The following is a 54,535-nucleotide window of genomic DNA, read 5'->3' on the forward strand; positions in this document are numbered from 1 at the left end:
ATATTGCCTAGATGTCAAGCATGGCAGCATTTTAAGTCTTTTTTTGATATACTTATTAATCTTGTTTTCTCTTATTAACTAATAATTTGGCATAACAAGTACTGAAGAACCATTAATATTGCACGCGCTCGCGGCATACCTGCCTGTATTTATCGCCCAGGTCGTATAGTTTGGCACAGCGAAACTGGAGTTGGTAACACTAGCGATAATACATTTAGAATGCTCAAAGGCTGCATTCAAATGGGTAGTGTCCCCCAGAGGGATGGAATGGGGAATTTAATTCCGGTGGATTTTGTTAGTAAAGCGATCGCGCATTTATCCAGACAAAAAGAATCACTTGGTAAAGCTTTTCACCTAGTCAATCCCAACCCTGCTCCTTTTAAAGATATTGTGAACTGGGTGCGTTCCTTTGGCTATCCCTTGCGAGAAATTTCAGACGAACAATGGCGCGAAGAATTACGCACTATTGCTGGCAAATCTCCCGATAATCCTCTTTTTCCACTCGTACCTTTTTGGTCTAAACCTCCAGAAGTAAATACAAGTTCACCTCTCCTAAAATTTGACTGCAAAAATACCTTAGATGGGTTAGCTGATACTAATATTAATTGTCCCCCAATTAGTGTTGAACTATTGACTAAGGTTATGTCATACCTAATCAAAAAAGGAGTATTAGGCAATCCCAACTCTAACTAATAGTAGGTTTTGTAATCTTACAGATTACAAAACCTACTTGTACATATAGCAATCCTATTTGAATTGTAAGTTCATGTTACTCTTGTGTAACAGTATAAGCGTCGGATATACCTAGGAGTAATCTCTTACTAGAACAACAAGAAGAATAAAGAATAGCAATTTTAACAGGGTTCATTCACAGTACTCTAGAGGCAAGGGAACTCAAACGAGCTTTGGCTGTAAAAATGGCCCTACAGGGTGAAGACTATTCGGCAATGCAATTGCCTTAAGCCAATAGCGTTTAGACCAACGTATTCCTTGTGTGGAAACCCTTCCCACTGAGTTGGCAGCTTGGCAAAAAGAATGTAACGGTAAAACAAGTAAAGTCATTTTGCGTTTTACTACCGAAGATGCAAGGTTCAAACTTAAGCATCTTTATCCAGTTTTTGAAACTGAAGAAATCGCGAAGCCTAATGCACTAAATTAGTCTTGCCACCCCATTACAGTCAGCATAACGCACCACCTTTTTTAGATGGTGCGTTACGGCAAAGAATAATGCAAATAAAGGCTGCATTAGAGCAGGACACCGTCCTTAATCTTTTCTTACAAACACGCTTTTAGGGAATAGAGCAATCTTTCTGTGCTAGTCTCCCAAACGAGAGAAAATCTCCGATAGTCCAATTCCAATCGCCCGTGGATAGTATCCCTTGTTTGTTGTATGCCAGCATTCTGCAATGTATGAATCATCGCCGCTATCGTGATATAAATTGCGGCGATAAGCAGTAAAACCCCACCCTACATTGATCTGAAATAGATTGTAGTCGTGCCGAACACTTTCCCAAATCTGCTTCTGCACGCTAAAACCATAGCGTCCGTTGCTATAGTGTACCCACAATTGGTCAACTATGTTTAAATCTTGAGACGGGAAATGTTTGATGACTTCAGCCGTTTCTAAATCCGCATCTGACCATAGTTCTGATGCCAAGAAATTTTCCAATCGCTTTAAGTGAGGATAAGCATTTCCGTGCAATTGCTGCTTAAGAATTGGTTCAGTGCTTTCCTGCCACAGTTTAATGGTGTCGTTATCTCCAACCGCTAAAATATTGCCATCCGGGCTAAAAGTGAAATTATAAATACCGCCAGAAAGGGTAGCAATAGATTTTCCACTATGCCAGTCTATCAGCTGAAGAAGCTGCAACCCTTCGCTAACAGCAAGAATCTTGCCATCTGGGCTTAATTTAGCTCTAGTTCCCCGAGGAAAAGATTTAACTGTTTTACCCGCACCCACATCTATAATATTTATCTTTTCGTGCAAAGGATTCATACCATCATCGTATTCCTGTGCAGTAATAACGAACTGCCCATCTGGACTGAGGTCGCAAAAGTGTTCTGAATGGAAAGTTTTGGTTTGATTAGTCGTCAAGTCCCACATTCGCGTGTAGCGGACATCAACACTATAGGTTTCCACTCCTCCTGGGGTACCAACCTCCTCTTGTTGCCTTTCTTTACAACTAATGAACAAATTTTTTCCGTCATGACTGAAAGCGATCGCACCACAAGTATTATTTAAGGTTCCGCTTTCTTTACCAGTTTCCATATTCCACAAAGTGGTAGTTTTGTGAAAGATTCTGCCCTCTTGCGGCTCAGAACTGGCAATGGCTAAGTATTGTCCGTTAGGGCTGAATACAGAATTTTCTAGGTTAGTAACGTTACTACACCAATCTAAGATACAACGTTTAGCAATAGTGCTTATCAGTTCTCCAGTAAAAGTATTCCAAAGTTTAATAGTTTCTTTGTCTCGGCTAACTAAAGTTTTGCTATCAGGACTAAAACTAATGGAAAGAATTTCAGATGAGTGCGCGGTCAAACTGTGCTTCAGTTCGCCAGTTTCTACATCCCAAAGTTTGATATTTTCTTTGTCTCTGCTAACTAAAGTTTGACCATCAGGACTCAAAGCAATGAAAATAATTCCAGATGGGTGCCCGGTCAAACTGTGCTTCAGTTCGCCAGTTCCTACATTCCAAAGTTTAATAGTATTGTCGTCATAGTTGCCAGCTAAAATTTTTCTATCAACACTAAATACGATTTCTTTCAACCCGGTAAAAGTGTTTTTCAATTCGCCAGTATTGACATCCCATACATTAGCCGTCTTATCTTTAGAACTAAAACTAACTAAAGTTTTTCCATCTGAGCTAAAAGTGGGGTAACTAGCTTTATGCGCTAGGGTACGAATGCAACGTAGTTGAGATTCCATAAATTACTCTGCGCGTGTATTTGCATTATCCCTAGCTGTGACGCCAGGGAGTATTATGTCCACAATCGCGATGCACCCTCTGAAGCTTTCCTTACTCAAGTCACTCTGGCTTTCTCCCAAGAATTTATGCAGATAATTACAAAACTTCATCCTTAGCTTCACCCTCCCCATAGACCCATCCGTAAATTATCAACGCCTTGTGCTTTATGATTTTTGCGATTTATTACCTGACAGCTAGCTGTTGCCTAGTTCACGGTATAATTGGGCTTTGAGAAAGCGACTGGCTGTTTGAGTAAAAATTTTCACAAAAATGCTAAATCCTCAATTGAATGAAAGCGTTTAACTATTAAACACTTTTAATATTTAGTAAAACTGCTCTATTAATCCGTAAGCGCACTAAACCACAAACTGTCAAAATTACTTTTTTGTACTGAGTACGAGGTAGGAGAATTTTTTCGCCAGCTACCCGAACTATTTTGATTATTCCTATCAAATGTTCTACGCCTATGCGTAATGAGAACAACTCTTTGTTTTGTTGTTTTTGCGACTCTGATAATTCGCTGTTATTTGGCTTCTTATAAAAATTAGTAATAGCAGTTTCTCGTTTATATGCCTTATCTTCCATAAATTTTTGTTCTAGAGTAAGTTTATGCTGGGTTGGTCGAAATAAATTAATGTCACTTGTTTTCCCCAGTTGAACAATAGTAACATCAACAATATCTTGTTGTTAAAATAAAACACTAACATGATTTTTCATAGCGGGCTTTTTTATTGCGGGAATAATATCTGTTATGTTACTTGTATTCTATAGGTGTTCCAGTAGGCTGTTCTGAGCTATCTACTATTAACTAATATTTTGTAATAATAGTTCGCATTTTTTTGTATTTTTCTGGATTTGCTTCAAAGTCTTCCATTTGAGAAGCTGTAAAATATCTCTAAAAATTTATACACAGTAATTAAAAGCATCCAACCGCTGTAGTCTTAGAAACATCAAATAGTAATGTTAAATTTTAAAAAATTGGCTTTTTCCTCAAATATACTAAACACAGACAAACTCCTTCAGCAGGGGATATTTTCAGGTTTACGTCCACCTCTAGGAGCATTAATGCGGATTTTTGTTCTGGCAATTTCTGCCTGTTTTTGAAGGTGTCTTTTTTCAGCTAAAGCCACAAGCGCTAAAAATTGCTCATACTCGATACCAATTAATCGTTTAGCTTCGTGGGGATGCAATTCAATCCGTTGTAAATGGCTAGTCACTTCTAACTACATTAAAACTAACTGCATTCTTTATTGTTGCAGTTAGTTTATATTAAGGATAGGTCTAATGATTCGCCTAGCGAAATCCCCCACTTATATAAGAAGCGGGGGAGCTGAAAACTCTTGAAATTTTAGAAAACTCGTATTGTGGGTTGAACGGGAACAAAATCCAACGAAACAGTCGCTGCTGTTGGGTTCTGGGTGTTCAACCCCTACTACGCGGAAAGATTCGTTACTCAGCGATCGCCCGCTAAAGCCGCGTCGGCGATTTGCTTTTTGGGTTTTTCTATGACATACTTCCGTTTAAACTAATCTACACTATCCCAATCAAGATAGTGTAGATTAATAAAACTGACACAGAATGCATTTTTCATGGCAGATCTGGTCGGCTCCTTACTTGGAATGAGAACTGTATCGAGGGGAAGTAGATGTTGAAAGACGCTCAAGGACTCGAAGTTACAACCAACTCGCCCATTGCGATCGCCGCCATAGATCTTTTTGTCGATAGGTCGCTGGGTTATGGCAATGATGCTTTGGTGATTCTGGACGCGATTGCAGCAGATCCAGCCTGCGCGATCGCATATGCTCATGCAGCAGCGCACTACCTCTCGTTGGAAAGCGCAGAAGCTAAACTTCAAGCTGCGCCTTATATCCAAGCAGCTAACAAATACCTTAATCAGGTAAATGAGCGCGAGAAGCTATACGTGTGGGCAATTGACGCTTGGGCTAGTGGGGATGTTGATCGCGCGATCGCCTACCATGAGGAAATTGCCCAAAAGTATCCCCGCGACCTTGCCTCAGTTCAAAGAGGGCAATACCACTACTTCTACCTGGGAAATAAACAAGGTTTGCTAGATATTGCTCTAAAAGTTCTGCCCGCAAACCGCGAAAACCATTATCTATACGGCATGATAGCCTTCGGCTTAGAACAGTGCCACCGCTTGGAAGAAGCCGAACAATGGGGACGACAGGCAACACAAATGAACCGTTACGATCCTTGGGCGCATCATGCAGTAGCTCATGTGATGGAAACACAGGGTCGGCTTGACGAAGGGATTGCATGGATGGAAAGCCACTCTGATACTTGGAATAAGTGCAACTCACTTTTGTACACTCACAATTGGTGGCATATTGCCCTTTATTACCTGGAAAAAGAAGAGATTCCGAAAGTATTGAAGCTATATGACACCCACGTATGGGGACGCGCTTGGAAAGAGTCTTCAAAAGATCAAGTGGGTGCTATTTCGCTGCTATTGCGGTTGGAATTAAGAGGAGTAGATGTAGGCGATCGCTGGGCTGAAGTTGCTAAATACCTTACCCCACGAATTCACGAACACGCCTTGCCTTTTCAAGATTTGCATTATGTTTACGCTCTAGCACGGGCGGGTCAAAATGACCAATTAACCAAAATGCTATTGAGCATGCAAGCTTATGCCAAAAATGCCAAACCCTTTATTCAACGGACGTGGAGCGAGGTAGTATTGCCAGCCGCCAGAGGGATGGTTGCTCATGCCAAAGTAGATTGGGAGAGGGCGATCGCGCAACTTAGACCAACCTTGCCCCGCCTATATGAAATCGGTGGTAGCCACGCTCAACGCGACCTATTCGAGCAAGTTTATCTCGATGCATGGCTGCGTGCCGAACAGAATTATGAAGCACTGCACATCCTAGAAAAGCGCATTGCCTCTCGTCGTACTATTTCCTCTATCCCCAGTGGATTATCTTTGAATTACGCCAAAGTCCACTAATAAGCTGTTGTGCATCTGAAATGCCTATTAAATTAATGGCTTTGGGGACAAGGGGCAACACTTTCCCGGCAATTAGGGGCGCAATGCATTGCGCTTATCCTATTGCCAATTAAATGGGTAATAGCTTAACTATCTAAGTTAGACCCGGAGTATTTGCCCTTACCAAACAAAGTTAAAAGGCAAAAGAAAGAAAAATAAAAAATGTTCTGACGCCGAAAATTTATTAAGAGAAACAAATCTGTTTATTTGTTTCGAGACATGCAGTGCAAGAAACAAGGTGCCTTTGTTAAATCCCCGAACTTTATTGATGGGGATTCTCTTTTTACTTTTAAACTGCGATCGCAGCGCTTCTATGGTGCAGCCAGCGTCCCGTCACCAACGCCAGCTTCTAGCAGCCGCTTGGCTCCAATATTGCGGCTGAGTACCGCCAGCCCCGCTAAGTGTGCCTGCAAACCCGCCGTACTAGCGCAGCAATCAGCGATTACCATCGGTTCAATGCCGATGTCGAAGAGATCCATCGCAATTTTCAACACGCACATATCTGTGTCGATGCCAACGATTGAGATTCGCTCAATACTGCGATCGCGGACGAATTTGGTCAGTTCGTCCGGCATCCCGCAAAGTCCAGGCTTTGAGAAGACAAACTCTGGCTTGGCAAATGATTCGAGTTCGGCAACAAGATTTGTATCTGGTTCGGTGTCACAGCCGTGCCACCCAAGAAAGCGGCAATAAGGCCCGCTAGGGCTGTTTATAAACCGAGTGAACAGGATAGGCTCATAATCGTTGCGCTGGATGAGGCGAACCACACGCTCCGGGATATGATGCGTAAATTCGTTGATAAACCCCGATTGCACATCGACAATGAGTAATGGCTCGGACATGCTTGCTACTAAACGTTAATTTTCTTCCTGCACTCTACCTCAGCGATCGCAGCGCTGTCCTGCCCAAAAGGACGTATGCTCAAAGGTAGTCACTTCAGCAGCAGCGCGATCTCTGCTAGTAATTCTGCACCAGAAAACGGTTTGCGTAGATAACCGTTTGCTCCCAGTTTTTGCCCTTGGTCAAAATTTGCTTGAGGTGTCTGAGCAGTAACAAAAACGAAGGGAATTTTTGCAGTAATAGGATCGTTACGCAACTCTTTGAGAACATCGTAACCATTAATTCCAGGCATCCTCACATCACACAAAACCAGATCGGGCACAACTTCTCTTGCCAAGCCCACCCCAACGCTGCCATTTTCGGCACCAATAGCATTAAACCCATTGATATTTAAAAGATGAAGAATACTTTCACGGAGAAGTTCTTCATCTTCTATCACCAATATGTTCCTCATTCAGCTACATCTGTGCCAATGCCCAAAGATTTTTTGGTGCGTTTCAACTGTTTCCACAGAGCTTTAATCTGCTTGTAAGACTCTTCAGCAGACAGCTTGCCACCAGTCTCTAAATTGGTTATATAACCAACTTTTTGAGCAAATTCTTGGAGGTTCGCATTGAATACTAGGTTCTCTGGCTTGACGTGACCATAGTAGCGACTGCGGGGGTAGAGTAAGCTATTTTTGTCTACACCTTCGGGCTGTGGCATAACTCCTCCATTTAGCTAACCTTTAATTAAAGCTATCTTAACCCAGTCTTAATCTCTATGCCTATGTCTTCAGTCACAAATTAACGTTGATTTAGATCTGGTCAACCGATCTACAAACATAGGGAGATAAAATATCATGCTTGGAGGTTGCAGCAAGCGTGAATTTAACGCGGTATATATGCTTTACAAGACTTAGCGCAGCCCCTCTTAGTTTCCCAACAAAAGTAGAATTTTTTCATCAGGGATAAAGTAGCATCCCTTGGAATTAGACCGAGATATGTAGCCATCGATACAATATTTTGTTTCTGGCCAGGAAGGCTGGGCAAAAGAGCTAAGATTGTAACGCTTCACTAAGCAGAACGCGACCGGATAATCCAGTTATTTCCCCAAGGTTTACTAACTTAGAAAGGGAAAACTCAAAAACAATACAAGATGCACCTTGTTTTGTATTGGGTGCTGGCGGTTAAATGGTGCAAAATTAGCGATTCATCAAAAAAAGTAAGCAGAAAAAAAATAGTTTTTACAGTATAAAGCTCCCATTCAATTTTCTGGCTTTAAGCGATCGCTATTTTTTCTTTTGCCTTATTTTTGATAACCGCTACTTTTACCCCTTAGTCAATCGCGATGGAATAAACCCAGTCGCGATAATTCGTTTCTCTATTTTCTACGATCGCCGTCAGTTTTTCTCTGAGTTTTTCAGCAATTGGTCTATTTTTGGGCAATTCGTAGTTTTCAATTCTCTGCACTGGCACAATTTTTGCAGCCGTACCGCTCAAGAAAACTTCGTCAGCAATCAAAAGCTCAGACCTATCAACAGGACGCTCTATAGTTTTAATACCAAAGTCCCTAGCAATTGTCAGAATACTATCTCTAGTAATTCCTTCTAAAATATCCTGCTCGAATCCGGGGGTAACAATTTGCCCATTTTTCACTACAAATATATTCATCCCGGAAGCTTCACTGATTTTACCCTGAGAATTCATTAAAATGGCTTCATCAAAGCCAGATTCTACGGCTTCAGTTTTAGCCAAAGAAGAAGTAATATAAGCCCCGCTAATCTTCCCTCGTAGCGGCAAACTCCGATCTTCTTGTCGATACCAAGAGCTAATTCTACAGCTGACTCCCTCTGGAGACAAATAATCTCCTAATTCCAACCCATATACAAAAAAGTCTTTTTCTATGTCGTGGACTCTAGGTGCAATACCTAAACCTGATGTGTAAATAAAAGGCCGGATGTAAAAAGACGCAGTTGGCCTATTTTTTCTTACAAAATCAACTATAACTTCTTCAATTTTTTTGGCTGGCAAGTCGTATTGTAAAAGCTTTGCACTGTCGCTTAATCTTTGGCAATGACGGTCTAATCTAAACAGCAAAATTTTCTTAGAATCTTCAGGATCGGGTATACCGCGCAATCCCCCAAAGGCTCCGGTTCCATAGTGTAAGGCATGAGTGGCAATGGAAATTTTAGCATCAGCAAAAGGTACAAATTCGTTTTGGAAGTAGGCAAATTGTAAAAAGTTATACATGGGTAAAGAGAACGATGAATGCGAGATGCAGTTAAACTCAGTAGGGCAGATAACTGCCCTGCTGAGTTTAACATTACCGCTTCTCAATTTCATAATCGACGATTTCGAGCGCGATCGCTCCAAAAAAATTACCATCCTCGTGGGTGTAAGCTGTCGGGGGAAAAACTCTGGCTGGTCTAAGCTTTACCGATGCTGTCGTAACCTGCTTGCACTGCATCATACATACTGGCGATCGCATCATACTCTTCCGACTGCATGGCAACGTAACCCTGTATGTGCGATCGCTTCATTGCATCTTGCAGTTCTGCATCTGGTTGCAATAGCGCCGACTGGATTTCCTTAATAAATTTCCACCCAAGCCGCTTCGCCGCAACGACGGGAGGCATCGGACATGGCCCGATGGACTCAACAACTCGTAAATTATTTGATAATTTAGGAAAATCGCGCAATTCTTGCTCTAGCACAGTACTATCGATAGCGGAACAGTCTGCTAGTCCTTCAACAACCCATCTAATCGAACGTTGATGCGAACCAGATTGAATTACCTTGCCAAAAAAGTTACTGGGGTGTCCAGCTTTTAATAGGCGATCGCGCAACAGGTTGTAGCCGCTGTTCGAGCCTGGATCGTTGTAGCACAACGTTTTACCTGCCAGATCCTCAAAGCTTTTGAGGCTGCTGTCAGCTTTGACAATAATATCCGAGAAGTAAACCGGGCGATCGCCATAGCGCAGGTTTTGGCATACTGGCGCAACTATCGCCTCTAGTTGATTGGGGACGACTCGGTGATGGCGGATGAACGGCAACCCACAGATAAAAGCAACGTCCAGGCGATCTTCCAGCATCGCCGGATCTTCAAGCGGATCGTACTCGCTTTGCACTATATGCACTTCTACATCAAAAACTCGCCCTAGATATGCCCCAACTGCCTTGTAAAACCAGAACATATTGGGAGCCAGGTAGGAGACTAACCTAAGTTTGTCCGGTCGGCTCATAGAAATTCTTTAGTTATAATCTACAGTTAGTCTATCGGGATACAGTATTTACTGGTAAAATTCCCTCATACTTAAGGTTAATATCGATGATCTCCTCCACGCTTATAGCTCCTGGCTCTGCTCAACTCAAGCGACGTAGATTTACGCGCCGCTCTCTACTACCGTTAGGACGGGATTATCTCTGGCAAATCGAAACAGGTATAGTTCGCACCTTAACCTTCAGCGAAGACGGCACGCCCATTACTCTTGGGTTGTGGGGGCCTGGGGATATTGCTGGTAGAGTGCTATCGAAAGCGGATCATTATCAAATTGAATGTCTCACGTCTGTAGAGGCAACTATGCTACCCGCTGAGAGATGGAACCAAGCTAGCGAGGCTATGATCCTGCATATTCAGCGCTTTCAAGAATTCTTGGAGATTTTGCATTGCAGATCGGTTGATGCTTCGCTTTGGCGACTGCTAACTTGGTTGGCAAACAGGTTTGGTCGTGAAACAGAGCAAGGGCAACTAATCGAGTTGCGGTTGACTCATCAAGAAATTTCCGAACTAATTGGTGCTACGAGAGTAACGGTTACGCGGCTGCTCAAAGAATTTGAGCAGCGGGGGATTATCCAGCGCCAACCTCACCACTTTATTGTTCTGCACGAGCAACAGCCTTTCTGGCACTATGAAATTTAATAATATTCAAGTGCTGTAAAGAGGTTGAGGGGTGAGCAATACAGAAATTAAAGGGCGGCTGAATCCGTCGCGGGTGCGAGATCACCTAGCAAATGAGCGCACCTATTTAGCATGGATGCGTACCGCGATCGCCCTGATGGGCTTTGGCGTTGTTATCGTGCGCCTCCGCGCCTTCCGTCCGCCTATTCTCCCCCATCCCGGCAATGGCTGGAAATTGGGTTTACTTTTCTCCCTAGTTGGTTTAGCAACTGTTTTACTATCCACTCAGCACTACTTCGCCGTCCGTCGTGACATTGATGAGGATACTTATGAACCCGCAGATCGATGGGTTATCCTTTTTAGCCTCGCCATTACCATCTTGGGAGCTGGGGTTATCTATTTCGTCTTCACAGCCCCCCTCAACCCCTTAAGTCCCGTTGTTCCTGAGTAAGTAAACAACTTCTGGCAACGGTTATGTTTATAAATGGCCGTTGCCGATACCTTACCTCAAACGCATAATTTTTTATAATTCTTTAATTTATTAGATAAATAAATGCTGTATTTTTAGCACGAACAACTTATAATATCCGGTTGATCTATCAAAATTAAGTATTTTAAATTTGGTAATTTCTCATTAATACGCGCCTGAATTATTTTATGGGTAAAAGCTAGAGGAGTAGAACATGGCTATCCTGCAACTAGAAGACGGTACGATTTACACTAATCTCGCTGAAATTACCCGCGAACTTGCTCATCTCAATATCCAGTTGAAACGCTGTCCTGTAAGAAAAAACCTGGAGCTGCCTGGATTGTTAGAACAGGACATTCTCAACATCGTTGAGAAAGAGCAGGTATTGGCTGCTGTTAGCAATCACTTTAGGGAAGTCAAGCGCAGCGCTGGCTATATGTGGCGCGACTTGCTCGTGTTGCACCCTGGTTCGTTTAGTCTTTATGCACTAATAACCCACTTCGATCGCTGCCACATCCATACAGATGACGAAGCGCTTTACATCCTTGCTGGGGAGTGCATCTTCGGATTTGTGCGTCCTGATGGTAGCCAAGTAGAACTAATCGTGCAACCAGAGGAGTATATTAATGTTCCAGGCGGTACGGAGCATTGGTTTAGTCTGACAGCTTCGTTTAATATCAAAGCGGTAAGATATTTCACTACCGCAGGCGGCTGGACGCCGCACTATACCAACACCGAAATTAGTTTCCGGCAATCTGTTGCGAAAAGATCTAAGGGCGATCGCGAGTTGGGCTTATAAGGCAATATTTCCCAAAGCTTTTGGATTCTCTGTAACAACGAAATACCAAGAAAACAAGTTACTGCTGCTCTACATCTTCGGTAGATTCAGTATCTTTACCCTTTGTTTTCGTCGGCTTGTAGTCATCAAGACGAACCAAGGGAGACTTCTTGAGCTTCTTCACTCCGCTGAGAACTACTAACGAAAACAGCGTTCCAATAAGACACATTAGCCATAGCCCGCAGCCTGCTGCTGCTCCCAATCCAGCAGCCAGCCAAATAGTTGCTGCGCTAGTTAGCCCTTTTACCTCTGTTTTACCAAGGTCGTGACGAGATTGTTGCAGAATCATTCCTGCTCCCAAAAAGCCTACTCCTGTGGCAACACCTTGAATGGTTCGACTCAGAGCATTAGTAGAGTAAAAGGTACTCTCACCATCAACCTGCAAGGGAATCATCACAAACGCGGCAGCGCCTAAGCTCACAATCATAAAAGTTCTGACACCCGCTGGTCTACCAGGCTGTTCGCGGTTCATGCCAATCGCACCGCCAACTAGCAGCGCGGTAGTTAGCCTGAAGGTTATACTCTGCCAATCGCTGGAGCTGAAAAAGATGGAACTCATTGTCTGGAATCCCGGAAGAACTAGAACACCCATCTCTCAGTGTGCCAACGTGCTGATTGGATTTTGCCCCACTCAAGTTGTTTGTGACTAGCTAGGCGATACTTTTATAGATCTCAAGCTAACTACGGAAACTCGCTCGGCTTACTGAAGATTTACATTAAGTCTAGGTTAAGAGAGGATTAAATTCAACAATAAACTTATTAAGTAGCGATCGCCATTTTGTCTGGGTGGTAGATGCGATCGCGCCGAGAAATTCTTCCCTAGCTGAAGTTTTAATATCCTGAAACCCAACAAATGCTTATCCTTAAGCGAACAGTATTGCGTCTAAGTTGCCACAAAAAAGCCGCTTAGACCAAAATTTCGATCTAAGCGGCTTTTGCCTAACACTTGAATTTAGTTAACATAGGCAGCTTCTAGCACTTCTGGATCTCGGAACAAAGGCGTACTTAGGTAACGTTCGCCATAACTTGGTTGCACCATTACAATCAAACGCCCTGCATTCTCTACTCGTCTGGCAACTCGAATCGCCGCTGCTAAAGCCGCGCCGGAAGAAATACCTGAGAGCAAGCCCTCTTCGCGGGCTAGACGGCGACCATAATACATCGACTCGTCATCGCTGATGGTAACAACTTCATCAATTAGGTCTGTTCGCAGCACTTCTGGGATAAATCCAGCGCCAATTCCTTGAATTTTATGCGCTCCTGGTTTACCTCCAGAGATAACTGGACTGCTGACTGGTTCAACAGCGATCGCCTGAAAACTAGGCTTGCGCTGTTTAATTACCTCAGCTACCCCGGTAAGCGTGCCACCAGTACCAATCCCAGCCACTAGAATATCTACCTCGCCGTCGGTATCAGCCCAAATTTCTTCGGCTGTTGTCTCGCGGTGAACTTGGGGGTTGGCTGGGTTGCGGAACTGTTGCGGCATATAAGCATTGGGAGTCGTGGCGGTAATTTCTTCCGCACGCGCGATCGCCCCCCTCATCCCTGCAACTCCAGGTGTCAGTTCTAGTCGGGCACCATAGGCTTTAAGCATAGCCTGCCGTTCTTCGCTCATCGTCTCTGGCATCGTCAAAATCAAGGGGTAGCCTTTAGCCGCCGCCACCATCGCCAAGGCAATGCCAGTGTTGCCAGAAGTGGGTTCGACCAGAATAGTTTTTCCCGGCTGAATTAAACCAGCCTCCTCTGCTGCCTCAATCATTTTCACGCCGATGCGGTCTTTTACAGAAGACGCTGGGTTCATACCCTCTAGCTTGACAACTATTCGAGCCAAACATCCTTCCGATTGAGGAATACGATTTAACTGAACCAGAGGTGTATGGCCAACCAGTTCAGTGATATTGCGAGCAATCCGCATATTTCCACCTTTTCAACGCTAAATGTGGTACATGGTATTTAACTGTTGGCCCTCATCCCGTTTTTCGCACAAATCCTGTAAGGTGTAGCGCTGGAAGACTGCCTCTGCTGCCATAGTAGCTTCCCGCCAAACTTGCTGAATGACAAAATCCTCCATTGTTTGGGATGCAGCCTGACCTTCTGGTTCTGGGTTCTTAATCCCTTCCAGACAAGCCAAAATCTCCATCAGGGAAATTTGCCTCGGTTCGCGAGCCAGCAAATAACCGCCTTTAGCGCCTCGCTGACTGCGGACAATGCCACAACGCCGTAGCATCATCAACAGTTGCGCTAGATAACGGTCTGGTATTTGCCGATCGGCAGCAATTTGGTCAATTTGCAGGAAGTCTCCCTGCTCGTAGTGGCTGGCTATTTTTAAAAGAGCCAACAAAGCGTACTTCACCTTTGAGGACAGTTCCATCATCTAACGGCCAACGTAGCACTCTACTATACTACGGTTATCCGATAGATTTTTTGTATTTTAAAATGATTTCTTTTGTTTAAGCTAGTGAATTACTATACTACGGTATTCCTACCGATTTGTAGTAATTTATGTTTTCGTCGGGGCAAGAGGTGGTGAATGTGGGATTTAACATATGAATCCCAGCTGAGAAATTGAGATAATCTCACAACGCTTGGAGGTAGAAGCTACTGCACTTCACGCAAGGGGGAGAAAGAACTTATCGTTTTTTAGTTGTGCGATCGCTGGTAAAAAATTATGCCCCCATACCAAGGCTTCTTCCCTCTATAGCAATCCAAGCCAGCCTAGATTTTTGCTTTCTTATATAAGATGAGTTACTCGTGAAAACTTGTTAGCGGTCAGTTTTTTCTGGTTAAGCACACTTGCGACTGAAGCTCAAATGAGTTATCGCCAAGATAAAAGGCTTATGAAAACTGTCAGGCTAGGCTGTGTCCACTCGCTTTTATATAAAATTCCAGAGAAATATCCGAAATTTCATTGAGACTTGGTGTAGCAGTTGAATGTAAGGAAGCAAGTATTCTCCGCAATACTTAAAGAAAAATTTTATAAAAGAGCGTGCATCTACTGCTGAAAAATTGCGTAAAATTACGAATTTAATCGTTAATTGCAATACGAAGAACCAGGAAAACCAATGATTTCCCAACAAGAAATGCTGAATGATTTCGTAAAAAACGTTGCTACTTCGGCTCCAGCAAAAGTGATTCAAGGAACTGAGGAAACAGTGGATGAGGTTATCTTTGAATCTGATGTTGATGGCATACGTTATTATGTTGTGCGCTGCCGACCAAAGATGGATAATAAGGTTAGCCTTAGCGCCCGCGAACAAGCGATCGCTAACCTAATCGCTCAAGGGCTTCCTAATAAGCAAATCGGTATAATATTAAATATTAGTCCTTGGACGGTCGCCACGCATCTGCGGCGGATTTTTACTAAGCTGGGCGTTACATCAAGAGCAGCAATGGTTGCAAGACTAAAAGAAGAAAATGTTTTATAGTAGGACAAATTTAGTCTACTAAAAACTAAGGCGATCGCTGGTAGTAATTAAAAATCTACGGATGCGATCGCGCAACATATTCTAAGTTTTAAAGCCTTTTAACAGAAAGGTACACCACTATGTTTTGGAAACAGCGACGCTCAAATTTAACGACTACTTGTATCGTGTTAGTTTTGGCTTTGTTGATGTTTTGCTTGCCAATATTGGCGAAAACACCCCCACCTGCTCCCTCGCCTACTCCCTCCCCTATTAAGTTACCTACTCCACCACCGACAGGCAATAGCGGTCGCAGAGCGTCCGCAGGTACGCGAGGAGAGTGCCAAAGTGACAAACCTTTAACTGCATTGGTTCAAGAAACTTCATTCAGCTTAACTACTGCTGAATATCCGACACTATTTGTTTATATTCCTCAAACTGACGCAAAGTCGGCAGAGTTTGTCTTAGCTGATGAAAACAAAGGGGATATATACCAGGGAAAGTTCAATATTGCTAGCAAATCTGGTGTTTTTAGCCTTAGCCTTCCTGTTGGTTCAATCTTACCAGCGCTAGAAGTTGGCAAGAAGTATCAATGGAGTTTTTCATTAATATGCGATGTCGAGGATCGAGCAAGAGATGTGAATATAAACGGTTCAATTCAAAGAGTTAACTTAAGCGCCGATCTTGTTCCTAAACTAGAGAATGCATCCATGGGCGATCGCATAAATATTTATTTAAAAGAAGGCATTTGGCACGACGCTCTTATAACTTTAGCCTCTTTACGCCGCGAGAATCCCAATGATTCATCGCTAGCTAAAGAATGGGCAAATATGTTGCAGCAAGTTGACTTGGAGGATATTGCTGAAGAACCTATAAATTAACGTTAAGCTTTCTCAATCAAAACAGTGGTTGCTGTTGACTGCCTATTTTTCTCAGAAAGGGGGTTAGGTTTTTTAGTGCGGCGATCGCCATCTACAAAGTGAATATTGCAAATAGTAACCCTGCTACCATGTCTCCTAAAGGACGGGTGGCTCAGTATTTTTATTTAAATTTTTAATTAGCCGTATAGATCGCGCCTGTGGATTGCGGCTATATCTGCGTAAATACACTAAATTTGTCTGCCGCCATACCTGCTAAGGGGTTTTGGCTTAAGCGGCTACGTGTTTATGCTGAACTTTGGCGTAGGTGATATTTATCATATTCGCCTGAAATAAAATTAGTAACAACAATTACATATTAAGCAATCAACTTTCTAAGGATATAGAAAATGTTCGCCTTAACAAAAATACGCTCGTTCGCACGCTGGGTAGCTACTGCTACCTTTACCGTATGTCTCGCTAGCACCGGGGGACAGGTGGCTAATGCCGGAACGCTGCACAACGGCTGGAATTACGCCATCGACTCATTTACAGATGGATTTACTGGCAACCAAGTCGGAGGCGGTGTATTTGAATTTTATGGGATGGCTATCCAAGAAAAGAGCGATCGCATAGTTGTGGCTCTTAATGCCAATCTGCCGATTACAGGCTTTGCCAATAGCCAAGCGGCTAACGGTAGCGTCGGCTGGGGCGATTTGTTCTTCAATTTTTCAGGGCAAAATTTTAAGACGGCTAGCGCTAATGGAAGTTTATTTGCTGTCCGTTTTGCCGAGACCAATGACTCTGGTGCAGCAACTACAGGTGTATATAAAAATGTCACTGCTAAAAGTGTCAGTTTGACCAACAGTGGATTTGTAAACTTAGCCCAGTATGACAACTATGTTGCAGCCGGAGGTGGAACATCCTCAATGGCCGATTTAGCTGCAACTGACCCTTACTTTGAACGCGAAGGCTACGCGACTGTTCTGAATGAAATAGATTCTGGGACTAAGGTTGGCGATATCAGTTTCCTAAATTCAGCCAGCTTGAATACATTGGGGCTAAATTTCAATAAGTTTGGCGCGAGTGGTTCTGAAACTTTTGGATTCAGCTTTGCCAAATCTTCTTTGCCTGGTGATAGTTATATTGCCAATATTTTTGCCGAATGCGCTAACGACGGCATAGCAATTATTAGCCAAGCGGAATCAGTTCCAGAACCTGCTTCGGCATTGGGAATATTGGCATTTGGTGCTTTTGGTGGGATTTCCCGACTATTGCGTAAAAAAGTTAATACTTAGCAGGAGGGTGGGCAGTGCCCACCCTTCTTTTGCTACTTTTGCTTATCCGCAACTATCAACGTAGAGGAAGCAGATCGCCCAAATTCTTCGGGAGCATATTGTAGGTGAACTTCTGCACCAGGCCAGAGGAAAGTACCAGGAGTAACGGAACGAACGAGGTAGTGGAGGGTATAGATTCCGGGTTGGAGGCGATCGCTATAAGCCATTATGCGATCGCGATAAATTCTCTTAAATCCAAAGTCATCTCCCTCAGCCTGTAACTTCAAGTTGCTAGTCTTGAAACTAGCATCCACCGCCTCCAAACCAGCCGCCAGAGGATCTGTAATCACGACATGATCGACAGCACGATCGGTAATAATCTGCAAACCAATATCAAACACTTGCCCGGTTTCTAGAGTCAACGGATCGTCAGAAGCGTACAATCCTACCTTTCTCAAGACCTTATCCCCACCAACTCGGCTGATTTCTCGCACTACGCGCAACCCATTAAATCGCCCTGGTTGATTTCCTTGTAATCGATAGCGATAAGCAGCTAGATAGTGCAACGTACCCTTGCCAGATTTGTCTAAAATAAGCTCGTTGCGCCCTTTAGGTAAATCGGCCATTGGCAGTTTAATTTCCTGGCTAGCCTTGCGATAGCCTTCAAATCTACTTGACCCTAATTTCTTGCCAGCGAGTTGAACTGTAGCAGTAAAATTAGGCGGCGTTGGCTGCAACTTGCTGTACTCAACCAAAGCGGTTAGAGCAGAGGCATTATCGTAGCTACTCCCCCAAGAACCATTGCGCCGTAAAGCTAAGAGGCTTTTTAGCAAGCGATCCAAAGCTTCTGGTTTTACAGGCTTTAGAGAGGAAACCTTCGTGGCTGAAGTCGCAGATTTATTAACAGATTGCTGCGCGTTTACAGCAACAAACAATCGCAAAGCTTGAGCCTGAGCAGTTGTAGGCGAACTTATCCACTTCCAGCCTTGCGGCAGATTTATAGTAGCGTTGCGACCAGTTTCATAGATACTTTCCTGCAACTGATTTAACAACTCTTGAGATTGCTGCTGCCATTCTGGAAACTGGGATAAGTATCGAATCAGTTTAATTTGCATAACTGGATCGAATTGGCTGCGTACCTGATAGATATCTGTTAAGAAATCATTGCGCTTTTCTCCTAGTTCTGCTAAAGCCATTAACGCTTCTAGCCGCACTTGATTTTTGCATAGTTCTTGCTTGCAGAAATCGTATTGTGCGGGGTTTGCCAGAATTTTCTTTAGATAACCTTTAAGGCGAGATACCATTCCAGCATCTACAGCATTTGGAAAAGCTTTCGATGCTTTAGCCAGAGATTCAGCCGCGTAGGGAGAAACAAACGGATCGGAAGTTTTCTGTCCTGGGAAGCTAGCAAACCCGCCATCAGGAGAAGAGAGTTTTTGCAATTGTTCTAGCGCGGATTTGGCTTCTTGGGTTGGATTGAAGCCTGTTAAACTCTGACCGTATTGTTGAGAAAGAGAGGCAAGATTGGCCGCGATCGCTAGTTTACTCGCCTCTGGTTCTAAAAACGGCAACTGGTCTTTTTCCAAAACCTGTCGCGCTGGTGCAGTAATCTCCGGTATCAGCGTGCTAGCCAGAGAAACTTCTAAACCTCCTGCATCAATTGCAACATTTTTATCTATATTTAAGGGAATCTTTGCCCGATTGTTAGTCGTTCCAGATTCTACAACTTGTTCTGTAATTTCTAGCGGCTTCACTTGCAAAGGCACTTCAAAAGCATCCGATGTCCCATTTAATTGGGTAAGAAACTGAACTTTACCCTCACCCGTATTAGCGGCAATTATGGGAAAACGGTAAGCCTGAGTTCCCGATTGTACTTGAGTTTGTAAACTGCCAGAATTATCTTCAGCAAACTGGACTGAACCGCTTACGTTACCATTGATTGCCAGATTTCCCGATTGTCCCGTGTTGTTAGTTACAGATAAGCCAACCTGCATGCGATCGCCAGGACGTGCAAACTGCGGAATGATTGCATTAGACAGCAGTGGCTTAGTAGTTATGAAAGTATTTTCGCCATTACCAAAGTGGAAATTACCATCAGTTGCAACAGCCATTACTCGCCAAGTCGTCAAGTCATCCGGTAGCTTAAAACTAACAGTAGCTTTACCGCTAGCATCTGTTAAAACAGAGCCATTATAGTAAGCTAAAGCTTGGAAATCTTTGCGGACGCGAGTATTAGCTGCACCTGATGAAAGTCCGCCGCCATAACCCCAACCTTTGGGTTTAAGCTGAGTAGCTTTTACCACTACATCAGGGCGATTATCGCTGAAGCGGGTGGAAATAGGTTGGTCTGCATAAACCGTTTGTACTAAATCTGGTAGACGATATCCAGTTAATTGCAAGACGGCTTCATTCACCGCCATTACTGTGAATTGTCCTTTAGCTGGATTGCCTTTATCGTCCTTCAATTCTAGTTGCAGAGTCTCTGATGCACCAGGTTCGAGTTGCGCTTGGAGTGGAGTAACTTGGACTTTTAAATATTTATCATCCAAGTTGGTTTTAAATGGGGTCATTCCAATCCGCACCAGATTTTCTACATTTCCTGCTTCCGCCCGATCTAGGGAAGCGCCTTGGCGAACTAACACTGCTTGTACTGCTGCATTAGGTAACATTTCTGGCGTTACCTGAAACTGAATTTGAGGCGCACCGCCTTTAACTTTTGTTGTTGTCCGATAAATGATATTTTGCCTGACAACAGCAAAGTATAATTCAGCTTCGGGATAAGGAGATTGGATTAAAGCTGTAGCAATTTCGCCTGGTTTGTAGGTTTCTTTGTCGAGTTTGATTTCCAAGCGATCGCCCTCTCGCGAACCCCACGCTACTGCATTATCTCCAGTAGCCCAAATCTGCAAGTCGGTTGCAAGTAGTTCGTTACCATCAGTAAAATTAGCGCGAATGCGATAAGAACCAGATTCGGGGGGAGTGAGGGAAACAGCTTGCGGACTGCTTGCAGATTTTACCTCCGCTTGTCCTACTGTTTTATATTCGATTTGGTTTTTAGCAGTTTGGCTTCCTTCCACTACCTGCGTCACGCTGCTGTATTTCATTTGTTGCAGTTCGACGCGCACCTTTTGACCTTCTATTACTTTTCCTGTAGGGTCGGTGACGATAACTTCGATGGGGAAAGGTTTTTTCGCATCAGCGACGAAGTTGCTTTGCAAACCTATTAAGCGATCGCTTGGTAAGGCGGTAAAATTTTTAGAATCAGATACAGATAAATTAGATACGTCTGCGACTTGCACATCCACGCGGTAAGTCATCGGGTAAAGCAAATCCTTCCCAACTGTCACCGTTTGGCTGCCTTTACCGCTAGCATCTAATACAGCATTTTGTTGGAAAACATCGCTAGAGACAGCAGGACTTTCCTCCGGCCAAAGCCACTGGCGACCGAAGGAGAATTTATCCCAACCTTTAGGGTTAAAATCGGTGCGCGATCGCGTCACGTAATAAGTAGCTTTTCCACCTTCTACAGGTGAACCAAACAAGTAGTTGCTAGTAGCTTTAGCCTCAACTTTCTGACCAATTAGTGCAACTTCCTTATCAAGATTTACCTCCACCTTAAAATTAGGCGGTTTGAACTCAGCAACGCGAAATTCTCCAGATATTTCCGCGCCACTATCACCCTTAGCGCGTATTGAATAATAGCCTAGAGGCTGATTAGTTTTGATGGGCACTTCTAGCGAGAACGTGCCAAATTCATTAGTTGTCTGAGTGCCTAAATCTGTCTTTTGACCATCAGAAGTTTCTAGGGTCACTTTGTATCGAGAATTTTTGTCCTGTTTTAGTACAGCATTTTGCAGATAGTAAGCCATCCCAGTAAACGAAGCCTTTTCGCCTGGTTGGTACATCTGACGATCTGAGAAAATTACTCCCCGCGATTCTGGCTTATTACCTTGCCAATCTGAATAAATGCCGTAATCGTAAGCACCGCTATACTCATTACTACGAGCAAAAGCCCAATCTTTATTTTCACGAGCAATTGTTAGTAATTTTGGCGCTTCTGCAAAGCCAGAATTCGATTTCATGCATTTCTGCAAACCTTGAAGATTTAGCAGCAGCGTGCCAGTTTGGTCAGTTTTACCAGTTGCACAAGGCGTTGGTTGAGTTTGAGATTTAGCCTCTAACTGCGATTCATAAATCTCGACTGGTGCAGATGCTACGGGTGAACCATCCGAGAGATGATGCACTCTAATTAATGCGGAAGATGGAAACCACTGTGCAAATACTCCCAAATTAGTTAATTGCACTATTCCATAATTAGTCAATTCCCGCCATTGCTGCTTACCATTCTGCTTATAACTATTTGTTCGTCCCTGAACGCCATAAGCTAGCATCCCAGTAGCCGCGCCCAATTTATCTCGTAAAGGAACAGTTACATCAGTAGACTGATTTTTTTTGCCTGATACCCGGAAACTCTGCCAAGAATTGGGATTGGGAAGCAGATCGTTAGTTTCTCCCTTGGGATAGGCTGAATCTGTATAGACTAAATCAGTCGGTTGCACCACTTTATAAGCGGCTTTGTAGTTAGATTCTGGCAGATTGACGGTTGTAATATTTAGCTGTAAATCTTTACCAGATGGAAAAATATGCAACCCAGAGGGAACCCAGATATCGCCAGCCACATCGCCTGTTTCATACTTCAACGTGACTGGCTTATCCAAAGTTTGCCCAAACTTATCCTTAAGGTTGGCACCGATGGTAATTGTATAAGTGGTTGTAGGATCTAGAGCATAAGGATTGAAGCCAACAAGGCTGTCTCCATCATTTGCTTGAATAAGTTTTGGAGACTCTTTAGGCGCAGGATTAATCTTAATGTTCTCAATAGCTGAATCTGCGACGATGCCATTATTAAATTGCAGTTGTGGGCTGCCTTTAACAAAGCGTCCGTAGGCTTCTCCTGCATCCAGTTGGCCGTAAAATTGTAGCTTTTTAAATGTTAGGGGCGAATAAGTTGTAAGTTCATTAGTAAAGGGAGTTTCGCTAGCTAAATTTCCTTTGGCAGGACGCAATCCAGGAGAAAATTCTAAGCGGTAACGTGTGGCTTTGGCTAGAGTTTGCTCGGGTACTAGGGAATATGTCCAGTTGCGGGCGGAGGGGTCAAAATTTTCTTGTGGCTGCTGATACTCGGAGGGGATATTTTCTTCTTTATCTAGGGCGACTTTTAACCGCATCCCCGTTTTCTGCCCCTCCGGGATTAATAGCAAATGCTCTTGAATAGAAGGCAGATCGAGTTCTACGTTAGAGCTGAATTTAAGGGTAGGCTTTAAATCGATGGGTTCGCTTTCAGGAACTTCTGCTTTCTTATTAACAGGTAAAGGAGTTCCGGGCAAATTGGATAATTGAATGGGTTCTGTGTTGAAAGTCCAAGCTAAATCCCGATCTAATTTATGATTTTTCAGATCGGCTAAACCCGATTTGAGGGTAACTTTAACGCGGGTGGCTTTAGGTAGTGCTTTGTCGGCTTGGAAGCCTACCATCCGGGGAGTTAAGAATCTAAATTGACCGGGTAGAGGCGGCAGAATTTCAAATTTCTGTAATAGACGCTGTTGATCTGGACTATCAAGACTTTCTACTGGAATTAGAGCGTCTTTAAACCTAATGATAATTTGGGATAGAGGTTCAGCTTGCCCGGTGGGGCTAATTTGCTCAATCCATTCTGGCAGTTGCGGTGTAGCTATGGAGGAAACCTGTGGCAGCGGCTCGTTACCTGAGAAGATGTTAACTATGCCGCATCCTGTCATGCCCACTACAAGTGCTAGGACAAATAGGAACTGTATCGAAATTCTGATAATTCTGCCCATGTGTTGCATGACTTTCCTCACAGCTAATCCCTTGGATAGGTGACACGGACTTCCTAACAACCTTTCTACATCTCAATCTGTCAGCTTTCCGGGTAGAGCAACTATAGAAGAGGAGAATCTTTACTTCTTGGATTAGGCAGAAGCTATGGGAGCGCATGTTGAGGATAGAGCGATCGCGCTTTGAAACGTTTTGCGATCGCTTTCCTCTACAAAATGGTTAAACAGGCGACGCGGACGCACCTTGAAGCTTGGTAGCGTTCTTATCTTTTTTCAATTGTGCTTCGATTGCATCGCAGGCAACCTTGACTCCATTTTCTGCCTGTACCTTAGTGCCAACTTCTGCGGCTTTAGCCTGGTAGCGAGGTTCGCGCAAGAGGCGATCGAGTTCCTTAGCCGCACGGGAAGCAGTGTAGCGATCGCGATCGATAGTCCGTCCGACTCCTAAACGAGTAATGCGCGCTGCATTGTCTGGTTGGTCGTTACTAAAGGGTACTACCAACATCGGGCGACCGGAACGCAACACCTGTGCAGTTGTCCCCACGCCTCCTTGATGCACAATAGCAGCAGCCCTATCAAACAGTTCCGAGTAGGGAGCGTAGTCAAAAACAGCAATATCCTTAGATTGCAACTCTTTTGGCAGGGGGCGGCTATCGTTCCCAACCAGCAATACAGCCCGACAGCCCAAGTTTAAGGCAGCTTTAGCACTTTCAAGGTAAAAGTCGTCAGCAACCCACACGGCGGAACTTCCCAAAGTAAAGACAATTGGCGGATCTCCCGCATCCAAAAATGACGACAATTCCGGAGATAGACCAGTATTGCCATTGCGATCGTAGAAAGTAAATCCGGTAATGCAAGTCTGTTTTGGCCAGTCGGGTTGAGGAGTTGCGAGAGCTTCTGAAAATAAAGCCAGCACTAAGTCGGGGGAATTCATCCCTTCAAACATAGAATCGGCAAGGGGAGATAAACCAAGCTGCGCCCGTAATTGTCGCAGGGGTTCATCCCACGAGCTGAAACGATTTTTGGCGAGGCGGATGAGCGCTCCATTAAACCCAGAGCCAAGTATGCGTAGATTCAGCCAACTGGGTAAAGTCGCCACCACTGGCGGATCGTAGGCGGAGAGCAACGACATTGGAGACAGTACGCTGGAAACCCAACGAATTCCTGTTTTCTCAACAACGGGCGTTCCTGCGAAGCTGAGGGGGTGCGTCACCAACAGGTCAGCACCGCGCACTGCCGACATCAGATCCTCATAAGTTTCTTGGACATACGGTAAGATTGCTTGGCGAAAGACGTATTCTGTACCGTTTTGCTTGTCCATGATCTGACGCACAAGTTCTCGTTGCTGTTCAACGTCTGTGGGAAAATCAGGACGGACTGGGTGGAACTCAAGACCAGCCGCTTCGATTTTGTTACGGTAGAACCCCGATGTAGCAATTACCGCTTCATGCCCGCGTGCCTTTAATTCTAAGGCGATCGCCATATAAGGATGCAGGTCGCCTAGCGAACCATATGTGTGTAGAACAACCTTCATATTGCCTGCCGTATTTTTTTATAGATGATTTCTTTCCACTACAAAACTACGGCGCTTCTAGGGGTACGTGCTTCATCTGATTGGTTCACCCCATCGGGTGATTAAGAGCAATTAGTCATAATCGTCTTGATGTGGAAGCTTACGAGCTGCCAGCGTCAGGTGATTAGAGAGAGGATGCGATCGCGCTTCTCAACACTTCACCGCTACCCACGCGCTTCCATCTTTCAAGGCTTCTTCCTCTTGAGTTGGATTTGAATTGTGGTGAAGCAGGTTTAAACTTGGTTATTCAGAGTTTCTCAGAGTTTTCTGCAATCCAAGCTGCTAGACTCTCTTGATCTTCCACACCATCCACAAGATTAATTATAGCAGTTCTCACACAAGTGGAGTACGCCAAACCCCACTGTTTTCAGGCCTTTCAAGTTTGAGTGCGTACCTCATATAACCAAGAACCGCTATATCATTACTACCGCTTCTGGTTCTGGTGCTACTAACTTATACCCATTCAATCGTAAAAAAACGTCGATGACAGCAAGGGCAATGCGCTTGTTGCCATCAACGAAACTATGATTTTTTGCCAGAGCATAGCCGTAGGCTCCTGCCAGATCAAACAGAGTTGCATTTTCACTGTAAGAGAATAAGTGCCGAGGTCTAGCTAGACTAGCTGAAAGTAACCCTGAATCTCTCAATCCAGGCTAACCTCCATGCTCTGCAATTAATTCTTTATGTATAGCTACTACTGCAATCTCTGGAACCCATCGCGGTTCCTTCATTTAGCTAGGGTGTGTCATCAGTTAAGCCAGATGATAGAAGCAGCCAGATGTATAGCACCGAGGAAGTTTCTGGCCGTTTTGTCATAACGGGTAGCAATGGCACGGTATTGTTTAAGTTTGGCAAAGAAGTTTTCGATGAGGTGGCGAGCTTTGTATAGCTCTTTATCGTAGGGTCGTTGTTCTTTGCGATTAGATTTTGGCGGGATAACGGGTTCACATTGTTTCGCTTTTAATCGCTCAAGCACACGTTCATCGGCATCATAAGCTTTATCGGCGAGGAATGCCTCAGCCTCAATTTTATCCATAAGAGCATCGGCTCCCTCCAAATCATGGGCTTGACCAACTGTTAAATGAAAACCTAGTGGGTTACCCAAAGCATCACAAGTTGCATGAATCTTAGTACTCAATCCACCCTTGCTGCGGCCGATGGCTTCGTCCGTATTGTCTTTTTTTTGGCACCTGCGCTGTGTTGATGGGCACGTACAATGGTTGAGTCAATCATGGCATATTCATTGTCAGCATCATCAGCTAACACCTTGAAAACCTTCTCCCATACTCCCGATTCCGACCAACGTGTATGACGGGTGTGAATCACTCTGTAATCCCCAAATCTCTCCGGTATATCCCGCCACGGTATTCCAGCACGATATCGGTACAGCACAGCTTCGACAAACAATCTATTGTCTTTAGCTGTGCCGCCCACATAGCCTTCTCGACCAGGTAAATGATCTTTAATTCGATCCCATTGGTCATCTCGCAGAGCGTATCGGCGCATCCCTTGCCTCTGAATTCTTTCTTACCTAACAACAACCAATTCTATGCCCATTAGTCAACTTAACTGATGACACGCCCTAATTCACGAAGGGCATTGCGGTAGTTTTTGCGGGTTTCTGCAAAGGCTTGCATCGCGGCTTCAAAATCAGGATCGTAAGCAGTTATTTGAAATCCATCGGTAGTTTCTGTCAAGAAAACTGTATCTCCCTCGCTGACATTCAGCTTCTGCAATACTTCTTTAGGTAACGTTGCTCCCAAGGAATTGCCGCTCCGTCTGATTTTTATGGGGTGCATACGATCGCCTCTCACGTGGCTAGTAGTTACTTATGTTATAACCTTGACTGCAAAATGCGATCGCTACTTTTAACTAACTCATCCCTTGATTATCTCAGTGCCGATCCGTCTGACGGCGCGATCGCTCTGTACGTCGTGACATAACGAGACTTAAACAGGCAAATTTTCCTGATTCAGAAGAATCGCCCAGCCAAACTGTAGTAAGACTTAGTTTATAGAAAATAGCTGATGAGACAACTCAAGCAGGGCTTTATCCAGATTGAGCAGAAGGTTTGGCGCAGGCTGAGTCGGAAAACTAGGCGGATTTGCAAACTTATCTTAATCTTAGTGCTGATGTGTCTGACAGTGCGATCGCTCCCCTATCTCGCACCCGTTCGCGCTAGCGACTTAGTTCAAGACGACCTCGCAATAGAATTTAGCGATCGCAATGGTCTTCCCTTGGGAACTTTGCTCACCCGCGACCAAGACCATACCGCTGTTGTGCCGCTAAATCAAGTTTCTCCTAACTTTATCAACGCTATTTTAGCTACAGAAGATGCGGGCTTTTATCATCACGGCGCGTTAGATCTCAAAGCGATCGCGCGCTCGATCCGAGACTCAATTCGTGCCAAAACAATTGTATCCGGTGCTTCCACTATTACCATGCAATTAGCGCGGATGATAGACCCCGTTCCCCGCAATTTAACGGGCAAACTCCGCGAAATTTGGCTATCTTGGCGCATCGTTGCTGGAATGAATAAAGACGAGATCTTCCAAGCTTACATAAATCGCCTGCCAATGGGAGGTAATATCTATGGTTTAGAAGCCGCATCTCGCACCTATTTCAATGTATCCGCTACCGATCTTAACGTTGCCCAAGCCAGCATTTTAGCCGCACTTCCCAATAACCCTACATACTTTAATCCCTACGATCGTTGGGAACGATTAAAGCAGCGACAGAGTTATGTTCTCAATCGCATGGTACAAGAAGGATATATTACGCGCGATCGCGCAAATCGAACCTACGCCGAAGAAATTTCGCTTCAGTCTCGCCAGCAAGGAATAATCGCTGCACCTCATTTTTTATTTTGGTTATCCAAGCAACTTCCTCAACAGCATCCATCTAATATCCGAACTACTTTAGATCGTCCCTTGCAGCAGTTTGTCGAAGCGCAGGTACAGCAGGTAATTCGCACTTTAGCTCCTAATAACGTGCAGCATGCAGCTGCTTTAGTTATTAATAACCACACTGGAGAAGTCTTAGCCTATGTTGGTTCTCCCGATTACTTTAATGAAGCGGAACTAGGACGCAACGACGGAGTACAAGCACTGCGTCAACCAGGGTCTAGCCTTAAGCCTTTTTTGTATGAATTAGCCTTAGAAAACCGGATTATTCGCCCCAATACCATATTGGCGGACGTGCCAACATATTACGCGATTCCCGGTGCAAAACTTTATAGTCCTAAAGATTATGATGAAAAATTTTTAGGCCCAGTGCGAGTGCGAGTGGCTTTGGCAAATTCTCTCAATATTCCAGCAGTGCGGGTGCTGGAAAAAGTCGGCGTCCCAACTTTTTTAAATCGTCTGCATCAATTAGGATTTGAACATTTAAACCAGTCCCCAGAACATTACGGATTGGGGTTAGTTTTGGGTAGCGGCGAAGTTAGCTTGTGGGAGTTAGCTAAAGCTTACGTCACTCTAGCCAGACTTGGAGAAACAACGCAGATTGTCAGCACATTTTCCAATTCCCAACTTTCTAATCCAAAATCCAAAATCCAAAATCCAAAATCGGAATGGGGATTGATTGCTGATATGTTGAGCGATCGCCATGCTCGCGCTACAGCTTTTGGTGTAGATTCTGTGCTAGCTTTATCCTTCCCCGCAGCAGTTAAAACAGGCACTTCTTCAGACTTTAGAGATACGTGGACTGTCGGATTTACAAATGACTACACGGTTGCAACTTGGGTGGGCAATTTCAGCGGCGAACCGATGCGGCAAATTTCTGGAGTTACAGGCGCAGCACCGCTATGGAATCGCATTATGTTACACCTGCACGAGAATCAAGAACCAGCAGCATTTCCCCCTCCACAAAACCTCGTGCAACTTCCTATTTGTGCTATTTCTGGATTGCGCCCTACGCCAGATTGCCCGTCAGTAGTGCAAGAATATTTCTATGCAGAAGATATTAGCAACTATCAACGCGAGTCAGATGTAAAACCTGCGATCGCTACTTCTATAAGCGGAACTTTACCGCAAGAGTATGATGAGTGGTTGGCAAGACAAAATCAATCTAATTTTGCTTCTAGCAACCTGAAGATTTTGTCTCCTCGCAATGGCGATTTTTTCCTAATCGGTCAACCTGGAACGGAACGACTAGAATTCAAAGCGATCGCAACGGGTAAGGTAGAATGGTCGCTAAATGGCGAAAAGCTAGCTACAGAATCATCGAATTCTCTATTTTGGCCGCTTCGTCCTGGTAAATGGACTTTGCAAGTAAAAAGCGGTGACATTAGCGACACGGTAAGCTTTCAAGTACAGTTAGCAGAACGGAGAGAAACACGCCGGGGTTTCTCGATAGTCAAGCCTCCAGCTTTGCAACATTGAAATTTATTAGAGCGATCGCACTGTCTTCAGCCGAGTTTCTTAAACCTACTGATTCTCCACTTGATTCTGTTGCTTCAGATACCCGTTTTTTGCTGCTGCGATCGCAGTGCTAGCGTTGAATAATTCTCCAGATTGAATAATAGCCATTGCTAGGGGTTGTAGAGCTTTTGCCCAACTGTCCCTTATCCGTTCCTTCTCTTCAGGAGTTGGATTAGTGGCTAATCGATGAATTTCCGCAACGACCAGTCCTGGCAGTTGCTCGTAGTAACTCATCGCTAATTCCTTAGCGGCTTTACTCAGCAACAGTTCCACAAGCGCAGCGTTGCTTGTTGCATCCAATGCAACGTTGATGGTTGGATCGTTGGCAATGCTATGAGGTGCATCCGATGCATTCTGCGTTTTAGCCGTCTCTTGCTCAACTTGCATCCGCGCAACTTGCGGTTCCTGAAATTCCACCTTAGCCGAAGCTACTGGCTTTGCAATTTCAGTTATCTCTTGCTCAACTTGCATTCGCGCAACTTGCGGTTCCTGAAATTCCACCTTAGCCGAAGCTACCGGCTTAACAGCGTCTACGGGGGGGGTTCGCTCAACAACTTGTTGTTGCTCCAAGGGTGCTGAAACCCTGGCTGCCTCAACTGTACCTTCTACAGGGGGTTGAACATACGACGGTACACCTTGAACGGCATCGGCTGTACCTTCTACAGGGGGTTGAACATACGACGGTACACCTTGAACGGCATCGGCTGTACCTTCTACAGGGGGTTGAATACCCTCAGCTACACCTTGAACTGCGTTCACTAGACTGTCAATAGTGGGTTGGACAGACGAGGCTACACCTTGAACCGCGCCTTGAACTGCGCCCACTGCACCGTCAATAATAGTGGCTTTAACACCATCAGCTACACTTTTAACTGTGTCCCCTGCACCTGCAACAACGGCTTTAACACCATCAGCTACACCCTTACCAGTCAACGCGGAAGCTACTGCGCTGGCTACAGCACCAAACGCTGCTCCAGCTAAAGCAGCATAAGCCACGCGCATGCGCGTGCTTGGTGGACGAACGCTAGGACTAGCCGTAGTGGAGCCAGAATTTTCGTCATGGTTATCCACAGGCTGCTGCTGGTTATCAGTCATAATAATTGTCTCTTTACTACCAAAATAGGTTAACGCCCATTTGGTACAGTTTTTTATCTATCGGCAATCTAGCGATCGCAGGTAACGGCTTGCACCAACCTTTAGGAAGATATTGCCACCCAATTTTATTATATATGTATATCTCTATACAATAAATTGAATTTTTAGTACATTGGCCACACTTGTATGTGTAGGCTATTAATTAACAATCACTAAAGCACTTTTATGTCAGCAATCTATGATATTAAATTTGGTGCGATCGCGTTCGCTTATCTTATAGGTTTCTTGGTGAATGAAGGCTTTAACCAATTAACTACTAACAAATCAGTAGAGGAAACAAATAAATACCAAATAGCTGTATTCTAGCAACAGCAAGTGTTTTCTTTAAGTTTAGCTAACACCAACATAGATTTAATATCAGCCACAGGTTGAATTTCATATTTACCTCCTTAGCGTGACTATCCAATCGGATAAAAATCACTCTTAAGGCTGATTGTGTGTTTAATAATACTATTCCATATGTTAAGAGGTGTATGTCTGTAGATCGGTGATTTTTTTAATAGCGAACGCTAAAGTGGCGGCAGAAACATCAACGCCACAGGGGCATCGAGCCGTTTTGGTAAAAAGGAGAAAATTATGACTTATAACAATCAAAATTTGAATAAACCTAACGAAAATCTTAGTTCCAGTACCACAGGTCAACCCTATGCTAGTTCAGAAGAATCAAGCATAAATATGGAAACTAAGTTAGCTAGAGAAAAACAGGTTTCTACTACGCCTCAACCCAATGTTCAGCCAGCAAGCATACGCGTTAGCCAGCCTTCTGCTCCAGCAATCACAAGCATAAGTGCTGAGGTGCCTAGAGCAGAAAATATTTCTACTACAACCCCTCAACCCAACGTTCAGCCAGCCACCAGAACCGTGAATCCTCTAGTAGCTAGGGCACTGGTGGGAGGACTCATCGGTGCTACTTTGGGCACATTAGCTGGCGTTTTGGCTGGTAAGAGAACAGCTCAAGGTGTTAACCATGCTGTCAAAGGTGTAGGAGAAGCCGCCAAGACTGTGGGTGGGGGTCTTTCCCAAACTGCACAAGGGGTAGGACAAGGCGTAAAGAGTATAGCTGAGGGTGTTAACTACGCTGCCCAAGGTGCAGTACAGGATACAGCTGAAAGTGTTAACTACGCTGCCAAAGGTGCATTGGAAGCAGTCAAGACTACAGCTGAATATGTTAAGCCAGCTGTAACAGGTGTAGGAAACGCAGTCAAGGGTACCTCTGAAGCTGTTACCGACGCAGCAAAAGGTGTAGGGAATGCGGTCAAGGGTGCAGCTGAGAGTGTCACCGACGCAGCAAAAGGTGCAGCCAAGAGTACATCTGAGGCTGTTACCGGCGCGGCGCAAGGTGTAGGGAACGCGGTCAAGGGTGCAGCTGAGGATACTAAGCAATCTATAGCAGGTACATTGGACGCGGCAGCCTCAGATGTCCAGCCATCTGAGAATTTGACCGTCACTATAGTTACAGAGCAGCCGATTGTAAACACGCCGCCGCTCAACACTCCCTCAAATTACAACCCATCTGTAATAGGTGCAGGGAACGCGGCAAATTCTACAGCTTTAGAGGTCAAGCCCCCTGAGAATCAGAGTATCGAGCTATATCAAGATTCGCTAGTTGCAGACAAGCCATCGATTAACGCTGGTGCGTTTGACTTGGGCGAGCAAGTTGAATCCCAGACATCCGCCAGTATGGCCCCAGGGGAGAAAAAGGAACTTGATGTCGATCTACTTCTCTCTGGAGATACTGGAATGTCTGGAAATCGTGATGAAGAAGACTTCCGGAAAGGGCAAGGTTTTGAGCGGGAAATTTTTGGAAATCCTGCTGACATTTAGAAGCAAGCCTTAGTTTGAGGAGAATAGAGTATTCTCCTCAAAACTTGGAACACCGCGCTGTTGAATTCGTAGATAAAATCCGTCGTGCCGAGTTAGACATTGATGCTCTAAGAATAAACCGCAGTTCCTTGCTTGGAGGTACTTAGAGGATATTCTTACACCTTTATGAATACCTAAAATAAGGGCAATTAGCAAGTTTAATTGCCTAATTTTTCTGGCTTATCTCCTGACCAACAAGGTCTTAGGGATAGTTTCTCGTCCTATAAACAGATGGCTATTAATCAGCTTTATTACAAAGGAGACGATTATTATGAGTGAGAACAACAAGTTTTTAGAAGATGATGAAATATTCGTTGAGCAGATGCCGCGTCAACCCGATGCTAATTCAGCACAGACAAGGATGGGTAATGATTTAGCTAAAATAGCGCTTGGAGCAGCGATTGGTGCGACATTGGGCGCAATAGCTGCCGCTTTGGCTAATAGGGATACAGCTCAGAGGGTTAACCTGGCTGTAAAAACTGTAGGGAACGCTGTCAAAAATGCAGCTGATGGTGTTAACCAGACGGTAAAAGATGTAGGGAACGGAATAAAGAATGTAGCTGAGAGTGTTAATGAGACGGTAAAAGATGTAGGAGACTCAGTGAAGGTTTCAGCTGAGGGTGTTAGCGAAACTGTAAAAGTTACGATGGAGTCAGTGAAGGGTACAGCGGAAGGTGTTAACGACACTCTAAAAGGGACGATGGACACAGTTAAGGGTGTAGCTGATGATGTTAACAACTCTGTAAAAGGTACAGGAGAAGTACTGAAGACTGTGGGTGATGATGTCAATCCAGCTAGCAATCAAGCTACTAAGCCATCGGAGAAGCAGATAACCTACATTTTAGTTCCAGTCGAGAAAGAGTGAGTTGTTGAACGAATTATCGATGTAAGTGAAGCTGAAATTTGACACTTAGAAGCAATGAAAAATTCAGCGATCGCAAACAACTTCTAAAGTGCCCGCAGTGCCCGCAATTTTTCTAATGCTGGGCATTGCAGGCACTTAAAAATTGTCTTTTTCCTAACGTCCAATTGTAAGCGGTTGTCTGTTGAAAACTGCCTCACCTGTCTGCACGTCAAACCAGTGGATAGATTGCCCAGATAGTGCCAGCGTTACTTCCTCACCACTCCATTGCTGATCTGGCGGTAACAGCGCACGTACAGTAACGGTTTCTGTCTGCGAACCCTCAACACGCACGCTAATTAAGTTGTGCATCCCCAAGTTTTCTACTAAGTACACCCGCCCCTTAATTGTCTGTCTATCCTGCGGTTGTGCGAGGCGAACATTTTCTGGACGAATACCCAGCACAATCTGAGGTGGAGTAGTGGGAATTTCTGGCAGGGATATTCTGAAATTCCCCAACATCGCGTAACGTTCTTGGCAAGGCAGCGTTAGTAAATTCATCTGAGGACTGCCAACAAACCCCGCTACAAATTGATTGGCAGGATTGTTATAAATGCGATGCGGCGGATCTAGTTGCTGAACGTCACCCTTATTAAGTACAGCCACTTTTGTAGAGAGAGTCATGGCTTCTGTTTGGTCGTGGGTGACATAAACAACGGGTACTTTTTGAGATTCAAATAGTTGTTTAATTTCTGCTCTGACTCGTTCCCGCAGCAGCGCATCCAGGTTACTAAGGGGTTCATCTAATAAGAATATATCGGGGCGACGTACCAGGGCGCGTGCTAGGGCAACCCGCTGTCTCTGTCCCCCAGACATTTGACCTGGTTTGCGGTTCATTAACTCTTCTAATCCTAACGCTCGCGAAGCTTCTGCCACGCGCTGTTTGATTTCTTCGCGTGGAGTTTTTTGCAGCTTTAGTGCAGAAGCAATGTTGTCGGCAACAGTTAAGTGGGGATAAAGAGCATAGCTTTGAAATACCATTGCAATATTGCGATCGCCCGGTCGTAGATTGGTAACATTTCTATCCCCAATTGTTATCTGCCCCCTCGTTGGTTCTTCCAAACCTGCAATCAGTCTCAATATGGTAGATTTACCACATCCCGAAGGGCCAAGTAATGTGAGAAACTCTCCATCTTCCACGCTCAAACTTACATCTTTGACCGGGACAACTTTGGGATTGTAGGTTTTATTTAAGTTTCTAACTTCGAGTCTAGCCATTGTTCGATTTTAGATTTTAGATTTTAGATTTTGGATTGAAGTAAGGCTCCGCCTTGTAAAATTAGCCTTTAACAGCACCAGCAGTTAAACCTTGGACAATCTTGCGCTGGAAGAACAAAACCAGTAAAACAAGGGGCAATGTTCCCAGGACGGTAGCGGCGGCAATTGGCCCGTAAGGAACTTCAAATACCGAAGCACCACCTAACTGAGCAGCAGCAACAGGAATAGTTTTCCTGGATTCGCTCGTCATAAATGTGAGGGCGAAGATAAACTCGTTCCAAGCAAAAATAAATGTGAGAATTCCAGTTGTCACCAAAGCTGGAAGAGTCATTGGTAGCAAGATTTGCAATAGCATTTGCCAGGTGTTATAACCATCTACTTTAGCAGCATCTTCCAAGTCTTTTGGTAATTGCTCGAAAAAGCTTCGCATAACTAAAATTGTCAGGGGCAAATTGATAGCGGTGTAGGGAATAATCAGTGCTAGATAGTTGTTAGCTAGTCTCAACCCTTGAATAATTTCCAACAGCCCCAGAAACAATAAAATGCCAGGAAATAAGGTAACAATTAAGATGCCTGCGAGAATAACTTTTCCACCCCAAAGGCGCAACCGTGCGAGGGCGTAGGCGGCGGGCGCTCCGATTGCTAAAGCCAGAGCAGTAGAAATAATCGAGACTAAGGCACTATTAAAAATGTAGGACAAAAACGGGCGACGGGTAAATAATTCAATGTAGTGATTAAGGGTGTACCTAGTGGGGAAATAGACAGTGGGAACGGCGGAAATATCCTCATTCACCTTGATTGAGGTTAGGACTTGCCATAAAACTGGCGCTAGGCAGAAAACCACTACTAAAATAACTGCCAGCGTCATTAAAATTTTCTTCCAGGGGATATTCCTCCCCCTAGTTGGGGTTGGAGTCGTTGGACGTTCTTGGGTAACTACAGCCATTTTTATTTTGGGATTTTAGATTTTAGATTGGTGATTATATTGCTGCGAATTGAGGTTAACTTAGTCCTGAAGTTTTGGCTCTGGTTCTACTCAGCAAGAAACTAGCGATCGCTACTGCTAAAATCAGCAACAGAAATGTCACCACAACCAGCGCCGCGCCATAACCAAAATCCAAATAGCGCATAACCGTTGAGTAAATATACAAAGAAACAACTTCTGTCGCACCTCCAGGCCCGCCGCCAGTCATTACAGCAATCAAATCGAAAATCCCGAAAGATTGAGCAAACCGAAACAGCAGCGCAATCAAAATTTGCGGCATCAGGAGGGGAAGAGTAATTTTGCGGAAGCTTTGCCAAGCAGTCGCTCCATCAATTGCATGGGCTTCATAAAGGTCTGGGGAAATTGATTGCAACCCAGCTAAAAGCAAAATGCTAATAAAAGGAGTCGTTTTCCAAACATCAGCAAAAATTACTGCCATCATTGCTAGCGTCGGGTCTCCCAACCAGTTAATTCCCTTCTGAATTAGACCTAAGCGCAATAAAATATCGTTTACAACGCCAAACTGATCGTTAAAAATCCACGCCCACGCCAGACCAATCAAAGCAGTAGGTAAAGCCCAAGGTAGGATAGCCGCAGTACGCACTAAAGAACGTCCCGGAAACTTCTGATTTAAAACCAGGGCAATTCCCAATCCTATTAATAACTCCAGTAGAACCGATACTGTCGTAAAAATTGCCGTAGTCCAGAAACTCTGCCAAAAACGGCCATCTCCTGCCATCCGCCCATAATTTTCTAAACCAGAGAAGACTGGTTGCAGCTTTGTTCCTAAATTTTGAGTAAATAAACTCAACCAAAATGCTCGTACAATTGGGTACCCATAAACAAATAAAAGCAGAAGCAACGCGGGGAATATTAATATCCATCCCGTCCGTTGTTCCCGACCTCGTATTGTATTCAAGTTCATAATTGATTTTGATTTTTAGTAGTAGGGTGGGCAATGCCCACCATTCGGACAATTGGTGGGCATTGCCCACCCTACTGTTAAATTTTGGCTTGACCAGCTTTAAGCAGCCGGCGCGTTTCATCAGCAGCAGACTTCATTGCTTGTTCGGGAGTCATTCTGTTAGTTAGTGCGGCGCTGAGGTAGCGTTGCAAAATATCGGATGCTTGGGCATATTGGGCAATTGGCGGGCGTAAAACTGCACTATCTACCACCTCCAATAGCTGCGGGTAGTGACCGTATTTAGCAACAATTTCTGGGTCTGTAAACAGCTCTTTTCGACTCGGTACATAACCCGCGTTTAAAATGAATCGACGCTGTGCTTCTCGGCTGGTGAAATACTTAATTGCTTTCCACGCTTCTTCTGGATGTTTTGAGGATTTCGCAATTCCCAAACCCCAGCCTCCTAAGCAAGCTCCCGCACTTTGACCGGGCGCGTGAACCATTGGTTTAATTGCAACTTTGCCTTTGATTGGCGAAGTTGGTTCGTTAGCTAGAGGGTAGGCGTAGGGCCAACTGCGTAAAAATGCTGCTTGACCGCTTTGGAAGAAGCGTCGCGTTTCTTCTTCTTGGTAAGTAGTTACTCCAGGCGGGGAAACGCCCTCTTTAACTGTGTCTTTGAGAAATGCGATCGCGTTTAATGTCTCTGGTCTATCTAGTCCAACTTCCAAAGTGTCGGAATTCACCCAAAATCCATTAAATCCTTCCAAGACTTCTACAAACATTGCCACCAATCCTTCGTATTGGCGACCTTGCCAAACATATCCCCAATTCGCCTTTTTTTGCTGTTGTAAGGCTTTGGAAATTTTCATCAAATCTTCAAATGTTTCTGGTGGCTGAAATCCTGCTTCTTCTAACAAGTCTTTACGGTAGTAAAGCATCCCCGCATCAGAACGAACGGGAATTCTATACAACCTATCTTCATAACGTCCGCCTTCTACATCCTTGGGGGAAAATGCCGCTAACTCCTCTTTAGAAATTTTATCTGTGAGGTCTAGCAACCACCCCGCAGCAGCAAATTTTGGCGTCCAGATTACGTCCATGTTAATCAGGTCGTAAGGCGATTCACCCAAGATAAAAGCGGAAGTATATAGGTCTTCAAGTAAATTTGTGGCATTCGGCCCTTCAATAATATTAATGCGAATGCCTGGATTTTGTGCCTCAAAGTCTTTGATTATCCCCTGTTTCCAGGGCTGGGCATCGGGGGCAGTCATCAACAAGTTGAGGGTGACTGGCTGTTGAGCCATCACTATCCAAGCTAATAGTATGCTGCCCAACACAATAGAAAAAATAACCCCAAAACGCCCTAACAATCCTAGTTTTTTTAATATTTTTTGCCGTTGGTTTAGTGGCTGGCGGTACAACATTGGTAATTTATTAATCGCGAATGGCGAACGCTCGTTACTAAATAGCTAAACTTAATCCTCTCGCTAGCCTATTCTGGTGACTGTATGCTAAATTATTAATATAATTAAAATCAATTTTTATTATATTAATCTGACTTAACAGTTGTCATTGCCAGTTTTAAACTTATTAGATGATTATGTTTAAAAAGTATAAAATGCACAGGGTTATCTCTAAGCTTTAAATCAGCTTTTTTCTGTTTCTGCGCTTGAGCGTAACCTGCTTATTTTTATACAAAAAAGCTGCGTAATATATGTAAATTAATGTCTCGTTAATGTAATGTCAACCTTCCCAAGATATAACTAGCTAAGAGAAAAAATAGGTTTTAAGGGTGTAGAATTTGGCAAGCAAAAATGATATAATCCAAGTAAAATAAAGATGAAGTTTTGTTAATTACGCGCTCATAGCGAAGCGGCAATTAGCAAACAAAATATGGAAACACAAACGATCCATCATCGTAGCGATCGCAAATTTGCAAATTACCCACAGACTGGAAGTCTGGGGCTAGACAAGCGAAGCCTGCCTACGCAGGCTGGCATTGAGTCCGCGCAGGCGGACTTAGTTTGTCTAGCCGCGATTTCCAATCGCCATCGCTAGGTATTCTTGCAAAAATGGGATACACGATTCATCATCGTAGCGATCGCCGCACAGAGCTACTAATCGTATCTACTATAAAGGTCAAACCCAGAAAAACTGTTAGAGTCGTAAGTAAGCCTTTGTAGTCAAAGCTACTTATCTGCTCCGCAAGTATGCGCCCTAGTCCACCTGCACCCACCAACCCCACAATTACGGTGGCGCGGATGCAGACTTCCCAGCGGTAGAGGATGTAGGCGATGAACCGGGGAAGGGTGCGGGGTAAGATGGCGTAGAGGAAGATTTGCAAGTTGGTAGCGCCTAATGCTTTGAGCGATCGCATGGGGCGATCGTCTAGATTTTCCGTCACTTCAGCCATCAACCGCCCCAAAATGCCTAAGTTGTGCAGGCAAAGCGCGATCGCTCCCGGCAATATCCCCGGAAATAATACAAACAAAAACACCAACGCCCAAATGGGTTCGGGAACGGCACGCACAAACAGCAGCAGGAAGCGGGTAAAAATTAGCACAACCAAACCAAATTTTGGATTTTGGATTTTGGATTTTGGATTATTCAATTCCCCGTTAGATTCAGAAGTCGGCACTAAAAAATTTTTAGCTGCTGGAAAAGAAAGCAAAATTCCGCCCAAACCCGCGCCAGCCATTGCCAAAATTGACATGGCGAGAGTTTTTGCAGACTCGGCAAACAGCTTACCCAGTTCGCTGACATCGGGGGGAAATGCATCCTTAATTACCCCTGCCAAAAGCTGGGCGCTTCGCGGTGCCCAGAGTTTGGAGAAGTCTGCATTGACATACCAGAAAGAGAATATTAATAAGACAACAGCAGCCAGCAAGGAAAAGTTGACGACTGGATCGCCCTCTTTGACACCTTTTTTACGCCCCTTGAGGTTGAGGACGTTAAGATCTAGACGGCTAGGCGCACCCAAGCGATCGCGCAGCAACGCACACCATAAATCTGTAGTCCCACTCAACAAAATTAGGGCGATCGTCAAAGTCCAGATTTGCTCGTAACGCAGCGACTTGAGACTAAGGAGAATCTCATAACCCAGTCCGCCAGCGCCGATAATTCCCAGAACCGCTGCTGAACGAATCGAACACTCAAATCTATAGAAGCTATAGGAAAGCAGATTAAGGAAAGCTTGGGGAATCAGGCTATAGGCAAAAGCATTTAAGCGGGGAACGCCACTATTAAGTAAAGCCGTTAGCGCTTGGCGGGGCGTTTCATCTAAAATTTCCGAGAAGACTTTGGCGGTGATAGCACCAAAAGGGATAGCGATCGCCAGTATCGCCACTAAGGGATCGAGTCCAAATATATTGATAAAAAACAATCCCCAAATTAGTTCGTGAATTGCTCTAGGGATTGACAAAGCCGCCCGTACCACCAGCCAGGGTGCATTGGGAGCAACCCCGCTACCCCCTGAAGATTGCCACCAAATCTCAGAAGACAGAACGCCACCCACCAAACCGATAAGCACGCTGAAAAAAGTGCCGCACGCGGCAAAGGCGAGCGTTTTGAAAGTAGCATCCAGAGTTAATTGGAGAAATTCTAGGCTGAGGTCGGGATGAATAGCAGCAACCAGAAAATCCACGACTGTATTCCAGCCGCCTTCGTTAACTAAATCGCCCTCGAATATGCCCGCTTTTTGCAAAGACCAGACAACAGACGCCACAAATAGCAAACCCCAAAAGTTAGGCCAGTTAAGCGGTGATGGTCGTTTGGGGAGAGTCGTTGGCGAACTATGCACAGTCTTGGTCGCGTGAGGATGCACGTTAATCTAGGTCAACCTTTGATGATAAGGCTGGAGCGGGTCGCCGACACCGGAGGATATGTGACGACGTTAATTTTTTTCCTGGTAGAAGGTGCGATCGCCTGAAGTGCAGTTACATACGCGATGTTTCGCGTTTGCCAAACTTATTTAGCAGATTTTAATCTTCAGGAAACAAAATCATCAGCTAACCGTCTTGGCTAATACAAATGTACTAACGGTGTTCCCTCATGACTCGCTCCAATTACTTGCAATCTGGAATCTCTGGAATATTCGCAGTTTCGATGATCGCTGGTGCAGTAGCCCCCATCTTCACTGGTGCGCCTGCTGCGGCTCAATTGCGCCCTGTAATTATATCTCCTATATCTCAAACGCAATCTGGGGTTAAAACCTCTGTTCCAGCGGGGACTTCAATCGCCGTAGAGTATGACAATACCAATAAAATTGTTGTAGCTCCCAACGAGACAGTACCCTTAACCCTCAAGGTGGAAAAAACCATTTTCAGTCGCTACGGAACGACCTTAATTCCTGCTGGTAGTCAAGTGGTTGGACAACTGCAACCAGCAACGGGAGGCTCTCAGTTTGTCGCTAAAAATATAGTCATCAACGGTAAGAGTCAGCCTATCTATGCTAGTTCTAAGGTGGTGACAACAACGCAACAAATCCGTAAAGGAACCAGCATAAAGTCGATTGTCAAAGGTGCAGCAGTTGGTGCAGCAGCAGCAGCCGGAATTGCAGCTTTAACGGGCGATCGCGCGATCGCAACTGAAGAAGTCCTCGGCGGTACGGGTGCAGGCGCTTTAGGCGGCTGGCTGTTGGGACGCCGAGTTGATAAAGTCGTTGTCGTTAACCCCGATACCGATCTTGATTTAACTCTAGCTTCGGATATGGGTGTAACAGTCATAGTAAGGCGCTAGGTTGTTGTGGAAGGGCGATCGCTTCTAGATGCCTATGTTTTGTACAACTGTTCGATCGTCGTTGATGTTAGTTTTTCCGGGGGTGTATCAAACAAAATGCGCCCCTGCCGCAAACCAATAATACGCTGATAATGGCTGCGGGCAAACTCAATTGCATGCAGGCTAGTGACTAAAGTTTTACCAGTTCCTTGACTAAGCTGGCGCAATAAATCCATAATTTCTCGGCTGCGTTCTGGGTCGAGGCTGGAGATAGGTTCATCGGCTAAAATTGCGGCGGGATTTTGTACGAGGACGCGAGCGATCGCTACTCGTTGCTGTTGACCGCCAGAAAGCCGATCGGTTCTTTCAAACAGCTTTTCTGCAATTCCGACCTGTGTCAAAGCTTTAGCTGCTGTTTCTATTTCTAAAGGCCACATTAATGAAACGGCTGCTTTAAAAAATGACCATTTGCCTAAATGTCCCGCGTTGACATTGTGAATTACCCGCAGATTATCTACTAGATGAAATTGCTGGTAAATAGTACCAATTTGGCGCTGAAGTTGACGCCGCAACTTTGGACGCAGATGCGCTAGGTTGCGACCGAGTACGCACACTTCTCCCTTACTGGGGAGAAGCGTGCCGTTCAGCAAGCCTATTAGGGTGCTTTTTCCCGCACCGCTGGGGCCAACTAAAGCCACGCGATCGCCTGCTCCAATTTGCAAGTTAATATCTGTCAATGACTCAAAACTACCAAATTTTTGGCTGACATTTTTGAGTTCAAAAATTGGTGCCTCTCGGTTCATAAACAATATATTTTTCAAGAGTTATTTTTTAAAATCACCACTATACCAATAGCGATATTTGTTGCAACGGCAAAAGAATATGCATTTCGCTATAAATAGCATGATGAATCAACTTTTACAAGCATCGTGGCAACGTGCGTCTAAACTACAGCACAAAGAGCATATTGGGCCGTCATAGACAGGACAATATGCCATATCCTGTTTTTCATATTCATATTCGCATATAGAGCAAGCGATCGCGCTGCCTTCCTGGGAATTATGGAAGTATATATCTTCTCTGGCTATGTAATATTTGCCCTTTGTCAGCAGTGCAATGATTGGTGCTAGTACAAATGCTAACAAAAGGGCGATGAAGGGAGAAAAAGCTTGTGCAACTGCTCCCAATGCGCCCAGAAAGGCCACAATTGACACTATTGAAGCAATAACCATCGAACCGAAACCGACCGGATTTATATTGTATAAATGCGCTCTTTTAAATTCAATGTATGGCGGACTGATCCCCAGGGGTTTGTTCACTACTAGGTCAGCAACGAGTGCCCCAATCCACGCGATCGCCACATTGGAGTAAAGCCCCAGCACTTTTTCTAGGGTATGAAATACCCCCAATTCCATCAATAAAAGTGCAATCCCCACATTAAATATTAGCCAAACAATTCTCCCAGGATGAGCATGAGTTAAGCGCGAAAAGAAGTTCGACCATGCTAGCGATCCAGCATAGGCATTAGTAACGTTGATCTTAATCTGAGATAACACTACAAAAAATGTAGCAACAGCCAGTACAACCCCTGGATTGGAAAACATCGCTTGAAAACCCAACAGATACATCTGAATGGGTTCATTGGCTTGCTCGATAGCGATTCCGTGATTAACAGCAAGTGCTGTTAAGAATGAACCTCCCAACTGTTTCGCTGCACCCAATATTATCCAGCCAGGGCCAGCTAAAATAACCGCAAACCACCACTTGCCTCTATTTTCTGTAGTTTCATCCGGCATGAATCGGAGATAATCAACCTGTTCCCCGATTTGAGCAATAAGTGAAAATGATACGCTAGCCGCTGCTCCGAACAAGAGCGGATCGAAACCTGCACCACTTGGCGAATTGCCAGAAAAGTTTAACCAATTAGACCATGAAGCGGGTTCTTTATATAAGACAAAAATGTATGGCAGTATCATCAGGGTTAACCAAATTGGTTGCGTCCACACCTGCAACTGTGCAATTAGGGTAATCCCAAAGATAACTAGGGGAATAATCAGTATTGAGCAAAGTAGATGACCTATTGCTAAAGGTAGGTGAAAATATAGCTCAAGCGCCTGAGCCATAATTGTCGCTTCTAATGCAAAAAAAATAAATGTAAACGATGCATATATCAGGGAAGTAATAGTTGAACCAATGTAGCCAAACCCTGCGCCCCGTGTCAGCAAATCCATATCGATGTTGTATTTAGAAGCATAATAGGCGATAGGGACTCCTGTCAGGAAAATAACTACAGAAGCTACGAATATTCCCCAAAATGCATTGGCAAATCCATAGCTGATAGCTATTGAACCACCGATAGCTTCTAATGCTAAAAACGATATTCCTCCCAGCGCCGTATTTGCTACGATATACTCTGACCACTTTCGGAATGATGGTGGTGCATAGCGCAATGCATAATCCTCCATCGTTTCGTTAGCAACCCAGGCATTATATTCTCTCCTAACTGTCGTAATTTTTCCACTTTTTAAAATTGGTTGCTTAGGTATCATTTCTATAAAATCCTATTTACGTTTGTTACTTGTCAACTTTGGTTTGCCAGATATCGTTAATTTTACTGAGTATATCCGTACACTGTATGGGTGAGCTATAGCTGGTAACACAATAATTTACATAAATTAGGTTGGCATCGGTAAATTCACGTAAAACGCAATTCGTAATTTAGTTAGAGATAAAAGTATTTTAAATGACATTTCAAAGAAAAAATATGGTATATAATAAAAAACTCGTATAAATAGCTTGCTAAGGCTATAGCTTAATAAGCTAACAAATAAAATATTAACGATTGTAGTATAAACTTTAGTTAAAAAATAAAATTTAAGTAGTATATAAAGCTTAAAGCTAGTAAAAAAGCTTAATTTCGCGAATAAATGTAAGACATTTTATGAATAAATAAAACAACGGAGATAAACAGCAATAATGAAGCGACTAATGACACCGCAGATGGGTTCCCAAGGTTTAGTAAAACCATTCCTGGCTATTTTTTTATTTTTATCCGTCTTGGTGGGCGCTATTTTAGCGATAGTTTACTATCAAGAGTTTGGAAAGATTGTATCGGAAACATCTCCAGAATTATTGCAAAATAGCTCGGGGAAAATACTAGAGGCATTCGTGCAGTTATATGCAGCCTTGCTTGTCCCGATTGGCATTGGTTCTTGGTGGCTGGTGCTAACACGTATAAGTCATCAGCTGGCGCAGAAAGAACTGGAACAAGCCGCCGCTGAACTTCAAGAATTAGCGTCTCACAAAGATTTGCTAAAACGTCGATTGTCTAGCCAAGTTCGTGACTCGCTCGATCTGGAAATAATTCTGAACACGGCAGTTAGTGAAATACGCAATTTGCTACAGATCGATCGTTGCAAGTTTCTTTGGTATCAGCCCAATGCTCAGGAGATGCGCTTTGAATTGAACTGTGAAGCCTGCGATCGCACCCTGTCAAGTACAACAAGCAGCCAAGCAGATACAGCGATCGCCCTTCTAGGTGAAGCAATCTTGCAATTCGATCTAGCGATCGCTGAAAAAACCTTGCCAAGCGGTTTGATTAGGGTAAATAATATTTCTACAGATAACGGTTTTAATCGTAATAATCGAGAGCTTCTGCTTGGGTTAGGAATTAATTCTTTATTAGCTGTCTCAATTCACACTAATTCGGGTCGAATAGGTGTAATTGTCTGCGAACATGGCAAACGAATCCACCAGTGGAGCGATGAGGAGGTAGAATTGCTCCAAGCGATCGCCGATCAGTTAGCGATCGCCATCAATCAAGCAGAACTATACAATCAAAGTCGCGCTAATGCTGCTATTGCGATCGCGCAGGCTGAACAGCTAAGCGCAGCTTTGGAAAACCTCCAAAAAACCCAAGCTCAACTTATTCAGACCGAAAAAATGTCCAGTTTAGGTCAGCTAGTTGCTGGAGTAGCCCACGAAATTAACAACCCGGTTAACTTCATTTACGGCAATCTCAGCCATGCCAACGACTATAGCCAAGACTTATTAGAATTGGTACTACTCTATCAAAAATATTATCCCAATCCTGCTCCTGAGATCCAAGATCGCGCCGCAGCCATCGATCTGGAATTTCTGATGGAGGATATGCCTAAAATGCTCGACTCTATGAAAATTGGCGCTGATAGAATACGTCAGATTGTTCTAACTTTGCGGAACTTCTCCCGTATTGACGAAGCGGAAATGAAACCAGTCGATATACATGAAGGCATTGATAGCACTCTGTTAATTTTGCAAAATCGCCTGAAAGCTAAGTCAGATCCTACTGGGATTAAAGTTGTCAAGGAATATGGCGCTCTACCCAAGGTTGAATGCTACGCCGGACAACTGAATCAAGTATTTATGAATATTATTAGTAATGCAATTGATGCCCTAACTCACTACAACATTCAGCGCTGTGAAGAGGAAACTAGGCAATATCCCAGCATAATTAAAATTTGCACTGAAACTTTGCACCCCAGCCATATCAGAGTGAGAATTTCCGACAACGGAGCGGGAATGACAGAAGCCGTGAAAGCGCGTTTATTCGATCCATTCTTCACGACCAAACCCGCCGATATGGGTACAGGTCTGGGATTATCGATCAGCTATCAAATTGTGGTAGAGAAGCATGGAGGGTCGCTAAAGTGTATATCGACACCAGGACAAGGAACGGAATTTTCGATTGAAATTCCTATCCAACAAAATAATCTAAATTCTGCGGAGCGCTCAGAGTTATCAGCTATAGGAATGTCAAGTTAGCTAAAATTATTTAAAAATAACTTTTATGGTGTCCAACGCCCACCATTTCTTCTGCGTATAGGTGAGAATAATTTTGGTGGGCTGGTTGGTTTTAATTGCCCCTTTATCTACTTAGAGCAAGAAGTTTGTTTGCATATGTGATGTCGGCCTTCTCATCACTTAATCTTGCCGATATCTCGACCTATAGCTTCTATTTGAGCGTAGTTAGAATTTTGGGTGGGAATAAATTTCTTAGCCTGTAAAAGGTCGAGAACTTCCTTTTGTTCGGGCACGCTGGGGTCAAGCTTTATGAAAGCATTCTGCACTTTTTGAACAAAATCCTCACCGTAACGCTTTTTCACCTCTGGATTGATAACCCAGTGATAGTCGTAGTAGGCGGGTGTCTGCCAAAGGACTTCCACTTTGTTCAAATCTACTTCTTTAGAAGTTACCCGCTTCTGCCATACGCTTTCATTGACTGCGCCAGCATCATATGTACCTGCTTCAACGAGTTTGATGGTTTTATCGTGATCGCCAGAAAATCCTGGTTCGCCTTTAAAGTCGGTGAGTTTGAGGCCAGCTTGTTGCAGGAAGTATTGTGGCATTAAACGTCCCGATGTTGAAGATTCGCTGCCAAATGTAAAGGTACGTCCTTTGAGTTGCTTTACACTGGAGATGTCTTTAAATGGCAGAATCCCGCTCTTTTTGTTTGCAATGAAGAGACTGTGGAATTGTGCGTCTACGTCGCGTTGCGCGATCGCGGTAGCACCAGGCACTTGCAACCGTGCTTGGACTCCTGTCAATCCTCCAAACCAAACTAACTCCAAGTCCCCCACCTTAAACGCGGTTACAGCTGCGGCATAGTCGGTAACAGGCTTGTATTTTACAGGCACGCCCAGTTCTTTCTCTAGATAGGCGGCTAGCTTATCATACTGTCGCTGCAACTTTTGCGGATCTTGGTCTGGAATTGCACCCACTACCAGAGGTTTTGCCTCTGAAGCCCCAGAAGTCGAGGAATTGGCGCTGGGTTTGGGCGAACAAGCCGTCAACGGCAGCAATACAACTAACAAACCAGACCAGAAAAGTTTTCTCATCCCTGAACTTAAATTAACTACTGGTTAACTTTACATCAAACTAACGAGCGAGAAGCGGATATTCATTAAGGATGATTTTGCTAATATAACTTGTCTCGTAGTGATACCAATCACCTTAGACAGAGACTTGAACAGTTAGTATTTTTGCAGCCCTCCCCTGCTTTGCGGGTGGGTCTCGATGAAGCCTTGCATTGGGGGAACAGTAAAAATTTTATGCAAACAACTAGGATTCCCGATCGATTGGTTTGGATAGTGGTGGCAATTTGCCTGGTGCCTAGCTTGCTGAATCTGTTGGGATTTGATTTTAGCTCGCCCTTACATCCCTTCGATGCATCTTTAGCCTCCACAATGCATCCCCGCGAACTTGTCGAGGCCATGCACTACAGTCTAGCAGGGAGCTTTACACACACAATTTTGGAGTGGAGCGCTTTCTGTACGGCAATTTTTATTGTCATCCTGTCTTTTATACACTTTGTTCTTAAGAGGGATGCAGTAACTCCGATTATTGGGATGTCGCTTTTTTGCGCGGGATGTATGGATGCATTCCATACTTTAGCGGCTGACAGATTAATAGAGGGTATAGCTGATAACCAAAACCTGATTCCCTTCACTTGGGTAATTTGCCGATTGTTCAATGCGCTGATTTTAATTGGCGGTGCAGGCATTTTATTGATGACTAAACCGGGAAAGTCGAAGGGGGGTGTCGGGTTTGTAGCGATCGCTAGTTTAGTTTTTAGCCTTATTGCTTATGTCATTGTCTATATCTGCGCCCATAGTGCAACTCTGCCTCCAACCATTTTTCCCAACTCCATCATAACTCGTCCTTGGGATGTCGCTCCACTCCTACTATTTATAGTTGCAGGTATTTATGTTTTTCCCCGCCTTTACCATTTGCATCCTAGCCTGTTTTCTCATGGCCTAGTCATCAGCATCATTCCTCAAATAGCCACTCAACTCCACATGGTTTTTGGCTCGAATGCACTTTTTGACAACCATTTTAATATTGCCCATTTCCTTAAGATTCTTGCTTACATCATACCGTTTATCGGATTAACTTTAGAATATATCAGAACCTATACTGAAGAAGCCTTGTCAGTTGAGCGGTTAGAAGAAGCCCACAACAACCTAATAGATAAAACTAAACAGTTGGAAACCACCAACAAAGCCCTAGAAACCGAAATAAAACAACGCAATAAAATTGAATATGCGCTGTTTAACACCAAAGCTGAACTAGAAAAGAGAGTCGAAGAGCGTACAGCTGAATTAAAACATACAAATGATATGTTGATAATGGAGGTTAGCGAGCGCAAACAGAATGAGACGCTATTTCGAGAAAAGTCTCAAGAGCTACAAATTGCCCTATGCAACCTTCAAAACACTCAATCGCAACTAATTCAAACCGAGAAAATTTCCAGCCTCGGTCAATTAGTTGCTGGGGTGGCTCACGAGATTAACAACCCCGTAAGCTTTATTTACGGAAATATAAACCACGCTAATCAGTATGCTCAAGATTTACTGCACCTCCTGGAAGTTTACGAACAGGAATACCCCAAGCCTACGCCTAGAATCTGCAATGAAATTGAAGCTATAGATATAGAGTTTCTGCGCGAAGACTTCCCCAAGCTGTTGGATTCAATGCAAATTGGAGTTGAGCGCATTTGCGAGATTGTTAGTTCGCTGCGTTCTTTTTCTCGCGTAGATAGAGCGGAAATGCAGGCGGTAAATATTCACCAAGGCATCGATAGCACTTTACTCATATTGCAGCATCGACTCAAAGCCACTAACGAGCGCCCTGCGATTAAGACAATTAAAGATTATGCTGACTTGCCTTTAGTTGAATGTTACCCCGGTCAATTAAATCAAGTGTTCATGAACCTCCTAAGTAACGCGATCGATGCATTGGAAGAGTCATTCTTAATCCAGCCAAACTCATTCCTGGTTTGCGGAAACATCCAACCTCCTACTATTAAAATTAGTACAGCTATTAACGCTAAAAATAAAGCTATAATTAGCATTGCTGATAATGGCTGTGGAATGACAGAAGAAGTACGTCAAAGGCTGTTTGATGCTTTTTATACAACTAAGCCAGTGGGCAAAGGCACGGGTTTAGGTTTGTCGATTAGCTATCAAATTGTAGTGGAAAAACACTTAGGTAGTTTGCAGTGTATTTCTTCCCCTGAAAAGGGCGCAGAGTTTATAATTTCGATTCCAATTTGCCAAAATCCTGAACAAGAAGCGAGCATAGAACAGACAGTCGAGACAATATGTTAAATCTTTTGAATTCACCCACCCAAAGCCGAGCGTTGCCCAAAGTAGGCGGATGCGATAAATAAAAAACTACTGCAAGTTAGCAAGACGCCCTTTGAGTTCGTTGAGGCATAAAAAACATTTATTTATATTGTTATATTTTTTGAAATAAGCTAAATTTACTGCTAATTTGGTTGGTAAACTTATAATGAGGAATAGGGCGGACATAAACTAACACAAAAGAAAAAACCTAGCCATACAACGCTTTTGCCTTGTAGGGAGAGGCGAAGTTAGGGAGAATTTTAGACAAGTTATAATGCGTCTTATGTTGGTGAATTACTAATGAAAATAAGCAATTAATTACCCTGGCGATCGCAGCCAGAATCACTCAGTTACTCTACTTGTTGATAAGCTAGCAGCAATATTTAAATATTGCATTTTTGACAAATAAGGGCAATTGTGTATCTAAGATGTGGCTCAAAATTTACCAAAATAGACATCAAAAGTTATCGCAAGTGACATTTCAAAAGAATAAAGTGGGCTACAAAAAGATTGGCAACTGCGACATACCCTGACGGTGTATGCTGGAACCATTGATAAAACATCAAAAAAGTAAAATTGACGTACATCAATATAGAGAGTCAGAAATTAGTTTGCTGCGATCGCTGATACGATATATCTGTCAAGCCCCGGATTTTAATGCGGCGCTGGCGGTGGTACTTCGTCGAGTCTGCGAAGTGACAGGCTGGAACTATGGCGAAGCTTGGATTCCTCGGCACGATGGCGCAGTTTTGGAATGCAGCTCCGCTTGGTATGGTAGCAGACCAAGCCTAGCACCGTTCAGGCAAGTGAGCGAAGCTATGACATTCGCACCCAATAAAGGTTTGCCAGGGCGAGTCTGGATATCCCAACAGCCCGAATGGATTCCGGATGTTTCGATTCAAACCGACGCCTTCTTTCTACGGGCAAAGATAGCCAAAACTTGCGGACTGCGGGCGGGTTTTGGCATTCCCATTATCAACACCGATAGCCTGCGGCATGGCGACGCTGATAGCGTAATAGCAGTGCTGGTGTTTTTCATGGAGGAATCAGGTGCGGAGAACCCGCAACTTGTAGAACTCGTCGAGGATGTGGCTGCGCCTTTGGGATTATTGATGCAGCTGAAGTTATTGGAAGAGGAGCTAAAGTCGAGCGAGGCACGCTACCGTTGCATAGTTGAAGATCAAACGGAACTGATCTGTCGCTACAAACTAGATGGTAAGTTGACCTTTGTTAATGATGCTACGTGCCGCTATTTTGGTAAAACACGAGAACAGTGTTTGGGGCAAAGCTTTGTTTCTCTGAGTGGGGATGAAAATTGCGATATCGTAGCCCAGCACCTAGCAACGCTGAGTTTGAAAAATCTCGTGTCTACGAGAGAGCAGCAGCTTGTAGTCGGGGGGGAAATCCGCTGGCTAGAATGGACTGACAGAGCGATCGCTTCTCCCGGTGGGCAACTAATTGAGTTTCAGTCTGTAGGACGTGACATCACCGCGTCTAAGCTGGCAGAGAAAGAGCGAGAACAACTGGCAAGTTTCCCCGAACTAAACCCCAATCCGATAGTAGAAGTAGATTTAGCCGGAAATATTCGTTATATCAATTCCGAAGCAGCGCAAGCATTACCAGAATTAGAAATCGCAGGCGTTTGGCACCCATTTTTAGAGGGAGTCGTAGATATAGCGATCGCTCTGCAACGAGAAGGTAAAGGGTCTCTGGCGCGGGAAGTAAAAGTCCAAAAGTGTTATTACGAACAAGTTCTGCACTATGTAGCACCGGACGCCATTCGCATATATGCCTTTGAGATCACGCAGCGCAAACTTGCCGAAGAACAGTTAATCCACAACGCCTTTTACGATCATCTCACTGGTCTGCCTAACCGAGCCTTGTTCATGGATCGCTTAGGACAAGCGATCGCACGCGCCAAACAGCACTCGCACTATTTATCTGCGGTGCTTTTTGTCGATCTCAACCGCTTCAAGATGGTCAACGACAGCCTCGGACACCAAGCTGGAGACCAACTGCTGGGTTATCTCGCTCAACGCCTTTTAGAGTGCCTGCGCCCAACCGATACCCTCGCACGGCTTGGCGGAGATGAGTTTGCTATCCTGCTCGAAGAAATTCAAACCGTTAGCGACGCCACTAGGGTAGCAGAGTCTATCCAACAAGCTTTAAACACTCCTTTTTATCTGAACGGACACGAACTTTACGCGACGGCTAGCATTGGTGTCGCTTATAGTACAACGGGTTACGAGCAACCCGAAGACCTGTTGCGCGATGCCGATATTGCTATGTATCATGCGAAAGCGCAAGGAAAAGGCTGTTATGAAGTGTTTGACAGGGCCATGTATGCCCAGACGGTAGCGCTGTTGCAATTGGAAAATGACCTGCGGCGGGGTATCGAACGTCAAGAGTTTCAACTGCATTACCAGCCAATTGTGTCCTTATCGACGGGCAAGATTACCGGATTTGAGGCGCTAGTCCGCTGGAATCACCCGGAAAGGGGTCTGGTGCCTCCAGTTGAATTTATCCCCTTAGCAGAAGAAACAGGATTGATTTTTCCCTTGGGCTGGTGGATATTGGAGGAAGCTTGTCGCCAGATGGCTATTTGGCAGCAGGGATTTCCGTCTTACTCATCGTTGAGTGTTAACGTGAATCTCTCTGTAAAACAGTTTTCCCAACCAGATTTTCTGCAAAAAATTGACCAAATTCTCCAGGAAACAGGGTTAGAGGGACGCAGTTTGAAGCTGGAAATTACAGAAAGCTTACTTCAGGAAAAGTCCGACTGGCTCAAGAGTCTACTTTACCAACTGCAAAAACGAAATATTCAGTTGTGCATTGATGACTTTGGTACCGGCTACTCTTCTTTGAGTCGTTTGCACAATTTTCCTATCAATATATTGAAGGTAGATCGCTCGTTTGTTAGCCGTCTTGGGGCAAATGGAGAAAACTCGGAAATTGTGCAGGCGATTGTAATGCTGGCTCACCATCTGGGCATGGAGGTGGTAGCAGAGGGGGTAGAATCTTCCGAACAGGCGGGACAACTGCGGGCGCTTCAAAGTGAGTCTGGGCAGGGATACTTTTTCTCACGCCCGCTGGATATTAAAGCTGTCGCAGCCCTCCTGGGCGAGGATGCATGTTTAAAAACGCACAGTTGCTAAGAATAGGTATGCAGGGCGATCGCTCTATTTGAGTATTTTTGCTTGCGTGGTGACTGGTTCATAGCAAACACGCGATCGCCTAGAATGCGTATCTATTGTTACAGCAAATATCCTATCTTTTCTTATAATTTCTAAAATTTTACCTTGTAAAAACGATGATTCCCAAACAGATCTACATTAAAAATTTGGGAATAATACTGAAATTTCAATAAATTAATTATCCTGCCTTTCAGTATAAACACGCTTTTATTTCCTGCAATCAGCCTTTAGACTTTTGAATTAGGCTAAATTTGCATATTTATTTAATTGGCCAAACATTTGCTTTTAGCTGAACTGCTTTATTTGCAAACCTAAAATTATCACAATTATGCTAACAGTTCCTGGCTTCAAAATTTCTCTCCCAATCTACGAAAGCACTAATTCTGTTGTATTTCGGGGATGCCAAACTAAAGATAATCTGCCAGTTATTCTTAAATTCCTCAAACAAGACTATCCAACCCCCGACCAAATTACTAAATATAAGCAAGAATATGAAATTACCCGCTCTCTGAATCTAGAAAGCGTTGTGAAAGCACATAACTTGCAGAAATATCAAAACACTTTGGTAATGATACTAGAAGACTTTGGGGGTGAATCCTTAAAACATTTGACAAATTCTAGGAAATTAACTTTATTAGAATTCCTCCAAATTGCTATAAAAATCGCATCATGTTTGGGTGAAATTCATCAAAAAAATATTATTCATAAAGATATTAATCCGTCCAATATCGTTTTTAACCCAAAAATAAATAGAGTTAAAATTATCGATTTTGGCATTTCCACTGCCTTATCGCGGCAAAACCCTACGCTAAAAAGCCCCAACGTTATAGAAGGCACTCTTGCATATATGTCGCCGGAACAGACAGGGAGAATGAACAGAAGCCTGGATTACCGCACTGACTTTTACTCCCTCGGCGTCACCTTCTATGAACTGCTTACTGGAAGAGTTCCTTTTAATGCTACTGATGCACTAGAGTTGGTGCATTGTCACATCGCGCTTACTCCAACCCCCCCTCATAAACTTAATCGTAAAATTCCCAAAGCAGTTTCAGATATTGTTATGAAACTGTTAGCTAAAACAGCGGAAGATAGATATCAAAGCGCCGAAGGAATCAAAATAGATTTGCAACATTGTCTAACTCAATTAGAGAAAAACAACCATATTGCACCTTTTACCCTCGGTCTTGGTGATATTTCTGATAAGTTTCAAATTCCCGAAAAACTCTATGGCCGCAAGCGAGAAATTTATACCTTACTAACAGCCTTTGACCATACAAGCCAAGGCAACACCGCGATGATGTTGGTATCTGGTTATTCTGGCATTGGTAAGTCATCTCTGGTTCAAGAAATTTATAAACCGATTACCCAGCAGCGGGCTTATTTTATTTCTGGCAAATTTGACCAGTTTCAGCGCAGCGTTCCTTATTCTGCTATTGTCAGCGCCTTCCAGTCATTAATCGGGCAACTTTTAACCGAAAGTGAAGCCCAACTCAATCAGTGGAAAGAAAAACTTTTAGCAGCCTTCGGTTCTAACGGGCAAATTATTATTGATGTGATTCCTGAAGTAGAACTGCTTGTTGGAAAGCAGCCTGCCATCCAAGATCTAGGGCCAACTGAGTCTCAAAACCGCTTTAATTTGGTCTTTCAAAACTTCATTCGCGTATTTTGCCAACGCGAACATTCGTTAGTTATTTTTCTCGATGATTTGCAATGGGCTGACTCTGCCACCCTCAACTTAATGGAGTTGATGATGACGGATGAACAGACGCGCTATCTGCTTCTGATTGGAGCTTACCGAGATAATGAAGTCAGCCCAATTCATCCCTTAATGATGACGCTTGATGTTTTGCATCGCCAGGGAGCTATCATTAACCAAATTACTCTAGCACCCTTAGAACTCGAACATATTACCCACCTGATTGCCGACACCTTGCATAGCGGCAGTAGCACAGTAAAACCATTGGCAGAACTGGTAGTGCGTAAAACCCAGGGAAACCCCTTTTTTGTAAACCAATTTTTGAAAACTCTGTATCAGGAAAACCTGTTAACTTTTA

45 protein-coding genes are annotated in these 54,535 nt (G+C 44.1%); 19 read left to right on the top strand and 26 right to left on the bottom strand.

The window, feature by feature from the left end:
* Positions 1-117: 117 nt before the first annotated feature.
* Positions 118-693, top strand: coding sequence for an SDR family oxidoreductase (locus H6F77_RS03285; RefSeq protein WP_309228793.1), 576 nt, complete (start codon positions 118-120; stop codon positions 691-693).
* A gap of 622 nt (positions 694-1,315) precedes the next feature.
* On the opposite strand, the gene H6F77_RS03290 is transcribed toward H6F77_RS03285, so the two are convergent.
* The 3 genes from H6F77_RS03290 to H6F77_RS03300 all read right to left on the bottom strand — a co-directional run bounded on the left by H6F77_RS03290 (position 1,316) and on the right by H6F77_RS03300 (position 4,183).
* Positions 1,316-2,926 (bottom strand): GUN4 domain-containing protein, encoded by a 1,611-nt coding sequence (locus H6F77_RS03290; protein ID WP_190485319.1) that lies wholly within the window; start codon positions 2,924-2,926, stop codon positions 1,316-1,318.
* Between the two features lie 346 nt (positions 2,927-3,272).
* Positions 3,273-3,644, bottom strand: a complete 372-nt coding sequence (locus tag H6F77_RS03295; protein ID WP_190485393.1) for a transposase family protein — start codon at positions 3,642-3,644, stop codon at positions 3,273-3,275.
* 341 nt (positions 3,645-3,985) lie between these two features.
* Positions 3,986-4,183 (bottom strand): hypothetical protein, encoded by a 198-nt coding sequence (locus tag H6F77_RS03300; protein ID WP_190485321.1) that lies wholly within the window; start codon positions 4,181-4,183, stop codon positions 3,986-3,988.
* A gap of 428 nt (positions 4,184-4,611) precedes the next feature.
* Between H6F77_RS03300 and H6F77_RS03305 the strand changes: the two genes are divergently transcribed.
* On the top strand, positions 4,612-5,931 hold the full coding sequence (locus tag H6F77_RS03305) for a tetratricopeptide repeat protein (RefSeq protein WP_190485323.1): 1,320 nt from the start codon (positions 4,612-4,614) through the stop codon (positions 5,929-5,931).
* 350 nt (positions 5,932-6,281) lie between these two features.
* Here H6F77_RS03305 and H6F77_RS03310 read toward each other — a convergent pair whose 3' ends face one another.
* The 6 genes from H6F77_RS03310 to H6F77_RS03335 all read right to left on the bottom strand — a co-directional run bounded on the left by H6F77_RS03310 (position 6,282) and on the right by H6F77_RS03335 (position 10,033).
* Positions 6,282-6,812 carry a cysteine hydrolase family protein gene (locus H6F77_RS03310; protein WP_190485325.1) on the bottom strand — a complete coding sequence of 177 codons (531 nt, stop codon included), beginning with the start codon at positions 6,810-6,812 and terminating at the stop codon, positions 6,282-6,284.
* An 89-nt stretch (positions 6,813-6,901) separates the two neighbouring features.
* Complete coding sequence (locus tag H6F77_RS03315; RefSeq protein WP_190485327.1) at positions 6,902-7,264, bottom strand: response regulator; 363 nt, start codon at positions 7,262-7,264, stop codon at positions 6,902-6,904.
* Complete coding sequence (locus tag H6F77_RS03320) at positions 7,261-7,515, bottom strand: DUF7219 family protein (RefSeq protein ID WP_190485329.1); 255 nt, start codon at positions 7,513-7,515, stop codon at positions 7,261-7,263. Before H6F77_RS03320 ends, H6F77_RS03315 begins: the two co-directional genes overlap by 4 nt.
* A gap of 611 nt (positions 7,516-8,126) precedes the next feature.
* Positions 8,127-9,041 (bottom strand): branched-chain amino acid transaminase, encoded by a 915-nt coding sequence (locus tag H6F77_RS03325; RefSeq protein WP_190485331.1) that lies wholly within the window; start codon positions 9,039-9,041, stop codon positions 8,127-8,129.
* A 73-nt stretch (positions 9,042-9,114) separates the two neighbouring features.
* Positions 9,115-9,261 (bottom strand): hypothetical protein, encoded by a 147-nt coding sequence (locus tag H6F77_RS27535; RefSeq protein WP_206753441.1) that lies wholly within the window; start codon positions 9,259-9,261, stop codon positions 9,115-9,117.
* Positions 9,218-10,033, bottom strand: a complete 816-nt coding sequence (locus H6F77_RS03335) for a phosphate/phosphite/phosphonate ABC transporter substrate-binding protein (RefSeq protein ID WP_190485335.1) — start codon at positions 10,031-10,033, stop codon at positions 9,218-9,220. The genes H6F77_RS27535 and H6F77_RS03335 overlap by 44 nt, the downstream gene beginning before the upstream one ends.
* Before the next feature lie 86 nt (positions 10,034-10,119).
* On the opposite strand from H6F77_RS03335, the gene H6F77_RS03340 reads away from it, so the two are divergent.
* The 3 genes from H6F77_RS03340 (at position 10,120) to H6F77_RS03350 (ending at position 11,957) form a co-directional block, all read left to right on the top strand.
* The gene (locus H6F77_RS03340) at positions 10,120-10,710 is read left to right on the top strand and encodes a Crp/Fnr family transcriptional regulator (protein ID WP_190485337.1); all 591 of its coding nucleotides are present in this window, start codon (positions 10,120-10,122) and stop codon (positions 10,708-10,710) included.
* A 31-nt stretch (positions 10,711-10,741) separates the two neighbouring features.
* Positions 10,742-11,140 (top strand): YidH family protein, encoded by a 399-nt coding sequence (locus H6F77_RS03345; protein WP_190485340.1) that lies wholly within the window; start codon positions 10,742-10,744, stop codon positions 11,138-11,140.
* Positions 11,141-11,372: 232 nt separating this feature from the next.
* Complete coding sequence (locus H6F77_RS03350; RefSeq protein WP_190485342.1) at positions 11,373-11,957, top strand: 1,2-dihydroxy-3-keto-5-methylthiopentene dioxygenase; 585 nt, start codon at positions 11,373-11,375, stop codon at positions 11,955-11,957.
* A 58-nt stretch (positions 11,958-12,015) separates the two neighbouring features.
* On the opposite strand, the gene H6F77_RS03355 is transcribed toward H6F77_RS03350, so the two are convergent.
* From H6F77_RS03355 to H6F77_RS03365, 3 genes are all read right to left on the bottom strand, one after another.
* Positions 12,016-12,555 (bottom strand): MgtC/SapB family protein, encoded by a 540-nt coding sequence (locus H6F77_RS03355; protein ID WP_199321159.1) that lies wholly within the window; start codon positions 12,553-12,555, stop codon positions 12,016-12,018.
* A 393-nt stretch (positions 12,556-12,948) separates the two neighbouring features.
* Entirely contained in the window at positions 12,949-13,911 is a 963-nt protein-coding gene (gene cysK, locus H6F77_RS03360) for a cysteine synthase A (RefSeq protein WP_190485344.1), read from the bottom strand.
* Between the two features lie 18 nt (positions 13,912-13,929).
* Positions 13,930-14,370: an RrF2 family transcriptional regulator gene (locus tag H6F77_RS03365; protein WP_206753440.1), complete on the bottom strand. Its 441-nt coding sequence runs from the start codon at positions 14,368-14,370 to the stop codon at positions 13,930-13,932.
* Positions 14,371-15,058: 688 nt separating this feature from the next.
* On the opposite strand from H6F77_RS03365, the gene H6F77_RS03370 reads away from it, so the two are divergent.
* The 3 genes from H6F77_RS03370 to H6F77_RS03380 all read left to right on the top strand — a co-directional run bounded on the left by H6F77_RS03370 (position 15,059) and on the right by H6F77_RS03380 (position 17,552).
* Positions 15,059-15,421: a helix-turn-helix domain-containing protein gene (locus tag H6F77_RS03370; protein ID WP_190485346.1), complete on the top strand. Its 363-nt coding sequence runs from the start codon at positions 15,059-15,061 to the stop codon at positions 15,419-15,421.
* Between the two features lie 119 nt (positions 15,422-15,540).
* Positions 15,541-16,278, top strand: a complete 738-nt coding sequence (locus H6F77_RS03375) for a DUF928 domain-containing protein (RefSeq protein ID WP_190485348.1) — start codon at positions 15,541-15,543, stop codon at positions 16,276-16,278.
* A 386-nt stretch (positions 16,279-16,664) separates the two neighbouring features.
* Positions 16,665-17,552 (top strand): XDD3 family exosortase-dependent surface protein, encoded by an 888-nt coding sequence (locus H6F77_RS03380; protein ID WP_190485350.1) that lies wholly within the window; start codon positions 16,665-16,667, stop codon positions 17,550-17,552.
* 32 nt (positions 17,553-17,584) lie between these two features.
* On the opposite strand, the gene H6F77_RS03385 is transcribed toward H6F77_RS03380, so the two are convergent.
* The 5 genes from H6F77_RS03385 to H6F77_RS03405 form a co-directional block, all read right to left on the bottom strand.
* Entirely contained in the window at positions 17,585-23,398 is a 5,814-nt protein-coding gene (locus tag H6F77_RS03385) for an alpha-2-macroglobulin family protein (RefSeq protein ID WP_190485399.1), read from the bottom strand.
* A 208-nt stretch (positions 23,399-23,606) separates the two neighbouring features.
* Positions 23,607-24,920 carry a glycosyltransferase gene (locus H6F77_RS03390; protein ID WP_190485353.1) on the bottom strand — a complete coding sequence of 438 codons (1,314 nt, stop codon included), beginning with the start codon at positions 24,918-24,920 and terminating at the stop codon, positions 23,607-23,609.
* Between the two features lie 452 nt (positions 24,921-25,372).
* A complete protein-coding gene (locus tag H6F77_RS03395) occupies positions 25,373-25,606 on the bottom strand; it encodes a type II toxin-antitoxin system death-on-curing family toxin (RefSeq protein ID WP_242021869.1) in 234 nt (77 codons plus the stop codon).
* A gap of 101 nt (positions 25,607-25,707) precedes the next feature.
* A protein-coding gene (locus H6F77_RS03400; protein ID WP_190485355.1) for an IS5 family transposase occupies positions 25,708-26,465 on the bottom strand; the annotation gives its coding sequence in 2 pieces (ribosomal slippage) (positions 25,708-26,135 and positions 26,135-26,465; 759 coding nt in all).
* A 59-nt stretch (positions 26,466-26,524) separates the two neighbouring features.
* Positions 26,525-26,758 (bottom strand): AbrB/MazE/SpoVT family DNA-binding domain-containing protein, encoded by a 234-nt coding sequence (locus H6F77_RS03405; RefSeq protein WP_190485357.1) that lies wholly within the window; start codon positions 26,756-26,758, stop codon positions 26,525-26,527.
* 228 nt (positions 26,759-26,986) lie between these two features.
* On the opposite strand from H6F77_RS03405, the gene pbpC reads away from it, so the two are divergent.
* A complete protein-coding gene (gene pbpC, locus H6F77_RS03410; RefSeq protein WP_190485359.1) occupies positions 26,987-29,341 on the top strand; it encodes a penicillin-binding protein 1C in 2,355 nt (784 codons plus the stop codon).
* Positions 29,342-29,386: 45 nt separating this feature from the next.
* Here pbpC and H6F77_RS03415 read toward each other — a convergent pair whose 3' ends face one another.
* The gene (locus tag H6F77_RS03415) at positions 29,387-30,475 is read right to left on the bottom strand and encodes a hypothetical protein (RefSeq protein ID WP_190485362.1); all 1,089 of its coding nucleotides are present in this window, start codon (positions 30,473-30,475) and stop codon (positions 29,387-29,389) included.
* Between the two features lie 225 nt (positions 30,476-30,700).
* Between H6F77_RS03415 and H6F77_RS03420 the strand changes: the two genes are divergently transcribed.
* The 3 genes from H6F77_RS03420 to H6F77_RS03430 all read left to right on the top strand — a co-directional run bounded on the left by H6F77_RS03420 (position 30,701) and on the right by H6F77_RS03430 (position 33,263).
* Positions 30,701-30,841: a hypothetical protein gene (locus H6F77_RS03420; RefSeq protein ID WP_190485364.1), complete on the top strand. Its 141-nt coding sequence runs from the start codon at positions 30,701-30,703 to the stop codon at positions 30,839-30,841.
* A gap of 270 nt (positions 30,842-31,111) precedes the next feature.
* Positions 31,112-32,359 carry a phage tail family protein gene (locus H6F77_RS03425; RefSeq protein WP_190485367.1) on the top strand — a complete coding sequence of 416 codons (1,248 nt, stop codon included), beginning with the start codon at positions 31,112-31,114 and terminating at the stop codon, positions 32,357-32,359.
* Positions 32,360-32,669: 310 nt separating this feature from the next.
* The gene (locus H6F77_RS03430) at positions 32,670-33,263 is read left to right on the top strand and encodes a hypothetical protein (RefSeq protein WP_190485369.1); all 594 of its coding nucleotides are present in this window, start codon (positions 32,670-32,672) and stop codon (positions 33,261-33,263) included.
* 153 nt (positions 33,264-33,416) lie between these two features.
* Here the strand turns inward: H6F77_RS03430 and H6F77_RS03435 are convergent, their stop codons facing one another.
* The 4 genes from H6F77_RS03435 to H6F77_RS03450 all read right to left on the bottom strand — a co-directional run bounded on the left by H6F77_RS03435 (position 33,417) and on the right by H6F77_RS03450 (position 37,830).
* A complete protein-coding gene (locus tag H6F77_RS03435; RefSeq protein WP_190485371.1) occupies positions 33,417-34,517 on the bottom strand; it encodes an ABC transporter ATP-binding protein in 1,101 nt (366 codons plus the stop codon).
* Between the two features lie 61 nt (positions 34,518-34,578).
* On the bottom strand, positions 34,579-35,463 hold the full coding sequence (locus H6F77_RS03440) for a carbohydrate ABC transporter permease (protein WP_190485373.1): 885 nt from the start codon (positions 35,461-35,463) through the stop codon (positions 34,579-34,581).
* A 55-nt stretch (positions 35,464-35,518) separates the two neighbouring features.
* The gene (locus H6F77_RS03445) at positions 35,519-36,427 is read right to left on the bottom strand and encodes a carbohydrate ABC transporter permease (protein ID WP_199321160.1); all 909 of its coding nucleotides are present in this window, start codon (positions 36,425-36,427) and stop codon (positions 35,519-35,521) included.
* 77 nt (positions 36,428-36,504) lie between these two features.
* Positions 36,505-37,830 (bottom strand): ABC transporter substrate-binding protein, encoded by a 1,326-nt coding sequence (locus tag H6F77_RS03450; protein ID WP_190485375.1) that lies wholly within the window; start codon positions 37,828-37,830, stop codon positions 36,505-36,507.
* A 469-nt stretch (positions 37,831-38,299) separates the two neighbouring features.
* Between H6F77_RS03450 and H6F77_RS03455 the strand changes: the two genes are divergently transcribed.
* A complete protein-coding gene (locus H6F77_RS03455; protein ID WP_190485377.1) occupies positions 38,300-38,464 on the top strand; it encodes a hypothetical protein in 165 nt (54 codons plus the stop codon).
* Between the two features lie 31 nt (positions 38,465-38,495).
* Here the strand turns inward: H6F77_RS03455 and H6F77_RS03460 are convergent, their stop codons facing one another.
* Entirely contained in the window at positions 38,496-40,205 is a 1,710-nt protein-coding gene (locus H6F77_RS03460) for a PhnE/PtxC family ABC transporter permease (RefSeq protein ID WP_309228792.1), read from the bottom strand.
* Here H6F77_RS03460 and H6F77_RS28210 point away from each other — a divergent pair.
* Positions 40,200-40,334 (top strand): hypothetical protein, encoded by a 135-nt coding sequence (locus H6F77_RS28210; protein WP_255515685.1) that lies wholly within the window; start codon positions 40,200-40,202, stop codon positions 40,332-40,334. The genes H6F77_RS03460 and H6F77_RS28210 overlap by 6 nt on opposite strands.
* Before the next feature lie 122 nt (positions 40,335-40,456).
* A complete protein-coding gene (locus H6F77_RS03465; RefSeq protein ID WP_190485379.1) occupies positions 40,457-41,143 on the top strand; it encodes a hypothetical protein in 687 nt (228 codons plus the stop codon).
* 32 nt (positions 41,144-41,175) lie between these two features.
* Here H6F77_RS03465 and H6F77_RS03470 read toward each other — a convergent pair whose 3' ends face one another.
* Both H6F77_RS03470 and H6F77_RS03475 read right to left on the bottom strand, forming a co-directional pair.
* Entirely contained in the window at positions 41,176-41,925 is a 750-nt protein-coding gene (locus H6F77_RS03470) for a phosphonate ABC transporter ATP-binding protein (RefSeq protein ID WP_190485381.1), read from the bottom strand.
* A 108-nt stretch (positions 41,926-42,033) separates the two neighbouring features.
* Positions 42,034-43,671, bottom strand: a complete 1,638-nt coding sequence (locus H6F77_RS03475) for a purine-cytosine permease family protein (RefSeq protein ID WP_242021871.1) — start codon at positions 43,669-43,671, stop codon at positions 42,034-42,036.
* 427 nt (positions 43,672-44,098) lie between these two features.
* On the opposite strand from H6F77_RS03475, the gene H6F77_RS03480 reads away from it, so the two are divergent.
* Entirely contained in the window at positions 44,099-45,925 is a 1,827-nt protein-coding gene (locus H6F77_RS03480) for a GAF domain-containing sensor histidine kinase (protein ID WP_190485383.1), read from the top strand.
* A 155-nt stretch (positions 45,926-46,080) separates the two neighbouring features.
* On the opposite strand, the gene H6F77_RS03485 is transcribed toward H6F77_RS03480, so the two are convergent.
* Positions 46,081-46,998, bottom strand: a complete 918-nt coding sequence (locus H6F77_RS03485; RefSeq protein ID WP_190485385.1) for a putative selenate ABC transporter substrate-binding protein — start codon at positions 46,996-46,998, stop codon at positions 46,081-46,083.
* Between the two features lie 213 nt (positions 46,999-47,211).
* On the opposite strand from H6F77_RS03485, the gene H6F77_RS27770 reads away from it, so the two are divergent.
* From H6F77_RS27770 to H6F77_RS03500, 3 genes are all read left to right on the top strand, one after another.
* Entirely contained in the window at positions 47,212-49,269 is a 2,058-nt protein-coding gene (locus tag H6F77_RS27770; RefSeq protein ID WP_190485387.1) for a sensor histidine kinase, read from the top strand.
* A gap of 557 nt (positions 49,270-49,826) precedes the next feature.
* Entirely contained in the window at positions 49,827-52,442 is a 2,616-nt protein-coding gene (locus H6F77_RS03495) for an EAL domain-containing protein (protein ID WP_190485389.1), read from the top strand.
* Positions 52,443-52,809: 367 nt separating this feature from the next.
* Positions 52,810-54,535: ATP-binding protein (locus tag H6F77_RS03500; RefSeq protein ID WP_190485391.1), on the top strand; the 1,726-nt coding region annotated here is incomplete at its 3' end.

The sequence above is a fragment of the Microcoleus sp. FACHB-831 genome (assembly GCF_014695585.1).
Classification (GTDB): Bacteria; Cyanobacteriota; Cyanobacteriia; order Cyanobacteriales; family FACHB-T130; genus FACHB-831.

Excerpts from the sequence above, each read along its gene's own strand:
- H6F77_RS03290 (WP_190485319.1), bottom strand. The coding sequence starts at position 2,926 with ATGGAATCTCAACTACGTTGCATTCGTACCCTAGCGCATAAAGCTAGT.
- H6F77_RS03305 (WP_190485323.1), top strand. The coding sequence starts at position 4,612 with ATGTTGAAAGACGCTCAAGGACTCGAAGTTACAACCAACTCGCCCATT.
- H6F77_RS03310 (WP_190485325.1), bottom strand. The coding sequence starts at position 6,812 with ATGTCCGAGCCATTACTCATTGTCGATGTGCAATCGGGGTTTATCAAC.
- H6F77_RS03315 (WP_190485327.1), bottom strand. The coding sequence starts at position 7,264 with ATGAGGAACATATTGGTGATAGAAGATGAAGAACTTCTCCGTGAAAGT.
- H6F77_RS03320 (WP_190485329.1), bottom strand. The coding sequence starts at position 7,515 with ATGCCACAGCCCGAAGGTGTAGACAAAAATAGCTTACTCTACCCCCGC.
- H6F77_RS03325 (WP_190485331.1), bottom strand. The coding sequence starts at position 9,041 with ATGTATAACTTTTTACAATTTGCCTACTTCCAAAACGAATTTGTACCT.
- H6F77_RS27535 (WP_206753441.1), bottom strand. The coding sequence starts at position 9,261 with ATGATGCAGTGCAAGCAGGTTACGACAGCATCGGTAAAGCTTAGACCA.
- H6F77_RS03335 (WP_190485335.1), bottom strand. The coding sequence starts at position 10,033 with ATGAGCCGACCGGACAAACTTAGGTTAGTCTCCTACCTGGCTCCCAAT.
- H6F77_RS03340 (WP_190485337.1), top strand. The coding sequence starts at position 10,120 with ATGATCTCCTCCACGCTTATAGCTCCTGGCTCTGCTCAACTCAAGCGA.
- H6F77_RS03350 (WP_190485342.1), top strand. The coding sequence starts at position 11,373 with ATGGCTATCCTGCAACTAGAAGACGGTACGATTTACACTAATCTCGCT.
- H6F77_RS03355 (WP_199321159.1), bottom strand. The coding sequence starts at position 12,555 with ATGAGTTCCATCTTTTTCAGCTCCAGCGATTGGCAGAGTATAACCTTC.
- cysK (WP_190485344.1), bottom strand. The coding sequence starts at position 13,911 with ATGCGGATTGCTCGCAATATCACTGAACTGGTTGGCCATACACCTCTG.
- H6F77_RS03365 (WP_206753440.1), bottom strand. The coding sequence starts at position 14,370 with ATGATGGAACTGTCCTCAAAGGTGAAGTACGCTTTGTTGGCTCTTTTA.
- H6F77_RS03370 (WP_190485346.1), top strand. The coding sequence starts at position 15,059 with ATGATTTCCCAACAAGAAATGCTGAATGATTTCGTAAAAAACGTTGCT.
- H6F77_RS03375 (WP_190485348.1), top strand. The coding sequence starts at position 15,541 with ATGTTTTGGAAACAGCGACGCTCAAATTTAACGACTACTTGTATCGTG.
- H6F77_RS03380 (WP_190485350.1), top strand. The coding sequence starts at position 16,665 with ATGTTCGCCTTAACAAAAATACGCTCGTTCGCACGCTGGGTAGCTACT.
- H6F77_RS03385 (WP_190485399.1), bottom strand. The coding sequence starts at position 23,398 with ATGCAACACATGGGCAGAATTATCAGAATTTCGATACAGTTCCTATTT.
- H6F77_RS03390 (WP_190485353.1), bottom strand. The coding sequence starts at position 24,920 with ATGAAGGTTGTTCTACACACATATGGTTCGCTAGGCGACCTGCATCCT.
- H6F77_RS03405 (WP_190485357.1), bottom strand. The coding sequence starts at position 26,758 with ATGCACCCCATAAAAATCAGACGGAGCGGCAATTCCTTGGGAGCAACG.
- pbpC (WP_190485359.1), top strand. The coding sequence starts at position 26,987 with ATGAGACAACTCAAGCAGGGCTTTATCCAGATTGAGCAGAAGGTTTGG.
- H6F77_RS03415 (WP_190485362.1), bottom strand. The coding sequence starts at position 30,475 with ATGACTGATAACCAGCAGCAGCCTGTGGATAACCATGACGAAAATTCT.
- H6F77_RS03420 (WP_190485364.1), top strand. The coding sequence starts at position 30,701 with ATGTCAGCAATCTATGATATTAAATTTGGTGCGATCGCGTTCGCTTAT.
- H6F77_RS03425 (WP_190485367.1), top strand. The coding sequence starts at position 31,112 with ATGACTTATAACAATCAAAATTTGAATAAACCTAACGAAAATCTTAGT.
- H6F77_RS03430 (WP_190485369.1), top strand. The coding sequence starts at position 32,670 with ATGAGTGAGAACAACAAGTTTTTAGAAGATGATGAAATATTCGTTGAG.
- H6F77_RS03435 (WP_190485371.1), bottom strand. The coding sequence starts at position 34,517 with ATGGCTAGACTCGAAGTTAGAAACTTAAATAAAACCTACAATCCCAAA.
- H6F77_RS03440 (WP_190485373.1), bottom strand. The coding sequence starts at position 35,463 with ATGGCTGTAGTTACCCAAGAACGTCCAACGACTCCAACCCCAACTAGG.
- H6F77_RS03445 (WP_199321160.1), bottom strand. The coding sequence starts at position 36,427 with ATGAACTTGAATACAATACGAGGTCGGGAACAACGGACGGGATGGATA.
- H6F77_RS03450 (WP_190485375.1), bottom strand. The coding sequence starts at position 37,830 with ATGTTGTACCGCCAGCCACTAAACCAACGGCAAAAAATATTAAAAAAA.
- H6F77_RS03455 (WP_190485377.1), top strand. The coding sequence starts at position 38,300 with ATGGAAACACAAACGATCCATCATCGTAGCGATCGCAAATTTGCAAAT.
- H6F77_RS28210 (WP_255515685.1), top strand. The coding sequence starts at position 40,200 with ATGCACAGTCTTGGTCGCGTGAGGATGCACGTTAATCTAGGTCAACCT.
- H6F77_RS03465 (WP_190485379.1), top strand. The coding sequence starts at position 40,457 with ATGACTCGCTCCAATTACTTGCAATCTGGAATCTCTGGAATATTCGCA.
- H6F77_RS03470 (WP_190485381.1), bottom strand. The coding sequence starts at position 41,925 with ATGAACCGAGAGGCACCAATTTTTGAACTCAAAAATGTCAGCCAAAAA.
- H6F77_RS03475 (WP_242021871.1), bottom strand. The coding sequence starts at position 43,671 with ATGATACCTAAGCAACCAATTTTAAAAAGTGGAAAAATTACGACAGTT.
- H6F77_RS03480 (WP_190485383.1), top strand. The coding sequence starts at position 44,099 with ATGAAGCGACTAATGACACCGCAGATGGGTTCCCAAGGTTTAGTAAAA.
- H6F77_RS03485 (WP_190485385.1), bottom strand. The coding sequence starts at position 46,998 with ATGAGAAAACTTTTCTGGTCTGGTTTGTTAGTTGTATTGCTGCCGTTG.
- H6F77_RS27770 (WP_190485387.1), top strand. The coding sequence starts at position 47,212 with ATGCAAACAACTAGGATTCCCGATCGATTGGTTTGGATAGTGGTGGCA.
- H6F77_RS03495 (WP_190485389.1), top strand. The coding sequence starts at position 49,827 with ATGCTGGAACCATTGATAAAACATCAAAAAAGTAAAATTGACGTACAT.